Consider the following 55,625-nt stretch of genomic DNA (forward strand, 5'->3'; position numbering starts at 1 on the left):
CGTCTACGGCTCCGCCGAGGTCGTCGGGCTGATGTGCCTGCACGTGTTCCTCGCGGCGCCGGACGCGGGGCTCGTCTCCGAGACCGCCCGCGAGCGGCTCGTGGCCGGAGCGCGCCGCCTGGGCGCCGCGTTCCAGAAGGTCAACTTCCTCCGCGATCTCGCCGCCGACGTCGACGGCCTCGGCCGCAGCTACTTCCCCGGAGTCGACCCGTGGGCGTTCTCCGAGCGCGACAAGGCCTCGCTGCTCGCCGACCTCGACGACGACCTCGCCGAGGCCGCAGCCATCGTGGCCGAGCTCCCGCGCTCGAGTCGGCGCGCGGTCCTGCTGGCCCACTCCCTCTTCGCCGCCCTGGCCGACCGGATCCGCGCGACGCCCGCCGAGGAGCTCCTCCGCGCCCGCGTCAGCGTGCCCACGGCCGCCAAGGCGGCGCTCGCGGCGAAGGCGGCCGTGTCGACGCTCGGCCCGCGCCTGGGCCCAGGCCCCGTCCGCGCGACCCGCTCGAGGACCGGCCCGCACCGCGCCGTCGTCATCGGCGGGGGGATCGGCGGACTCGCCTCCGCCGCGCTGCTCGCGCGCGACGGCTACGACGTGACCCTCCTGGAGGCGCGCGAGGCCGTCGGCGGCCGCGCCGGCTCGTGGGAGCACGAGGGCTTCCGCTTCGACACCGGTCCCTCCTGGTACCTGATGCCCGAGGTGTTCGACCACTTCTTCCGCCTCATGGGCACCAGCGCCGAGGAGCGCCTCGACCTCGTCACGCTCGACCCCGGCTACCGGGTCTACAGCGAGGGCGTCGACGAGCCGATCGACGTGCTCGCCGACCTCGAGTCGAACCTCGCGCTCTTCGAGAGCATCGAGCCCGGAGCGGGCGAGCGGATGCGCGCATACCTCGACTCCGCGCGCGACACCTACGAGATGGCCAAGCGCCGCTTCCTCTACACGAGCTTCTCGTCCTTCCTCCCGCTGCTGCGCCGCGACGTGCTCAGCCGGACCGGGAGGCTCGGCCGCCTGCTGCTCACTCCGCTCGACACGTTCGCGGCGACGGCGGTCACCGACAACCGGCTGCGCCAAATCCTCGGCTACCCGGCCGTCTTCCTCGGCTCCTCGCCGTTCGCCGCGCCGAGCATGTACCACCTGATGAGCCACCTCGACCTCGCCGACGGCGTGCTCTACCCGATGGGCGGATTCACGAAGCTGATCGAGGCGGTCGCCGACGTCGCCGAGGAGGCCGGCGTCACCGTCCGCACGTCCTCGCCCGCGACCCGGATCCTCACCACCCGCTCGCCCCGCGGCCGACGCCGCGGCGCCGAGGTCGTCGGAGTCGAGTTCACGGGCCCCGACGGCACGGAGCGGATCCCCGCCGACCTGGTCGTCAACGCCTCCGACCTCTTCACCACCGAGCAGTCGCTCCTCCCCGAGGAGCTGCGGACCTACCCGCCCGCCTACTGGGAGAACCGCGAGCCCGGCCCGAGCGCCGTCCTCGTCCTCCTGGGCGTGCGCGGGGAGCTGCCCGAGCTCGAGCACCACACCCTGCTCTTCACGAAGGACTGGCGCGACAACTTCGACAAGATCTTCGGCGAGCACCCGACCGTCCCCGATCCCGCGTCGATCTACGTCTGCCGCCCGAGCGCGACCGACGCGAGCACGGCTCCGGAGGGGCACGAGAACCTGTTCGTGCTCGTGCCGATCCCGGCCGACACCTCGATCGGCCACGGCGGAGTCGACGGCGCGGGCGACGCGCGCGTCGAGGCCATCGCCGACCAGGCCATCGCGCAGCTCGCGTCCTGGACCGGCGCGACCGACCTGGCCGAGCGGATCGTCGTCCGCCGCACCATCGGCCCGGCCGACTTCGAGAGCGACCTCGGCGCCTGGCGCGGCTCGATGCTCGGACCGGCCCACGTCCTCTCGCAGAGCGCCTTCTTCCGCGCCGGGAACGTCAGCAGGCACGTCGACGGACTGCTCTTCGCCGGCAGCTCCACGATCCCCGGCATCGGCCTGCCGATGTGCATCATCAGCGCCGAGGTCATGCTCAAGCGCGTGCGCGGCGACGTGTCGACCGAGCCGCTGCCCGTGCGGGAGGCGCCGTCCGCTCCGGTCGCGCCCGTCGCCGTGGGGGAGTAGGCGTGGGGATCCTCTACCTGCTCGCGCTCCTCGTCTCGATCACCGGGATGATCGTGTTCGACCGCCGCTTCCGGCTGTTCTTCTGGGCGGACGCGCGACGCGCGGCGATCGTGCTGCCCGTGGGAGTCGCGTTCTTCCTGGTCTGGGACCTCGTGGGGATCGGCCTGGGCGTCTTCTTCCGCGGAGAGACCTCCTACATGACCGGCCTGCAGATCGCGCCGGAGCTCCCGGTCGAGGAGGTCCTCTTCCTCACCCTGCTCTGCTACCTGACGATGGACGTGCACGGCTTCCTCTCGCAGCGGGTCGCCCGGCGGGCGGAGGCGCGCGCGTGACCTACCTCCTCCTCAACGCCGTGTTCCTCGCGGTGGTGCTGGTGCTGGTGCTGCTCGCGCTGCGCCGACGCGTCCTGCGCCTGCCCGCCGTCCTCGGCACCCTCGCCGTGCTGCTGGTGATGACCGCCGTGTTCGACAACATCATGATCGGAGTGGGCCTGCTGGTCGCCTACGACGACGACCTGATCTCGGGCATCCGGATCGGTGTCGCTCCGATCGAGGACTTCGCCTACGCGATCGCCGCGGCCCTCGCCCTCCCGGCGCTCTGGGTGCTCCTGCCCTCGCGTCGTCGGAGCGAGCCGTGAACCGGCTGCGCGCGCTGTTCGTCTCGAGCCGCCCGCTGAGCTGGGTCAACACCGCCTACCCGTTCGCGGCGGCGTACCTGCTGACCACCCGCGAGATCGACCTCGCCTTCGTGCTCGGCACGACCTACTTCCTCATCCCCTACAACCTCGCGATGTACGGGATCAACGACGTCTTCGACTACGAGTCCGACCTGCGGAACCCCCGCAAGGGCGGCGTCGAGGGCGCCGTGCTCGACCGGAGCGAGCACCGCGCGACGCTGATCGCGGCGGTGGCCACGAACGTGCCGTTCCTGGTGGCGCTCGTGCTGCTCGGATCCCCGGTCTCGTGGCTGGTCCTCGCGATCAGCGTCTTCGCGGTGATCGCCTACAGTGCGCCGGGGCTCCGCTTCAAGGAGCGTCCGTTCGTCGACTCGCTGACCTCGGCGACCCACTTCGTCAGCCCGGCCGTCTTCGGGATCGCCCTCGCGGGCACCGTGGTCACCGGACCTCTGGTGGCGTTGCTCGTGGCGTTCTTCCTCTGGGGGATCGCGAGCCACGCCTTCGGCGCGGTGCAGGACATCCTGGCCGACCGCGCGGGCGGCATCGGCTCGATCGCGACCGTGATCGGAGCGAAGGCGACCACGCGCTTCGCCATCGCCGCCTACGTCGCGAGCGGCCTGCTCCTGCTCCTGCTGCCCTGGCCGGGGACCCTCGCGGCGATCCTCGCGGTGCCGTACGCGGTGAGCATCTGGCCGTACCGGTCGCTCGAGGACGCCGAGGCGGAGCGGGCGAATGCGGGCTGGAAGCGCTTCCTCGCGCTGAACTTCCTGACCGGCTTCCTCGTCACGCTCCTGCTGATCGTGTTCTGGATCGCCACGGTCTGATCCGCGGCCGGCGGCGCGCGGGGAGGGGCCTCGCCCGCGTCTCCCGCGGGACGGGCCTCGTCAGTCCCGGCGGGCGGGCGGCGCGAGCCGCGGCTCCGGCACGACGGGGGCGGTGGCCGGCGGGCGGCGCACCGGCAGGAGCAGCACCAGCCCCACGGCGAGGACGAGGACGAGCCCGAGGATGCCCCAGTACTGCACGTTCGCCTCGCCGCTGCCCGAGACGGCCGCGGCGATCGAGACGGCGGCGGCGAAGGCGGCGGGCGCGAGGAACGAGGCCGCCCGCCCGGTGGTCGCGTAGAGGCCGAAGATCTCGCCCTCGCGTCCCTCCGGGATGAGGCGGGCCAGGTAGCTGCGGCTCGCCGACTGCGCCGGGCCGACGAACAGGCACAGCAGCAGGCCGAAGATCCAGAACACCGTGCTCCCCCCGTCGTGCAGGACGAAGACGGCGGTGCCGCAGACGACCAGGCCGATGAGCGAGGCGACGATCACGGCCTTGGGGCCGATGCGGTCGTCGAGCGCGCCGACCGAGATGGTCGCCACTCCGGCCACGACGTTCGCGGCGATGGCGAAGAGGATCACCTCGCCGGCGTCGAAGCCGAAGGTGCCCTGCGCCAGCACGCCGCCGAAGGTGAAGACCCCGGTGAGCCCGTCGCGGAACACCGCGCTGGCGATGAGGAAGGCCACGGTGCTGCGGCTCTCGCGCCAGAGGGCGGCGACCTGCGCGAAGAGCGCGCGGTAGGAGGCGATCACGCCGACGCGCTCCGCCCGGCTCGCGCGCGCCGGCGTCTCCGGCACCGCGACCAGCACAGGGAGGGCGAAGACGGCGAACCACACGCCGGCGACCAGGATCGAGACGCGCACGTCGAGGCCGTCGTCCCCCGTCACTCCGAAGAGCCCGACCTCGGGCGAGATGAAGCCGAAGTACACGATCAGCAGCAGGACGATCCCGCCGACGTAGCCCATGCCCCACCCGAAGCCGGAGACGCGGCCGATGGTCGCCCGGGTCGAGACCTGGAGGAGCATCGCGTTGTAGTTGACGCTCGCGAACTCGAAGAAGACCGTGCCGACCGCGAGCAGTCCGAGTCCCAGCCAGAGGAGGGCCGGGTCGGGGCGCACGAGGAACATCAGCAGGATGCAGAGGACGACGACGGCGGAGTGGATCCCCAGCCAGAGTCGGCGGCGCCCGCCGAGGTCGGCCCGGCGGCCGGTGATCGGCGCGATGACGGCGACGACCACGCCGGCGGCGGCGAGGGACCAGCCGAGCGCGGCCGAGACTCCGCTCGAAGTGCCGAAGAGCCCGTCGGTGGTCAGGTAGACGGTGAAGACGAAGGTGGTCACCACCGCGTTGAAGGCCGATCCGCCCCAGTCCCACAGGCCCCAGGCGAGGACGGGCCAGCGGCCGGTGCGCGTCGTCATGGGCCCACCGTAGGGGGAGGAGGTGAACGGCCGGAAGCGGCGGGACCCGTGAGTCCGAGAGTTGAGCCGATGCGACTCAACTTCTCGCCTCCGGACTTGACGCGAGACGACGGATGCGTAAACTTGAGCGTGCGGGGCTCAACCCCCGCAGAGGATTCCGCACCACCCGTCAACTGACCGGCAGCCGCCCGCGCGACGCCGATCGCGAAGGAGAACAACGCATATGTCCCGTGCCGTAGGCATCGACCTGGGAACCACCAACTCTGTCGTGGCCGTCCTCGAGGGAGGCGAGCCCACCGTCATCGCCAACGCCGAGGGCTTCCGCACCACGCCGTCCGTCGTGGCGTTCACCAAGGACGGGGAGGTGCTCGTCGGCGAGACCGCGAAGCGCCAGGCCGTCACCAACGTCGACCGCACCATCGCGTCGGTCAAGCGCCACATGGGCACCGACTGGACCTTCGGCGTCGAGGACAAGAAGTACACCCCGCAGGAGATCTCGGCCCGCATCCTGGGCAAGCTCAAGCGCGACGCGGAGCAGTACCTGGGCGACAAGGTGACCGACGCGGTCATCACCGTCCCGGCCTACTTCAACGACGCCGAGCGCCAGGCGACCAAGGACGCCGGCGAGATCGCCGGACTCAACGTCCTGCGCATCATCAACGAGCCCACCGCGGCCGCGCTGGCCTACGGCCTCGACAAGGGCAAGGAGGACGAGCTCATCCTCGTCTTCGACCTCGGCGGCGGAACGTTCGACGTCTCCCTCCTCGAGGTGGGCAAGGACGACGACTTCTCGACCATCCAGGTCCGCGCGACCTCGGGCGACAACCGCCTCGGCGGCGACGACTGGGACCAGCGCGTCGTCGACCACCTGGTCAAGCGCTTCAAGGACTCGACCGGCGTCGACGTCTCGAAGGACAAGATCGCTCGCCAGCGCCTCAAGGAGGCCGCGGAGCAGGCGAAGAAGGAGCTCTCCTCGAGCACCTCGACCAGCATCCAGCTGCCCTACCTCTCGCTCACCGAGAACGGCCCGGCGAACCTCGACGAGACGCTCACCCGCGCCAAGTTCGAGGAGCTCACCAGCGACCTGATCGAGCGCACCCGCAAGCCCTTCACCGACGTCATCGCCGAGGCGGGCGTCAAGGTCGAGGACATCGCTCACGTGGTCCTCGTCGGCGGCTCGACCCGCATGCCGGCCGTGGCCGAGCTCGTCAAGAAGCTCACCGGCGGCAAGGAGCCCAACAAGGGCGTCAACCCGGACGAGGTCGTCGCCGTCGGCGCCGCGCTGCAGGCCGGCGTCCTCAAGGGCGAGCGCAAGGACGTCCTCCTGATCGACGTGACCCCGCTCTCGCTGGGCATCGAGACCAAGGGCGGGATCATGACCAAGCTCATCGAGCGCAACACCGCGATCCCGACCAAGAGGTCCGAGACCTTCACCACGGCCGACGACAACCAGCCGTCCGTCGCGATCCAGGTCTTCCAGGGCGAGCGCGAGTTCACCCGCGACAACAAGAACCTGGGCACGTTCGAGCTGACCGGCATCGCGCCGGCCCCGCGCGGCATCCCGCAGGTCGAGGTCACCTTCGACATCGACGCCAACGGCATCGTCCACGTGTCCGCGAAGGACAAGGGCACCGGCAAGGAGCAGTCGATGACGATCACGGGCGGCTCGTCGCTGCCCAAGGACGACATCGACCGCATGGTCCGCGAGGCCGAGGAGCACGCCGCCGAGGACAAGGCCCGCCGCGAGGCCGCCGAGATCCGCAACAACGCCGAGACCCTGGCGTACTCGATCGACAAGCTGATCAAGGACAACGAGGACAAGCTGCCCGAGGACGTCAAGTCCGAGGTGCAGGGAGACGTCGACGCGCTGAAGACCGCGCTCGCCGGCGACGACGACGCGGCCGTCAAGACCGCGTTCGACGCCCTCAACGCCTCGCAGACCAAGATCGGCCAGGCGATCTACTCCCAGGACCAGGCCGCGCAGAGCGCCCCCGCGGACGCTCCGGCCGACGGTGACAAGAAGGACGACGAGGACATCGTCGACGCCGAGGTCATCGACGAGGACGAGCCGAAGGACACGAAGTAGCCATGGCAGCCGAGAACGAGCCCCAGGACCTCCCCGAGGAGCAGCCGGTCACCGGCGGCGAGGCGGGAGCCGAGGCGGCGCAGGACGCCCAGGACCAGGAGGGCCTCATCGAGGCCGAGGGGCCCGACGTCGAGACCAGCCTCTCGGACGCCGACCTCTCGTTCCTGTCGGGACAGTCCAGCGCCGAGACGCTCGCGGCCGAGCACCTCGCCGACCTCCAGCGGGTGACCGCCGAGTACGCGAACTACCGCAAGCGCACCGAGGCGAACCGCCAGGTCGACAAGGAGCGGGCGATCGGCGACGCGGTGAAGGTCATTCTCCCCGTGCTCGACGACCTCGACCGCGCCGAGAAGCACGGCGACCTCGCCGAGGGCGGGCCCTTCACGGCCATCGCGCAGAAGCTGCGCGGCGGAGTGGAGAAGCTCGGCCTGGTGAAGACCGGCGCCGTGGGCGACCTGTTCGACCCGAACATCCACGAGGCGATCTTCCAGCAGCCCACCCCCGGCGCCGAGACCTCCACGGTCGCGGACGTCGTCGAGGCGGGCTACTACCTCGGAGGCTCGCTGCTGCGGGCCGCCAAGGTGGTCGTGGCAGTCCCCGCCGACTGACCCCGCCACCGGCACCACCACCGCGGAGGACCCCGCCCCGCTCGGCAGCACGCTGCCGGACCGGGGCGGGGTCCCTCGCCGCATTCGACACAGGAAGAGGCACATGGCCAGCCAGGATTGGTTCGACAAGGACTTCTACAAGGTCCTCGGCGTGTCCAAGGACGTCTCCGCCGCGGACCTGAAGAAGACCTACCGCAAGCTCGCCCGCCAGTTCCACCCCGACTCCAACCCGGGGGATGCGAAGGCCGAGGCGCGCTTCAAGGAGATCAGCGAGGCGTACACCGTGCTCTCGGACGCCGAGCAGCGCAAGGAGTACGACCAGATCCGCGCCATGGGCGGCGGAGCGCGCTTCACCGCGGGCGGCCAGCCCGGAGGGTTCGACGACGTCTTCGGCGGCATGTTCGGCCAGGGCGGGCGCACCTCCTACAGCACCCAGCAGGGCCCGCCGCCCGGCTTCGAGGACATCCTCGGCGGCATGTTCGGCGGCGGAGGCAGCCGTTTCGGCCAGCCCAGCGGCGGCTACCGCGGCTTCGGCGGCCCGCAGAAGGGCGCCGACGTCACCGCCAGCACCACCATCGACTTCCGCACCGCGACCCGGGGTGACACCGTCCAGCTGCAGACCGGCGACGGGCGCACCCTCTCGGTGCGCATCCCGGCCGGCGTGGCCGACGACCAGAAGATCCGCGTCCGCGGCAAGGGCCGCCCCAGCCCGGACGGCGGTGATCCCGGCGACCTGGTGCTCACTGTCTCGGTCCGCAAGCATCCGGTGTTCGAGCGCGACGGGCTGAACCTGCGCGTGACGGTCCCCGTGACCTTCGTCGAGGCGGTCTTCGGCGCGACGATCGAGGTGCCGACCCTCGGCGGCGAGCCCGTCAAGCTCCGGGTCGCCGCAGGCACCCCGAGCGGCCGCGTCCTGCGCGTCAAGGGCCGCGGCGTCACGACTCCCAAGGGCACGGGCGACCTGCTCGCCGTCCTGCAGGTCGCCGTCCCGAGCCACCTGTCCGCCGCCGCCCGTGAGGCCCTCGAGGCCTACGCCGCCGCCGAGCCGGACGAGGACCCGCGCGAGGACATCCTGGAGAAGGCCCGCTACTAGCACCGGATCGGCGCGACCGGTCGGAGGAGGAGACATGGACGAGAACACGCCCGTCTTCGCGATCGCCGTCGCCGCCGAGCTGGCGGGGATGCACCCGCAGACCCTGCGGCAGTACGACCGGCTCGGGCTCGTGAGCCCGACCCGCACCGCGGGCAAGTCGCGCCGCTACTCGATGCGCGACGTGGTGCAGCTGCGCGAGGTCGCCCGGCTCTCCTCCGAGGGCGTCTCTCTCGAGGGCATCGCGCGCATCCTGCAGCTCGAGAACCAGGTGCAGTCGCTCTCGCAGCGGGTGCGCGAGCTGGAGGCGGCCCTCGCCGACGAGCTCCTGAACCGGCCGGGCCGCCGCGTGTTCGCCGCCGGACTCGAGGGGGACGTGGTCACTCTGCGCCACGGCACGCGCGCGCAGCGCCGGACCGAGCTGGTCGTCTGGCGCCCCGCGACACGATCAGGGGCCGCCGACGACGCCACACCCTGAACGAGGGGTAGCCTGACCGGGCGCCGCCCCGTCATCGCGGCGCCTGCCCCTCCGCTCGGGGCGGAGAGCAGGAGGACCGCCGTGGACCACGACAGCAGCACCCCGCGCGACGAGCGCGACGCCCGCCGGGAGCAGGCCGCCCAGGAGCAGTCCACCCAGGAGCAGGTGTCGAACGCTGCTCGACAGGAGCAGGCCCCGGACTCCACGCGCGCGTCCCGCAGGACGCCCGTCGTCCCCGACAACGGGTTCTCCCGCGAGTCCTACGCGATCCACGCCGCCCGCAGCGACCTCCCCCTCTTCTCGGATGCGCTGAACGCCGGCCGCGACGACTCCGGCTGGCTGTCGTCGCTCTCGAGCACCCTCGCCGGTCCCACCGGGCCGGTCGGCTCCCCGGACTCGGCCGCCGAGACGGCGCAGGCCGCGCTCGACCGCCGCACGCGCCGTCGGAGCGACGAGTCCGACTCCTGAGCCGCGGCCCCGGCTAGTCGCGCAGGCGAGTGGCGGCCATCCGGGCGTCGACCAGGCGGCCGCCGCTGAGGCGGGCGAGGATCACGGAGCCGAACGGCAGCGCGCGCACCAGGGGCAGACCCTCGACCCGCTCCTCGTCCGTGTAGCCGAGGAGGACGTACATCCCGACCACGGCGATCGCGGCGATCGTCGCGACCCGCGCCGGGATCTGGTCCATCATGCCGCCTCCGCCGTCGATCGGCTCGGCGAGCGTGACGCACATGAGGAAGATCGACGCGTAGACCGCCAGGTGCACGTGGGAGCGGCTCCACGGGCGCGCGAGCGCGGCGATCGGCAGGATCCAGAGGGCGTACCAGGGGTGGATGGCGGTCGACGCCGTCACGAACGCGAGCAGCGCGCCGGACAGGCGGGCGAGCGGATCGATGGAGCGCCGCGACAGCATGAGGCGCGCAGCGATCAGGCCGGCGAGCCCGAGCGCGAGGATCTTGACCACGGCGATCGCCGCGGCGGGGTCGTGACCGGTGAACTCGACGGCGCGGGAGACCGAGACCGTGACGAACGACATCGGCGCGTACCAGTGCAGGATCGAGCCGGGCACGACCATCGCCGCGACCCAGCCGACCCCGACGCCCGCGAGCAGCCCGACGGCGACCACGAGGCCGAGCGCTCCGGCGCCCGTCCAGAGCCAGCCGCGGGTGCGCTCACGCCACGTCGCGTCGTGGCGCAGCCACAGGAGCGCGAGCACGGGGAGCGCGATCACGGCGATCGGCTTGATCGCGATCGCTCCGGCCATCAGCACGACGGCGGCGATGCGCCGGTCGGTCTGGGCGTAGTAGAGCGACGCGAGGATGAGCGCCAGCATCACGGAGTCGTTGTGGCCGGCGACGACGAAGAGCACGAGGGTCAGCGGGTTGGCGACGATCGTCCAGGCGGTGAGCGGGACCGAGAGGCCGCGCAGGCGCGCCAGGCGGAGCGCGTAGACGGCCATGACGGCCACGCCCGCGACCGACACGGCGCGGAGCATCGCGATCGAGAGCTCCGGTGCGCCGTAGCCCGCGAACTGCACGGCGGTGCGCTCGATCAGGAGGTAGAGGGGCCCGTAGGGCGTGGGCGTGTCGGCCCAGAGCGGGTCGACGCCGAGGTCGAACCAGCCCGGGAGCGTCGCGACGCCGTGGGTGTAGGGGTCGATGCCCTGGGTCATCAGGCGACCCTGCGCCACGTAGGAGAACATGTCGTGGCTGAACAGCGGCACCGTCACGAGGAGCGGAGCGGTCCAGGCGAGGGCCGCCACCACGATGGTGCGGACGGAGCCGGGGCCCGCCGCGAGCGCGACCGTGCGCAGGCGGAGCCACGCGATCAGCAGCAGCATCCCGCCGCCCACGACGAGGGCGCCGCTGGACTCGGTGAGCCAGCCCGTGGCGCGGATCGAGGCGACGAGAGGCCAGTCGCGGATGGGCGAGCCGGCGGGCAGGTAGCCCACGCCGAGCGAGCCGAGGAGGATCGCGATCGAGCCCAGCAGGCCCGTCGCCAGCGGTGCGGCCTCCATGAAGCGGAGCCGCGGTCGGCGCTGCCGTCCCGTTGCCCGGGCCGTGTCCGGCCGCTCGATCGTCCCCCGTGAAGCCATCGGAGCCACGCTAAAGGATGGGACTCCGAAGTGCATGGACGGCCGGTGAACGGTTGATCAGTCGGCGCTCAGGTTGTACAAGCACCCGCACGCGCACCGATCAGGGCAGGCGCGGCACCGGGGCCGGCTCCGCGAAGCGCAGCTGGTTGCCGAACGGATCGATCACGTCGAGCGCGAAGCCGAACGGCGTGCGGGTGATCCGCGGGTTGAGGTAGGGGTACGCCTTCGCGTCGAGCTCGGCGTGCAGCTCGCGGACACCGCGGAGGGCGACGTGCACCGCGGCGCCGGGACTGCCGTCGCGGTGGTGCTCGCTGAGGTGCAGGCGCAGCCCCGAGCGCGACACCTGCAGGTAGAGGGGGGCGTCGAGCGCGGCGCGGTGCTCCCAGTCCACCTCGAAGCCGAGGTAGTCGACGTAGAACTCGCCCGCCTTGGCGACCGAGAAGATCCGCAGGATGGGCACGGCCGCCTCCAGCCGCACCGGCTCGAGCCGATCCGGCTCCTCCGCGCTCGACCGGTCCCGTGCACGCCGTCTCGTCTCCACGCCACGAGGCTAGCCGCCCCGCGGTCGGCCCGGAGCCGGAGGGTCAGTCGACGAGATCGAGACCGCGCAGCAGCCGGAGGGTCTCGACCCCGGCGGGCGGGCAGCGGCCCGCATCGGAGCCGTCGACCCAGTGCAGCGAGTCGATCTCGCCGCTCGGGCGCGCCTCCCGGTCGAGCTCGGCGGCGAAGACGCTCATGTGGACCTCCCGCCCCTCCGGCTCGCCGTGCGCCTGGGTGCGGACGGTGAACAGGGGCTCGAGGCCGAGCGCGACGGCGCCGAGCTCCTCGCGGGCCTCGCGGGCCGCCGCCTCGATCCCGCTCTCGCCCTCGTCGACCTTGCCGCCGGGGAGGTAGAGGACGTCGCGGCCCCGCGCCGTGACCATCAGGACGCGCCGGTCGCGGAGGACGGCGACGGCGGACACGACGATCGGAGGGAGGGTGCTCATCCGCTCATCATGCCCGCCGCGGGCGGACCGTCGCGGCGCCCCCGCGGCTACCATGGGGGCACACCAGAAGGACGCGCGCAGCCGGCGCGCGCCGGGGCCCCGTGCGCCCGAACAGCTGAGGAGCAACCCGTGGCAGAACCCACCACCCTCGACAAAGTCATCACCCTCGCGCAGCACAGGGGATTCGTCTTCCCCTCGGGTGAGATCTACGGGGGCACCCGCTCCGCGTGGGACTACGGGCCGCTCGGCGTGGAGTTCAAGGAGAACATCAAGCGCCAGTGGTGGAAGACCTTCGTGCAGGGCCGGGGCGACGTCGTCGGCCTGGACTCCGCGGTCATCCTGCCCACGGCGATCTGGCACGCCTCGGGACACGTCGGCGTCTTCTCGGACCCGCTGACCGAGTCGCTGATCACCCACAAGCGCTACCGCGCCGACCACCTCTTCGAGAAGTACGAGGAGGTCAACGGCCACCCGCCCGTGAACGGCCTCGCCGACATCCCCGACCCGGAGCACCCCGACAAGGTCGGCCAGTGGACCGAGATCAAGCAGTTCTCGGGCCTGATGAAGACCTACCTCGGCGTCGTCGACGACGAGTCGGGTCTGCACTACCTGCGTCCCGAGACCGCCCAGGGCATCTTCACCAACTTCGCGAACGTGCTGCAGAGCGCCCGTCGCAAGCCGCCCTTCGGCATCGGCCAGATCGGCAAGGCGTTCCGCAACGAGATCACCCCCGGCAACTTCATCTTCCGCACCCGCGAGTTCGAGCAGATGGAGCTCGAGTTCTTCGTCGAGCCCGGCACGGACGAGGAGTGGCAGGAGACCTGGATGCAGCTCGCCTGGGACTGGTTCGTCGGGCTCGGGATGAACCCCGAGAACATCCGGCAGTACGAGCACCCGAAGGACAAGCTCTCCCACTACTCCAAGCGCACCGTCGACATCGAGTACCGCTTCAGCTTCGCCTCGGGCGAGTGGGGCGAGCTGATGGGAGTCGCGAACCGCACCGACTACGACCTCAAGACGCACATCGAGCACTCGGGCAAGGACCTCTCGTTCTTCGACCAGAACAAGAACGAGCGCTACGTGCCGTTCGTGATCGAGCCGTCGTTCGGCCTCACCCGCGCGCTCATGGCGTTCCTCGTCGACGCCTACGAGGAGCAGGAGCTGCCGCCGAACGCCAAGGGCAAGGTCGAGACGCGGACCGTGCTGCACCTCGACCCGCGCCTGGCGCCGGTGAAGGTGGCCGTGCTGCCGCTCTCGCGCAATGAGGCCCTCTCGCCGCTCGCGCGCCGCGTCGCCGACCAGCTGCGCCAGCTCTGGAACGTCGACTTCGACGACTCCGGAGCGATCGGCCGCCGCTACCGCCGCCAGGACGAGATCGGCACCCCGTACTGCGTGACCGTCGACTTCGACTCGCTCGAGGACGACGCCGTGACCGTCCGCGACCGCGACACGATGAAGCAGGAGCGCATCCCGCTCGAGCAGCTCGAGTCGTACCTCTTCACCGGGCTCCGCGGGGCCTGACGCTCCTCCCGGGACTCCGCCGACCGGACGGGTCGGCGGCGTCCCGGAGGGCGCGGACCAGCCGGCCCTGCGGTCAGCGCTCGCGGGCGAGCAAGGCGAAGACGAGGGTCGAGGTCCACTCGCCCTTGCAGAACTCGTCCTCCCGGTGGTGCGCCTCGAGGCGCATCCCGAGGCGCTCGCAGAGGCGGGCGGAGGCGGTGTTCCGAGCGTCGAGCTGCGCGATCACGCGGTGGGCGCCGAGGGTGTCGAACGCGAGGTCGAGCAGCGCCCGGGCGGCCTCGGTCGCGTAGCCGCGCCCCTGCGCCTCCGGGTGCAGCACCCAGCCGATCTCGACCGCCTCCTGCTCGACGGACGTCGCGATGAGCGTGAGGTCGCCGATCATCCTCCCGGCGAGGACGCCCTCCCGGGGGACGATCGCCAGCACGGCCGCGTCGCCGTCGGCGGCGAGCCGTGTCGAGGGGAGGCGGCGCTGCAGGTGCGCCCGCGACTCCTCGGGGGTGCGCACCGGCCAGCGGAGGAACCGGACGGCGTCGGCGTCGCCCTGGTAGCGCGCGTGGTCCTCGGCGTCCTCCGGTCCGAGGGGACGCAGGAGCAGGCGCTCGGTGAGCAGCGGCGCGGAGCGCAGCGGCTCCGCGTCGAAGGGGAGCCGGAGGCTCACGCGGTGGCGGCGTCCGCGTCGGGGCGGGCGGCGGCGGCGGGCTCGGCCGGGACCTCGATGCCGAAGAGCGCCTCGAGCCCGGTGAGGTAGGCCCCCTGGGCTCCGGCGCGCGCGTAGTCGCGGGCGCGGACGCTCGGAGTGTGCAGCAGGACGCCGGCGAGGTGGCGGAGCGCCTGCTCGGTGCGGCCGTCCTCGTCGCCGCGCGAGCGGGCCCGCTCGATCTCGGCGTCGAGCGCGTCGAACACGTGGGCGCGCAGGGCGACGACGGCCGGAGTGAGGCTCTTCTCGTCGGCGACGTCCGAGAACTTCCGGGCCGCCTTGTCGACGAGCGCGCGCGCCTGCTGCGACGCGTCGAGCACGTCGAGAGGTGCGTGCAGGCTGATCGTCTCGAGGTCGAGGAGCTCGACGCCGGCGACCGAGGTGACGTCGGAGGCGACGTTGCGCGGCAGGCCCAGGTCGATCACGAGCTGGCGCTCGCGGGAGAAGCCCTGGAGGCGCCCGGCGGCGAGCAGGGCGGCGTCGAGCACCGGCTCGTGGGTCGTGGTGCAGGTGATGACGATGTCGGCCGAGACCGCCTCGAGCGCGAGATCGGAGGCGGCGATGGGCCGGAGCGAGCGGCGGGCGGCGAAGCCCTCGGCGCGGCCGGAGGGGGAGTGCACGGCGATGTCGACCACTCCGCGGTCGCGCAGGGCCGCGACGGTCGCCCGCGCGTAGCTGCCGGTGCCGACGAGGAGGACGCGGGCGGCCCGCCAGTCGGTGACGCGGCTCGCGGCCAGGTCGAGCGCGAGGCGCACGATCGAGCGGCCGGCGCTGCCGAGGCCGGTGCGGTTCTTGATGCCGCGCGAGGTCTGCGAGGCGCGCTGGAACAGCCGCTCGAGCTCGGAGGAGGTGGTGCCGAGGCGGCGCGCCTCCTCGAGGGACCGGCGGACCTGGCCCGCGATCTCGCCCTCGCCGACCACGACGGACTCGAGCCCGCTGGAGACGGCGAAGAGGTGCTCGGCCACCCGGTCGCCCGAGACGACGTCGACGCTCCCGCGCAGCTCGTCCTGCTCGACGCCGGTCGCGGCGCTGACGGCGGCGGTGGCGGCCTCGACGGCGACGGCCTGCGCGGCGGTCAGCGGCTCCTCGATGTCGAGGTAGGCCTCGAAGCGGTTGCAGGTCGCGACGACGACGGCTCCGGAGACGAAGTCGATCCCCTCGGAGAGGGCCGCGGTCACGGCGGAGGAGTCGACGGAGAGCTTCTCGAGGAGATCGAAGCTGGCGTTCTTGTGCGACGCCGTCAGACACAGAAGCACCACGTCAGTCTACCCGCGCTCTGCGGGGCGGGGTCCCGGACTGGGGAGGAATGCACGGATGCGCCTGGAATAATGCCGCGGTGACCTCCCCCACCGACGGCCTGCTCGATCCGCTGCACCCCCTCTCCGCCGGCCGCACGGCCGACTCGCTGCTCCTGCGCGCCTACCGCTCCGAGCGGGGCGAGAGGACGCCCGTCTGGTTCATGCGCCAGGCCGGCCGCAGCCTCCCGGAGTACCGGGCCCTGCGCACCGACACGAAGATGCTCGACGCCTGCCTCGACCCGGCGCTGGCGAGCGAGATCACCCTGCAGCCGGTGCGGCGCCACGGAGTGGACGCGGCCATCTTCTTCAGCGACATCGTGATCCCGCTGCGGCTCGCGGGCGTCGGCGTCGACATCGTCCCCGGGCGCGGTCCGGTGCTCGAGAAGCCGGTGCGCACGGCCGCCGACGTCGCCGAGCTCGCCTCGATCGACCCGTCCGTGCTCGACGAGACACTCGAGCCCATCCGCGAGGGCGTGCGCCGCACCGTCGCGGGCCTCGGCGACACCCCGCTCATCGGCTTCGCCGGCGCTCCCTTCACCCTGGCCGCCTACCTGGTGGAGGGCGGCCCGTCCAAGGACCACCTGCGCGCGCGGACGATGATGCACGCCGACCCCGCCGCCTGGGCCCAGCTGATGGAGTGGACCGCCGAGGTCACCGGCCGCTTCCTCCGCGCGCAGGTGCTCGCCGGGGCCAGCGCCGCGCAGCTCTTCGACTCCTGGGCCGGGGCGCTCTCGCTCTCGGACTACACGACCCACGTCGCTCCCGCCTCCGCGCGCGCCCTCGTCCACGTGCGCGACCTGGCGTTCGACCACGGGGAGACGCGCCGCAACGTCCCGATCGTGCACTTCGGCGTCGGCACCGGCGAGCTGCTCGGAGCGATGCACGGCATCGGCGCCGACGTGGTGGGCGTCGACTACCGGATCCCGCTCGACGAGGCCAACCACCGCCTCGGCGGCTTCGTGCCGGTGCAGGGCAACGTCGACCCGGCGCTGCTGACCGCGCCGTGGGAGGTCCTCGAGGCCCACGTCGACGACGTGCTCCGCCGGGGCCTGAGCGCCCCCGCGCACGTGCTCAACCTCGGCCACGGCGTACCGCCCGAGACCGACCCCGACGTGCTCACGCGCCTCGTCGCGTTCGTGCACGCCTGGCGGCCGTGAGCGAGGAGCGCCCCCGCGACGCGGCGTCGTACGACGTCGCCGTCGTCGGCGGCGGAGTGGCGGGGCTCGCCGCCGCCGCGGAGTGCCTGCGCATCGGCCTGCGCGTCGTGGTGCTCGAGGCGGGGGAGCGGGTCGGGGGCTCGGTCTCCCCGCTCGCGCTGGCCGGCGCTTTGCTCGACGCGGGCGCCGAGAGCTTCGCCACCCGGGGCGGCCACGTCGAGCGGGCGCTCGCCGCGCTGACCCTCGACGGCGTCCCGCTCGCCGAGTCGATCGTCGAGCCGCGGACGCACGGCTCGTGGCTGCACCTCTCGGGCGGCCGCTCCGTGCCGTCGCCCCGGGCCGGCATCCTCGGCATCCCCGGCACGCCGCTCGCCCCCGACGTCGTGCGGGCAATCGGCCGCCGCGGCGCCTGGCGCGCCTGGCTCGACACCCTGATGCCGGTGCTGCGCATCGGCCGCGCCCACTCCCTCGCCGAGCTGGTGCGCACCCGGATGGGCGAGCGCGTGCTCGAGGACCTGGTCGCGCCGGTCGTCTCCGGCGTCTACTCGAGCCGGCCGGACGACATCGACGTCGACCTCGCCGCACCCGGACTGAACGGCGCGCTCACCCGCGCGGGCTCCCTCGCCCGGGCAGTGGCCGCCCTCCGCGCGAACCTCCCGGCCGGAGTCGCGGTCCGCGGGCTCGAGGGCGGGATGCACCGCCTGGTCGCCGCGCTGGTCCAGCGGATCGACTACCTCTCCGGCGAGATCCGCACCGGCGCCTCCGTGCAGCGGCTCGAGGGCTCCGACGGGGACTTCGTCCTGACCCTCGCCGACGGCACTCTGAGCGCCCGAGCGGTGATCGTCTCGACGCCGGAGCGCGACGCCCGGGCGCTGCTGGCCGGCCTCGCCCCCGCCGTCGCGGAGCGCGCCGACGAGGCGCCCCACGACTCCGTCGAGCTGGTGACCCTCGTCCTCGACGACGCCCGCCTGGACGCAGCCCCCCGCGGCTCCGGTGTGCTCGTGGCGCCCACCGCCACCGACGTCACGGCCAAGGCGATCACGCACGCGACCGCGAAGTGGGACTGGCTGGCCGCCTCCCTCCCTCCCGGGCGCCACGTGCTGCGCCTCTCCTACGGGCGCCCGGGCGAGCGCCCGCCGCTCGAGGGGCGCACCGATGCCGAGGCGGCGGCGATCGCCCTGCTCGACGCCTCGACGCTGCTCGGACTCGCCCTCGATCCGGCGTCGCTCGTCGACTCCGCCCGGGTGCGCTGGGCCAACGTCCGGCCCGCCGCGGCGCTCGGCCGCCGCGCGCACCTGGAGGCGTTCCGCGAGGCGCTCCTCCCGATCGAGGGAGTCGCCGTGACCGGCACCTGGATCGCGGGCACGGGCCTCGCCTCGGTGCTCCCGCACGCCGCCGAGACGGCCGCCCTTATCCGGCGCCGACTGGTGCGTCAAGGAGTCGGGCTGCCGAGCGACGCCCACGACGCCGACGGCTACTCTTAGGCCCAGGCATCCGCGCGAGCGCGCGGCGTGCCCCGGCACGAGTGGTCACCGACCGCGTGGACGATCGCGAGAGCGACCCAGGACGAGGAGTAGGCGTGAAGGGCAAGATTCTTTTCGTGGCAGGAGCCGCAGCCGGGTACGTGCTGGGAGCACGCGCCGGCCGCAAGCGGTACGAGCAGATCGCCTCGGCGGCAGGCCGCTTCTGGCGGACCCAGCCGGTGCAGGACGTCGCGGGCGCCGTCGGCGGTGCCGCGAAGACCCAGCTGAGCAGCGTCTCGGACAAGGCGTACGAGGTCGTGCGCTCGGTGGTCGTCAAGGCCGTGTCCGGCGGCAGGAAGGCCCAGGGAGCGAGCGACGCGGAGGCGTCGGCCGCCGCCCGCAAGGCGGCCTCGAAGGTCGACGAGGCCGCGGCGTCGGCCGGCTCCGGCGGGTCGACGACGTCCACCTCCACCAGCAGGGCCTAGTGCTCATCCCTCCGGCCGTGCCAGGCGCGCGCCGGCCGGCACGTCCCACCCTCGAGGAGCTCCCGTGGTGAACGAACGCAATCCCAAGAACGCCCGATCACTGGGAGAGCTGGTCAGCGACCTGCCCGGCCTCGTGATCGAGCTCGTCAAGGCCGAGGTCGCCTCGCTGAAGAACGAGCTGGCGGGCAAGGCGAAGAGCGCGGGTCTGGCCGTCGGCCTGTTCGCGGTCGCGGCCTTCCTCCTCCTGACCGCGTGGGCGACGCTGGTCGCCTTCGCGATCATCGGCATCGCCTCCTGGCTGCCGGACTGGCTGTCGGCGCTGATCGTGACGGTCTTCTTCCTCCTGGTGGCCGTGATCCTCGCCCTCGTCGGCGTGCGCACCATCAAGAAGGCCGTGCCGCCGGTGCCGCAGGACTCGATCGACAGCATCAAGAAGGACGTCCAGGCGTTCAAGGGAGTGGGCAGCTATGACAACTGAGCGATCCGTCAGCAGCACCACGCCCCGCTTCGTCGACCCGGCGGAGCTGAAGCCCGGCCAGCTGAAGGCCGACATCGAGCGCGCTCGCTCCGAGCTCGCCGCGACCCTCGACGCCATCGAGTACAAGGTCAACGTGCCGCGCAAGGTGCGTACCGCCCAGCGGACGATCGAGCGCAAGCTCCAGGTCGTGCGCCGCCAGAACCCCTCCGCGCTGATCGCCGGAGCGGTCGGCGCCGCCGCCGCCGTGGGCCTCGTCGTCTGGGGCGTCGCGAAGCAGATCATCGAGGACTGAGCGCCGGAGGGCCGGGGGCGCTAGCGTCCCGGGCCCTCCGGCGCCAGAGCCCCCGCCGCTTTTGTGCATCGGCACGAGCGGAGGGATGATGGATCAATGACCGATCAGACCGCCGGCACGGCGGGTCCCGTTCAGTCCGCCCCCGACACGAGCGCCGCCGCTCCGGCGCCGCAGCCCCCCGCCGATCAGGATCACTCCGATCAGGCCCTGGGGTACACGCTCTGGGCGGTTCTCCGCAGGGATCCCGCACGTCCGTTCACCCTCTCCAGCGACGCCGTGGATCCCGCGGTGAAGCAGTACGAGCACCTCGTCGCCCAGCTCGAGGGCGAGGGCGTGACCGTCCGCGGCACCTACGACGTCTCGGCCTTGCGCGCCGACGCCGACATCATGCTGTGGCTCACGGGCCCGGCGCCCGAGGAGCTGCAGCGGGCCTACCGCGAGCTGCGGCGCACGGAGCTGCTGGTCGGCCTCCTGCCGACGTGGAACGCGATGGGCGTGCACCGCGACGCCGAGTTCAGCTCGAACCACCTCCCCGCCTACATGCGCGGGAAGGCGCCGGCCCGCTGGCTCACGGTCTACCCCTTCGTCCGCTCCTACGAGTGGTACATCCTCCCCGAGGAGGAGCGCCGCGCGATGCTCGCCCAGCACGGGCGCCAGGGCTCGCGGTTCCGCTCCGTCCTGACCAACACGGTCGCCTCGTTCTCGCTCGGCGACTACGAGTGGATCCTCGCCCTCGAGGACGAGGAGCTCGTCAACCTCGTCGACCTCATGCGCGACCTGCGCGCCACCGAGGCCCGCCGCCACGTGCGCGAGGAAGTCCCCTTCTACACAGGCCGGCGCATCGACGCCGACCAGATCGCCGAGGTGCTTCGATGAGCGACACGACCAGCGAGCCGATCCTCGTCCGCGGGGCCACCCCTGCGGCGGCGTCCGGCCCCGAGCACGTCGAGGTCCCCGTGGCCTACGACGCGATCCTCCTCGCCGGCTTCGGCGGGCCCGAGGGCCAGGACGACGTCATCCCGTTCCTCCGCAACGTCACCCGCGGCCGCGGCATCCCGGAGGAGCGCCTCGAGGAGGTCGCCCACCACTACCGCCACTTCGGCGGCGTCAGCCCGATCAACGCGCAGAACCGCGCGTTGAAGAAGGCGCTCGAGGCCGAGCTCGCGAACCGCGGCATCGACCTCCCCGTGCTCTGGGGCAACCGCAACTGGGCGCCCTACATGAGCGAGGCCGTCGCCGAGGCGAAGGAGCGCGGGTTCACCAACCTGCTCGCCATCGCCACCAGCGCGTACTCCTCCTTCTCGTCCTGCAGGCAGTACCGCGAGGACTACGCGGCGGCGCTCGACGCGACCGGCCTCGAGGGCGAGCTGCGGATCGACAAGGTGCGCCAGTTCTTCGACCACCCCGGCTTCGTGATGCCGTTCATCAAGGCCGTCCACGACGGGCTCGACGAGCTGCGCGAGCGGATGCCCGACCTCGATGTCACGTCCGAGGTGGAGGTGCTGTTCTCGACGCACTCGATCCCCATGGCCGACGCCGAGCGCAGCGGACCCCACGAGCGCCACGACGACGGCACCGTCGTCGACGTGCACGAGTTCGGACCGGGCGGCGCCTACGAGGCGCAGCACCTCGCCGTCGCCGAGGTCGTCATGGCCGCCGCCACGGACGAGGACGTGCCCTGGCAGCTGGTCTACCAGTCGCGCTCCGGCCCGCCCACCCAGCCCTGGCTCGAGCCGGACATCAACGACGCCATCGCGGAGCTGCCGGCCCGCGGCCGCCGCGCGCTGCTGATCGTCCCGCTCGGCTTCGTGTCCGACCACATGGAGGTCATGTGGGACCTCGACAACGAGGCCCTCGAGACCTCGGAGGAGCACGGACTCGTCGCGCTCCGCGTCGCGACCCCCGGCACGGACCCGGTCTACGTCTCCGGCCTGATCGACCTGGTCCTCGAGCGCGTCAACGGCGTGCCGACGGAGGACCGGCTCTCGATGACGGCGCTCGGCCCCTGGTACGACGTCTGCCGCCCCGGCTGCTGCGAGAACGTGCGAGCGGGGTTCAAGCCCGCCCTGGCGGGAGTCGCACCGTGATGAGGAGTCGTCTGTCGTGAGCATCAGAGTCGGCACCCGCGCGAGCGCGCTCGCGGTGGCGCAGACCCGGATGACGGCCGATCTGATGTCGGCCGCCGCGGGGGTCCCCGTGGAGCTGGTGCGCATCGAGTCGGACGGCGACCGCATGCGCGGCTCGCTCGCCTCCCTCGGCGGCACCGGCGTGTTCGTCAGCGCCCTGCGCGACGCGCTGCTCGCCGGGCGCTGCGATGCGATCGTGCACTCGCTGAAGGACCTGCCCACCGCTGCGGTGGAGGGCCTGCTGCTCGGAGCGGTCCCCGAGCGGGAGGACCCGCGCGACGCGCTCTGCGCCCGCGACGGGCTCACCCTGGCGACCCTGCCGGTCGGAGCCCGCGTGGGCACGGGCTCGCCCCGTCGGCGCGCGGCGCTGCTGGCCGCCCGTCCGGACCTCGAGATCGTGGACATCCGCGGCAACATCGACACCCGGCTCCGGAGGGTGCTGCCCGGCAGCGACTCGCCGCTGGACGCGATCGTGCTCGCCCTGTCCGGCCTGCGCCGCCTCGGCCGGGTCGACGCGATCACCGAGGTGCTCGGCTTCGACGTCTCCCCGCACGCCCCCGGTCAGGGAGCGCTGGCCATCGAGGTGCGCGACGAGGAGCCGTCGGAGGAGTTGCGTGCCGCTCTCGCGGCGGTCGAGCACGTGCCGACCCGCGCGGCGATCACGGCCGAGCGGTCGCTCCTCGCCTCCCTCGAGGCCGGGTGCGCCGCTCCGATCGGAGCCTCCGCGGTCGTCGAGGAGGACCGCGTGGTCCTGCACGGCGTGGTCTTCGCCGTCGACGGCACGGCGTCCCTCGCACGGGAGGTCGCGGAGCCGGTCGGTAACGGTTCGGTCGGCGGTGGTCGACACCGGGCGGATCCGCAGTATGGTGGTCGCGAACTGCCCGTCGTCGAAGCCGCGTTCCGTTGCGGCTCTCTGCTCGCTGACGCGCTTCTCGGTGCGGGTGCCGCCGAACTCGCACCCCTGGGAGCCCCTTCGTGATCGTCCCCGCCGCCTACTCCCAGTGGGAGAAGCCGTTGCAGGGGTGGCGCATCCTCGTCCCCCGCGGAGGCCCGTGGGGGGACGGTGTCGCCGCCGCTCTCCGTGCCAAGGGAGCCTCGCCCGTCGTCGCTCCGATGATCAACTTCGCGCCGACCGACGACTTCCCGGCGCTCGAGCAGGCCCTCGCCGACCTCGAGGCCGGCGCCTTCGACTGGATGACCGTCACGAGCGCCACCACGGTCGATGTCCTCTCCCTCCTGCGCACCACCGTGCCCGCCAGCACCAAGGTGGCGGCGGTCGGCGAGACCACGGCGGCCGCGCTCGTCGCCGCCGGCTACTCCGTGGACCTCGTCCCCTCCGAGGACAACTCCGCCCGCGGCCTCCTGGCCGAGTGGGAGGAGGCGACCGGCGGTCGGCACCCCTTGCGCGTGCTGACGCTGCGGTCCGAGATCGCCAAGCCGCTGCTCACCGAGGGCCTCACCCGCATCGGGCACGACGTGCGCTCCGTGGTCGCCTACCGTACGGTCGGCGTCCCGGTGGAGGAGCGCGTCGTGGCGGATGTCGCCGGCGGAGCCGTGCACGCGATCCTCGTCACCTCGGGCAGCGTGGCGGAGCAGGTCCAGAAGCAGCTCGGCCCGGTGCCCGAGTCGATCCTCGTCGCCGCGATCGGCCCGCAGACCGCGAAGGACGCCCGCGCCTTCGGCCTGCGCGTCGACGTCGTCGCCGACGAGCGCTCGGCCTCCTCCCTCATCGACGCGGTCGCCGCCGTCGCCACGGAGCGCGCTCCCCGCTGAGCCGCCTCCCCGGCGCGACGTCGGCCGGGAGGGGCGGGCCTCGCCCCGCAGGCCAGGGATCCGCCTCTCGGCTGATGTCGTGCGTCCGGAGCACCTCCACGGGGTGAGGCGTCCGCGCTCCCGGGAGGTGCTCGGCGGGGCGGGATTACGCTGGAGGACATGACTGCCATCCGCCCGCGCCGCCTCCGCACGACCCCCGCACTCCGCCGTCTCGTCCAGGAGACGCGCATCCACCCGGCGCAGCTGATCCTGCCCCTCTTCGTGGCCGAGGGGACCACCGAGGCCCGGCCGATCGGGTCGATGCCGGGGGTGATGCACCACTCGCTGGACAGCGTCCGCGGAGCGGTGACGGAGGCGGCCGAGGCGGGGATCGGCGGCGTGATGCTGTTCGGCGTGCCCACCACGCGCGACGCGGTCGGCTCCGGTGCGACCGACCCCGACGGCGTGCTCAACGCCGCGACGCGGGTCGTCGTGGAGGAGGTCGGCGACGCGCTGGTCGTGCAGAGCGACCTGTGCCTGGACGAGTTCACCGACCACGGCCACTGCGGCGTGCTCGACGACCGCGGGCGCGTCGACAACGACGCCACGCTCCTCCGCTACGAGGAGATGGCGCTCGCCCAGGCCGAGGCCGGCTCCCACCTGCTCGGGCTCTCGGGGATGATGGACGGCCAGGTCGGAGCGATCCGCGCCGCTCTCGACGGCGCCGGGCACCTGGACACCGCGATCCTCGCGTACTCGGCGAAGTACGCCTCCAGCTTCTACGGTCCGTTCCGCGAGGCCGTGCAGTCCACGCTCGAGGGCGATCGCCGCACCTACCAGCAGGACCCGGCGAACCGCCGCGAGGGCCTGCGCGAGGCGACCCTCGACCTCGCCGAGGGTGCCGACGTGGTGATGGTGAAGCCCGCCATGAGCTATCTCGACGTGCTCTCGGACGTCGCATCCGTCTCGGACGTGCCGGTCTGGGCGTACCAGGTGTCGGGGGAGTACGCGATGATCGAGGCCGCCGCCGCGAACGGCTGGATCTCGCGCGAGCCGGCGATCCTGGAGTCGGTCACGGGGATCCTCCGCGCGGGGGCCGACGCGGTTCTCACGTACTGGGCCGTCGAGATCGCTCGCGACCTGCTGAAGTAGCCGCTCCTCCTCCCGGGAGCGAGCCTCGGCATCTCGTCCGAAAGCGCCTCTCCGGCGCGAGGGCGCCGGGCGGCGCGCGTACCCTGGAGGGGTGACCACCTCGGCGAACGACACCCTGTACGAGCGTGCCCGGCACGCGATCCCCGGAGGCGTCAACTCGCCCGTCAGAGCGTTCCGCTCGGTTGGCGGGACCCCGCGCTTCATGGTCTCGGCCGCCGGCCCGTACATCACGGACGCGGACGGGCACGAGTACGTCGACCTCGTCTGCTCCTGGGGCCCCGCGGTCCTCGGGCACGCGCACCCCGAGGTCGTCGCGGCGGTGCAGGAGGCGGCCGCCCGCGGTCTCTCGTTCGGCGCGTCCACTCCCGCCGAGACCGACCTCGCCGAGCTGGTCGAGGCGCGGATCACGGCCGGGGGAGTCTCGCCGATCGAGAAGCTCCGCCTGGTCTCCACCGGCACCGAGGCGACGATGACGGCGATCCGCCTCGCCCGCGGCGTCACCGGCCGCGACCTGCTGATCAAGTTCTCCGGCCACTACCACGGCCACTCCGACGGACTGCTCGCCGATGCCGGCTCCGGTCTCGCGACCCTCTCGCTGCCCGCCTCCGCCGGCGTCACGGCCGCGACCGCGGCCCAGACGATCGTGCTGCCGTACAACGACCTCGAGGCGGTGCGCGCGGTCCTGGCCGAGCGCGGCGCCGACATCGCGGCGGTCATCACCGAGGCCGCGGCCGCCAACATGGGCGTCGTCGCTCCGGACCCGGGCTTCAACGCGGCCCTCGCCGACCTCGTGCACGCGAACGGCTCGCTGCTGATCATGGACGAGGTGCTCACCGGCTTCCGCGTGAGCGCCGGCGGCTGGTGGGGGCTCGAGAACCGCGGCGCCGAGGCTCCGTACCGGGCCGACCTCTACACCTTCGGCAAGGTCATCGGCGGAGGGATGCCGGTCGCGGCTCTCGGCGGCCGTGCGGACGTCATGGATCACCTGGCGCCGCTCGGGCCGGTGTACCAGGCGGGCACCCTCTCCGGGAACCCGGTCGCGGTGGCCGCGGGCATCCGGACGCTGCAGCTGGCCGACGACGCGGTCTACGCCTCGCTGGACGCCACGGCGCTGACGCTCCAGCGCGAGGTGTCGGCGGCGCTGACGGCCGAGGGCGTCGCGCACACGGTGCAGACGGCCGGGAGCCTCTTCAGCTTCATGTTCACGGACCTGGGCCGGCCGGTGCGCGACTACGCCGAGGTCCAGGCGCAGGAGTCGTTCCGCTACCCGGCGTTCTTCCACGCGATGCTCGACGCGGGCGTCTCGCTGCCGCCGTCGGTGTACGAGGCCTGGTTCGTCTCGGCCGCGCACGACGACGCGGCGATCGGGCGCATCGTGGACGCGCTGCCGGCGGCGGCGAAGGCCGCAGCGGCCGCTCGGGCGTAGGCTCCCGGGCCACCCGCGGATCAGGCGGGGGGCCCGCCGCACCGGATCTCCGGGCGGCGGACGTCCCGCGCGCCCGGCCGCCGGCGTGCGGCGACCGGGCAGGGGCCCTCAGCCCCGGCGCGAGACCGACTTCGGCAGCACGAACACCAGCGCGAAAGCGGCGACCGCCATCAGGGTGCTCAGGAGCATCGCGGGAGCCGCGGCGTCGAGGAAGCCAGAGGCGACCGTGTCCGGACCCGTGATGACGAGGCTCCCGAACAGCACGCTGCCGATGACCGCGATGCCCACGGCCGAGCCGATGCGCTGGATCGCCGAGATCACGCCGCTCGCCGCGCCCGCGTCCTGCGGGTCGACGGTCGAGACGATGAACTGCACGTTCGGGGCGATGAAGAAGCCGTTGCCGAGGCCCGCGATCAGCAGCGGCGGCAGGAGCTGCCAGTTGCTGATCGAGTCCGGGGTCGCGGTCAGCAGCACCAGCCAGACCCAGCCGAGCCCGACGGCGAGCAGTCCGCTGCCCATCACCAGGACGTTGCGCCCCAGGCGCGCCGTCATCCGGTTGCTCTGCGAGGAGCTGATGATGCTGCCGATCGCGAAGGGGATCGACACCAGGCCCGACTCGAGCGCGGTGTGGCCGAGGCCCGACTGCCAGAGCAGCGAGATGGTGAAGAAGATGCTCGTGAAGGCCGCGAAGTAGACCAGCGCGAGGATCACGCCTCCGGTGAAGGCCGGGTGGCGGAACAGCGTCGGCGGCACCAGGGGAGCGCGTCCGCGGCGGACGTGGAGGACCTCCCAGGCGCCGAACGCGGCGAGGAGCAGGACTCCGCCGGCGATCGAGAGGAAGGTCCACAGCGGCCAGCCCTCGTCCTCGCCCTGGATGAGCGGGACGAGCAGGGCGACCAGGCCGCCGGAGACGAGGACGAGGCCGAGCCAGTCGACGCCTCCGCTCGGGGCGCGGTCGCCGGCCTCGAGGTCGCGGCGCGCGGGGAGGAGGACCGCGGCGGCGATCAGGGTCGCGACGCCGATGGGCAGGTTCACCCAGAAGACCAGGCGCCAGCCGTTCTCGTCGCCGAAGGCCTGGATGATCAGGCCGCCGATGATCGGGCCGAGCGCCGACGAGACGCCGAGGACCGCGCCCATCACCGCGAAGGCCTTGCCGCGCGAGGGACCGCGGAAGAGGAGCTGGATGTAGGCGTTGACCGCCGGGACGAAGACGCCGCCCGCCAGGCCCTGCACGATGCGGGCGACGACGAGCTGGGTGTCGTCCGCGGCCAGTCCGCACGCGAAGCTGGCGACGGTGAAGAGGGCGATGCCGCTGACGAAGACCCACTTGTGCCCGAAGCGGTCGCCGAGGCGGCCGGCAGGGATCAGGGCGAGGCCGAACGCGAGGGCGTAGCCGGAGATGATCCAGGAGAGCGTCGACTCGGAGGCGTCGAGCGTGGTGCGGATGGTGGGAAGCGCCACGTTCACGATGGTCGTGTCGAGCAGGGCGATGAACATGCCCGCGAGCAGGACGATCAGCGAGCGCCAGGCGCGCTTGTCGGGGGCGGGAGGGGCGCCGGTCGATCGGGCGGTCGACGTCTCGGTCATCGCAGGAGTGCCTTTCGAGCAGGGAGGGAGGGGTGGTCCGTCAGACCTGTTCGAGGGACGCGACCGGATGTGAATGCTCGCAGGAGAAACCGGGTTTCCGCACGCCGGGATCTGTGGGGGCCTTCAGACGGAGGGCATGCCGCAGGCTCGCCTCGCGGGGCGTCAGCGGATGCGCGACTCCGCTAGCCGGGCGCAGTCGATGCAGAGCTCGGCCGTGGGCCGGGCGGCGAGGCGGGCGGCTCCGATCGGGCGGCCGCACGAGGCGCAGTCCCCGTAGCCGCCGGTGCCGAGGCGGGTGCGAGCGGCGTCGAGCTCGCGCGCCGTGCGGGCGAGAGCGTCGCGGACTCCGGCCATCCGCGACCACTCGGCCGAGAGCGGCGTGCCCTCCGGGTCGTGCTCGTCATCGGCGGTGCCGTCGGCACGGTCGCGCAGGAGCTCGGCCAGCGAGGCCTCGAGCCGGGCCGCCTCGTCGCGCGTCTCGGCCTGCCGCTCGGCCAGCAGCGCGTCGAGGAGGCGCGCCTCGTCCGGATCCATCGGCATCCGACCATGCTGCCACCCACGCGAGCGGCGGGGCATCGTTGTGCGATCCGGCGCTGACCCGGCGGCGGGCGGCGGGGCAGACTAGAGGCATGCCCGTCGTGACCGTGCTCCCCGACCGCCTCGAACTCCGCCTCACCGCGGCCGAGCGACTGCTCGCGTTCCACCGCAGCGACGTCGTCGTCGACCGGTCGAGCATCCGCTCGGCGACGGTCACCGAGGACCCCTGGATCTGGGTCCGGGGCATCCGCGCGCCGGGCACCGCGGTGCCGCTCACGCTCGCAGCCGGCACGTGGAAGTTCCACGGCGGCAAGGACTTCCTGCTGATCAAGCGCACTGCCTCGGCCGTCGTGATCGACCTGGTCGACGAGGACTACTCCCGCCTGATCGTGAGCACCAAGCACGCTCCCGAGCTGATCGCGGCCCTCCAGCTGGGGACGACGACCGCGGCGATCCCCGTGATCGAGACCGACGACCTCGTGATCGTCCCCGAGGTCGCCGAGCAGGCGGAGCGGGCACAGGCGGCCGCCGCGGAGAAGCGCGCGAAGAAGAAGGCGAAGGCGGCGGAGGCCGCGGCCGTGGCCGCGGAGGCGGCCGGTCCGGTGACGGTGGTCGAGGGCCGGGAGGCTGCGAGCGGCGGGAGCGCGGCGACCGCGGCTCCGGAGGCGGACGGCGCCGCGGAGGACGTCGCGGCTCCGACGGAGTCAGCAGCGGGGGCCGCTCCGAAGAGCCCGAAGGCCACGCCGAAGGGCGCTCCGAAAACGAGTGCTCGGACCGCCGCGAGCACGCCGGCCGAGTCCGGGGCTTCCGCGCCCGTGGACGTCATCGGCTCCGAGCCGATCGACTCCGCAGCTCCGGTGAAGCCCGCCGAGCCGAAGCCCGCCGAGCCGAAGCCCGCGGAGCCGAAGCCCGCCGAGAAAAAGTCCGCGGGATCGAAGCCCGCCGAGCCGAAGCCCGCCGGATCCGAGTCCGCCGAGCCCGCCCCCGCGAAGCCGGGGCCGGCCGCGAAGCCCGCGCCGAAGCCCCGCACGCCGGCGAAACCCCGCGCCGCGCGCCCCGACTCCTCCGTCGGTCACGCGTCGGCCGAGCCGAGCGGCGCCACCGAGGCCGCGGAGTAGCGCACCGCCGCACGAGCAGCAGCCCCGCAGCGCCGGCCGAGGCGCCCCCTCCTCGACGCTCGAGGCGGGCGGACGCCCTCCGCCGACGCCGTGCCCTCAGGCGCGGACGTCCACCAGCGTCCGACCGTGCGAGCGGCCTGCGAGCACGTCCTCGGCCGCGTCGACCGCCCCGCCGAGCGGCACCGTCGTCGTCAGCTCGTCGAGCAGCTCCAGGTCGAGGTCGTGGGCGAGGCGGCGCCAGGCCTCCTCGCGGAGCTTGCGCGGCGCCTCCACCGAGTTGATGCCGGCCAGCGTCACTCCGCGCAGGATGAACGGCATCACGCTCACCGGCAGGTCCGGGCCCTGCGCGAGACCGCACGCCGCCACGGTGCCGCCCCACCGCGTCTGCGCGAGGGCGTTCGCGAGCGTGTGCGAGCCGGCGGAGTCCACCGCTCCCGCCCAGCGCTCGGACTGCAGCGGCTTCCCGCCCTCCTGCAGCTCGGCGCGGTCGATGACGTCGGAGGCGCCGAGGCGCTGGAGCAGAGCGCCGTGCTCGCCGAGCCGGCCGGTCGAGGCGACGACCTCGTGGCCCAGGCGCGTCAGGAGCGCGACGGCGAGCGACCCCACGCCTCCCGAGGCCCCCGTCACCAGGACGGGACCGCTGCCCGGCCGCACGCCGTGCCGCTCGAGCGCCAGCACGGCCAGCATCGCCGTGAAGCCCGCGGTGCCGATCGCTCCGGCCCGTGCCGCCGAGATGGCGCCGGGCAGCCGGAGCAGCGACGCGGAGTCGACACGCGCCCGCTCGGCGAGCCCGCCGTCGTGGCGCTCGCCGAGGCCGGCGCCGTTGAGCACCACCCGGTCGCCGGAGTCGAAGCGCTCGCCCGCCTCGCCGTCCGCGTACTCCACGGTGCCGACCAGGTCGATGCCGGCGACGAGCGGGGTGCGGCGCACGATCCCGGGCCGCCCCGCCAGCGCCAGGGCGTCCTTGTAGTTGACGCTCGAGTACTCGACGGCGATCGACACGTCGCCGTGCGAGCGGTCGGGGTCGTCGCGCTCGAGGAGGCGGGCTCGGTTGGGGGTGTCGGTGTCGGAGTCGGAGTGCCGCTCGACGACGATGGCTCGGTACATGGGCCCACGCTACGCCCGCGGGCCCGCGGCCGGGCGGTCAGTTCAGGGGCCGGGTGCCCTCGGGGAGCGATCCGCCGGAGTAGAGGGCGGAGGCCGCGTCCTGGAGCGCCGTCAGGGCGACGCGCTGCGTCCACGGACCGTAGGAGACGCGGGCCAGCCCGAGCTCCTCGAAGCGGGCGGGCGACTGCGATCCGGGGACGCCGATGACGCTGACGCGCTGCCGCCCGAGGGCGGCGACGAGGGACTCCAGCTCGGCGTCCTGGAGCAGCCCGGGGACGAAGAAGCAGGTGGCGCCGGCGTCGAGGTAGGCGCGGCCGCGCTCGATCGCGTCGGCCAGGACCTCGCCGCGGTCGCGGTCGCCGGCGCGGAGGAGCACGTCCGTGCGGGCATTGAGAGCGAAGGGCACCGCCTCCTCCTCGGCCGCGGCGACGGCCTTCTCGACCGCCCGCAGCGCCTCCGGGAGCGGCTTCGCCTGGTCCTCGAGGTTCGCGCCCACGACGCCGATCCCGATCGCGCGGCGGACCGTCTCGCCCGTGTCGCCGTAGCCCGCCTCGAGGTCGGCCGAGACCGGGACCTCGACGGCGGCGACGATGCGCTCGATCATGCCCAGGTGCAGCTCCAGCGGGATCCGCTCGCCGTCCTCGTAGCCGAACGCCGCCGCGATGGAGTGGCTGGCGGTCGCGAGCGCCCGGGTCTCCGGGAGTGCGGCGATCGTGGTCGCGCTGATCACGTCCCAGACGTTCACCACCTGCAGCAGCTCGGGGGCGGTGTGGAGGTCGACGAGGGTGCGTCCGCGCGCTTCGATGCTCATGGCACGAGCGTAGGGCCCGCGTGCGCGGCGCAGGCCGCCGCATCGCAGTCGGCGCAGACCACGAGCTGGGCGCGGCAGGAGAGATCGGTGCAGTTGCGCATCCGGCTGGTCGGCGCGGCGCACGAGGTGCAGCGGCCGAGCGCCTCGGCGTCGGGGGAGAAGGAGACGGAGCCGCGGCCGTCGAAGACGTACAGGGCCCCCTTCCACAGACCGCGGTCGCGCCGCGCCTCGGCGTAGCGGACGACGCCTCCGTCGAGCTGGTACACCTCGCCGAAGCCGCGCGCCGTCATCAGGCTCGACAGCACCTCGCAGCGGATGCCGCCGGTGCAGTACGTGACCACGGGCCGGCCCTTGAGGTGGTCGTAGACGCCGGCGTCGAGCTGCTCGACGAACTCGCGGGTGCTGGAGACCCCCGGCACGATCGCCCCCTCGAACCTGCCGATCTCGGCTTCGAAGGCGTTGCGGCCGTCGAAGAGCACCACGTCGTCGCGCTCGGCGACGAGGGCGTCCAGCTGGTCCGGGTCGAGCCGCGGCGCCGTCCCGACGACCCCGTCGGCGTCGACCCGCAGCTCGTCGGGCGCGCCGAACGAGACGATCTCGTCGCGCACCTTCACCGAGAGACCGGGGAAGTCGAGGCTGCGGCCGTCGTCGTCGAGGCCGGAGCCGTCGCTCCACTTCACCTCGAGCCCGTGGAAGGCCGAGTGCTCACGGGTGCGGCGGACGTAGCGCTTCAGGGCGTCCATCCCGCCGCCCAGCGTGCCGTTCACCCCGTGCTCCGAGATCAGCAGGCGCCCGCGCAGGCCCAGCGACTCGCACAGCTCGCGCTGCCACAGCCGCACGGACTCGGGGTCGGCCAGCGGCACGAAGCGGTAGAACAGCAGGATCTTCGGCAGCACCGGCACATCCTACGAGGACGTCCGGACCGGGGCGCGGCGTGTGGCAGCATCGTCGGGTGCCCGACGCCTCCGCCCCCGTGCCGCACTCCCGCCTCGAGGACGTCTTCGGTCTCGTCACCGGTGCGTTCGTCGTGTCGCTCGGCCTCTACCTGCTGCGCGCGAGCCAGGCGGTCACGGGCGGCACCGCGGGTCTCGCACTGCTGCTGGGGTACCCGCTCGACATCCCGTTCGGCGTGATCCTCGTCACGGTCAACGTGCCGTTCCTCGCCCTCTCGCTGTGGAAGAAGGGCTGGCGCTTCACGCTGCGGACCATGTTCTCGATCGTGCTGGTCTCGGTCCTGGCGGGCCTGCACCCGCTGGCGTTCGGCGAGCTGCGGATCGAGCCCGTCTACGGCGTCCTCACGGGCGACGTGCTCGCGGGGATCGGCCTCCTGATCCTCTTCCGGCACGGGTCGAGCCTGGGCGGATTCAGCATCGTCGCCCTGATCGCGCAGGAGCGGCTCGGCTGGCGGGCGGGCTACGTGATGATGGCGCTCGACGCGTGCGTGGTCGCGGCCGCGCTGCTGGTGGTGCCTCCGCTGAACGTGCTGATCTCGGCGGCGGGAGTGGTGGTGCTCAACCTGGTCCTGGCGTTCAACCACCGGCCCGGGCGCTATCTCGGGTCCTGACCCCCTCCGCAAGCCCTTCGGCGCGCACCGCCGGGTTCCTAGGCTGAGGGCGCGGGCCCCCGCCCGCCCTTCCCGAACGGAGAAACCGGATGTCCGACTGGACCTACGACCCCTACGCCCGCCTCGGCGAGGTGCCGACCTTCGCGCTCGAGAGCGACGACATCGCCGACGGTGCGCCCCTGTCCGCCCGCCACTACGGCGAGGGCTCCGGCGGGGAGGACGTCTCGCCGCACCTGCGCTGGTCGGGAGCCCCCGCCGAGACGAAGAGCTTCGCCGTGACGGTGTTCGACCCCGACGCGCCCACCGGCTCCGGCTTCTGGCACTGGGCCGTCTACAACCTCCCGGCCGACACCACGGAGCTCCCCACGGGAGCCGGAGCCGCCGGCTTCGAGCTGCTCCCGGCGGGCGCGCAGACGCTGCCCAACGAGATGCGGCTGCGCCAGTTCGTCGGAGCGGCGCCGCCGGACCGCGAGCACCGCTACTTCTTCGTGGTGCACGCCCTCGACGTCGAGTCGCTCGACCTCGATCCGGAGTCGACGCCGGCGATCCTCGGCTTCAACGCGCACTTCCACACCCTCGCGCGGGCGCAGATCGTCGCCACGGCGACGCCGGACGGCGCGAAGGGCTGACCCGCTCCGCGGGGAGCGCGCGCTACCCGAAGAGGGTGCGCGCCTCCTCGTAGCGGGCGTCCGGGACCGTCTTGAGGGTGCCAAGCGCCTCGGCGAAGTCCACGTGGTAGATGTCGGTGCCGCGCAGGGCGACCATGCGGCCCCAGTGCTCGGCGACGACGGAGTCGATGGCGGCCATGCCCAGGCGGGTCGCGAGGACGCGGTCGAACGCGGTGGGCGTGCCTCCGCGCTGGATGTGGCCGAGCGTCGTGGCGCGGGTCTCGATGCCGGTGCGCTCCTCGATGAGCGGAGCCAGCAGCTCGCCGATGCCGCCGAGGCGGGGCCGGCCGAAGGCGTCGAGGCCGCGCTCGGAGTGGGCGTCGTCCATCGTGTCGAGCGAGAAGCCCTCGGCGACCACGACGAGCGGTGCGCGCCCGCGGTCCTGCGCGCTCTGCACCCACTCGACGATCTGGTTTAGGGAGGTGCGCTTCTCCGGGATGAGGATGACGTGGGCGCCCGCGGCCATGCCGGAGTGCAGGGCGATCCAGCCGACGTGGCGGCCCATGACCTCGGCGACCATGCAGCGGCCGTGCGAGTCGCCGGTGGTGCGGAGGCGGTCCATCGCGTCGGTCGCGATGCCGACGGCGGTGTCGAAGCCGAAGGTGTAGTCGGTGGCGCCGAGGTCGTTGTCGATGGTCTTCGGGACGCCGACGATCTTGAGGCCCGCGTCCGTGAGGCGCTTGGCCGCCGCCAGGGTGCCCTCGCCGCCGATCGCGATGATCGAGTCGATGCCGTTGCGGTCCATCATCTCGGCGATCTTCTCGGGGCCGCCGTTCTCGCCCTCGAAGGGGTTCGTCCGGCTGGTGCCGATGATCGTGCCGCCCTGCTTGGCGATGCCCTGGATCTCGGGGCGGCCCAGGGGCAGGAGGTCGCCGTCGACCACTCCGCGCCAGCCGTTCCGGAAGCCCACGAACTCCTGGTCGTAGACCTTGATGCCCTTGTAGACGGCACCGCGGATGACGGCGTTGAGGCCGGGGCAGTCGCCACCGGAGGTCAGGATCCCGATCTTCACTCGCTCAGGTTAGAGGACCCGGTGAACGGATGTGCACGCGGACGACGACGGGCCCCTCCTCGCCGCCTCGAGGAAGGGCCCGTCGTCGTGCTCGGTGCTGGTGGGACTAGGTCGTGACGAGCTCGCCGTTGACGCCGCGGGGGAAGAATCCGCCGGTGCGCGTCCCGGCCGCGGGGTTCAGGTACACGATGTTGAGGACCTGGCCCGGGGTGCGGCTGAACGCGATGGAGCTGCCGTCGGTCGGGACGATGTTCGCCTGGCCGTTGACCTTGACGCCCTGGTCGAGGTCGGTCTTGCCGTCGAGGCTGTCGCGCGCGTCGGAGAGCTTGTTCGCCGAGTCGGACAGGTCGGCGGCGTAGATCGCCGAGCGGATCGCGCCCGCGTGGTACGCCTCCACCGCGAGGATGCCGGCGGCCGCGTCGAGGTAGGTCTTCGACTGGATGAGCGGGGCGGCGCCCTTGTAGGCGGTCACTCCCACGTCCTCGAAGACGAAGGCGCCGAGCAGGAAGTTCGACTCGCTCGCGAACGGGTCGAACGACTGACCCGCCTTGATCAGCCCCGCCGCAACGGCGGCGGAGTTGAAGCTGTCCTTCAGGTTGATCGCCGGGCGGGCCACCTTCGCGGTGCCCAGCGCGGCCCGCAGGAACTGCACGTGGGCCTTCTCGTCGTTCGCGACCTCGGTGGCGAAGCTCTTCAGCCACGGGGTCTTGAAGTCGACGGGGCGGCCGCCGATGACGCCGCCGGGCGTGCCCTTGCCGGTCACGTCCGAGCCGCCGAGGCCGGTGCCGTAGACGGCGCGGAGGTAGAACTCGGCCTCGAGGTACTCGAGGTTGAGGGCGAAGTTGAGGATCGAGGCGTCGCTGGGGCCGCTGGCAGCGACCTCCTCGGCGGAGGCGGTGGGCGCGGCGAGGGCCGCGGCTCCGATGCCGAGGCCGGCGACGCCGGTGGCCTCGAAGAAGCGGCGACGGTCGAGAGCGGTCTCAGAGCTCTTGACGATCGCGTTGCGGATGAAGGTCGTGTCGAACATGTGCGCATCTCCAGTGTTAGGCGGGTGCCGGGCAGCTGGAGCGCCGCCGCGACAGCGCGAAGCTACGCCCGGGACCGACCTGCTGACCAGTGGAAACGGGCGATCGGATCCGCGCATGTGTTCACGCCGTCTGAACCAATCCGCCGGGCGTGTCGCTCCGAACACGTCGTGGATGGGGGTTCTGCGGAGGAGCGTCCGATCCGGTGTCGGAGCCGCCGGTTAGCATCACTGCGTGTCGATCCCCGCCCCTGCTCCCGAGCCCTCCTGGGCGACGGTCTACGCGCCGTCGGAGCCCGTGAGCCTCGAGCTCACCCTCCGCACGCTGCTGCGGGGCTCGGGCGACCCGACCATGCTCCTCGACGCGTCCGGCTTCTGGCGGGCGTTCCGCACGCCGCTCGGCCCGGGCACGCTGCATCTGCGGCAGGCGGCGGACGGCGCGATCCACGCGCGCGCCTGGGGCGGGGGAGCGGAGTGGCTGATCGACGCGGTCCCCGAGCTCCTCGGCCACGGCGACGACTGGAGCGGGCTCGACCTGTCGGCCCACGCGCCGCTCGCCGAGGTGCTCCGCCGCTCGGCGGGCCTGCGCCTCACGCGCGCGAACCTGGTGTTCGAGATGCTCGCGCCGTCGGTCCTCGAGCAGAAGGTCACGAGCACGGAGGCGTGGCGCGCCTACCGGGTGCTGGTGCGCCTCCACGGGGAGCCCGCCCCGGGGCCGGTCGCTCTGCACGTGGCTCCGAGCGCGCAGCAGTGGCGGCGCGTGCCCTCGTGGGACTGGCACCGCGCGGGAGTGGATCCGCGGCGCTCGCGGACCGTCCTGACCGCCGCGCTCGTCGCCTCCGGCCTCGAGCGGACCCTCGCGCTCGGGCGGGGCGGCGACGAGGTCGCCCGCCGGCTGCAGTCGGTGCCGGGGATCGGGCCGTGGACGGCGTCCGAGGTGATGATGCGCGCCCACGGAGATCCGGACGCGGTCAGCGTGGGCGACTACCACCTGGCCGCGGCCGTCGGCTTCGCGCTCACGGGCCGGCTCGGGGTCGACGACGACGGCATGCTCGAGCTCCTCGAGCCGTGGCGCGGGCACCGGCAGCGGGTCATCCGGCTGATCGGCTGCAGCGGAGCGAGGAAGCCGCGGCACGGCCCGCGGATGACCATCCAGGACCACCGCCGGCACTGATCCGCTCCTCCACAGGGGCGGCTCGCGGGCGAGTCGGCGCGACCACCGCGTCACGCCGCGTCCGGGCGGCGGGTCGGGCTTAGCCTCGGAGGATGCAGCAGTCGACGACCCCAGGTGTGCCCGGCAGCGACCCGGAGCGCGAGCCCGACGAGGCGGCCGTGCGGAGCGGGGTCGACGCGACGATCGGTGGTCGGACGCCGGAGGGCGGCACGGGGTCGGACGACGAGGTCGAGGCCGGTGAGGCGCGCGACTCCGTGAGCGGGGCCGAGGTCGTGCCGGCGCCGGAGTCCGCGTCCGAGAACGTGGCCGAGCCTCAGGACGACCAGGAGTCCGACGCTGAGGACGTGGCTGAGCCTCAGGACGAGCAGGAGTCCGACGCTGAGGACGAGGACCTGCGCGAGCCCGGTGTTCAGGACGAGGACGAGGTCGTGCGCGACGCTCAGGACGAGGCCGTGAGCGAGCCCGATGCAGAGGACGAGGTCGTGCGCGACGCTGAGGACGAGGTCCTGCGCGGGCCCGACGCCGCGTCGGAGTCGGAGCTCGCCGCGCCCGCCGCCGCCGAGCCCGAGGTCGACGACCGCCCGATGATCGAGCGCGTCGAGTCCCTGGTCCGCCGCTGGATCGCGCGCAGCGGCGAGTTCCCGGTCGAGCCCGCCGCCCAGCGGCTCGCGGGCGTGCTCCAGGACCCGAACGGACTCGACTTCACCGTCGGGTTCGTCGACGGCGTCGCCCGGCCCGAGGACCTCTCGGTCGCGGCCGAGAACCTCGCGGCGCTCACCGCGAAGACGCCCGCCTTCCTCCCCTCCTACCTGCGCGCCGCGATCAGCACCGGCGGCGCCGTCGGCCCCGTGCTGCCCTGGGTGGTCGTGCCCGCGGCCCGCCGGGTCCTCCGCCGCCTCGTCGGGCACCTCGTGGTCGACGCCTCGGAGGCGCGTCTCGGTGCGGCCGTCGCCGCGCTGCGCGAGGGCGGCGACCGGCTCAACCTCAACCTCCTCGGCGAGGCCGTGCTCGGCGAGCGCGAGGCCCGCCGCCGCCTCGAGGGGACCCTCCGCCTGCTCGAGCGGCCGGACGTCGACTACGTCAGCGTCAAGGTCTCGAGCGTCGTCAGCCAGCTGTCGATGTGGGCCTTCGAGGAGGAGGTCGACCGCGTCGTGGAGCGTCTCACCCCGCTCTACCAGGCCGCCGCGTCCGGAGCCGACCCCACCTTCATCAACCTCGACATGGAGGAGTACCGCGACCTCGACCTGACGGTCGCCGTGTTCCGACGCCTCCTCGAGCAGCCGGGCATGCTCGACCTCGAGGCGGGCATCGTCCTGCAGGCCTACCTGCCCGACTCCGTCCGCGTGCTCGACGAGCTGACCGAGTGGGCGCAGGAGCGCCGGGCCCGCGGCGGAGCCCCGATCAAGGTGCGCGTCGTGAAGGGCGCGAACCTCGCGATGGAGCGGGTCGACGCGGCCCTGCACGACTGGCCGCTCGCGACCGTCGGCAGCAAGGTGGAGGCCGACACGAACTACAAGCGCCTGCTCGACCGGGCGCTGCGGCCGGAGCGCGTCGACGCGGTGCGCGTGGGCGTCGCCGGGCACAACCTCTTCGACCTCGCCTGGGCGTGGCTCACGGCGACCGAGCGCGGGGTGACCGGCGCGGTCGAGATCGAGATGCTGCTCGGGATGGCGACCGGGCAGGCGCGCGCCGTCCGCGAGGACGTGGGACGACTCCTCCTCTACACGCCCGTCGTGCACCCGCACGAGTTCGACGTGGCCATCTCGTACCTCATCCGCCGGCTCGAGGAGAACAGCAGCCCCGAGAACTTCCTGCCGGCCGCGTTCCGCCTCGACGACGAGGAGGTGCTGCAGCGGCAGCTCGGCCGCTTCCGCGCCTCGCTCGAGGCCCTCGACGACTCCGTCCCGCCGCCGAACCGCACGCAGGACCGCCTGCGGGAGTGGTCCTCCGGCTCCGGCCGCCGCCTCGTGCAGGAGCACGCCCGCGCCGGCGAGCGGGCGCAGGACCCGGCCGCCGCGGGCCTGACGCAGGCCGTCCTCGGCCTCAGCCGCGGCTCCGGTGCGGCCGCCGCGACCGCGGGCTTCCACAACGAGCCCGACACCGACCCCGCCCTCCCCGGCAACCGCCGCTGGGCGCGCCTGATCACCGAGCGCATCGCCGGCTCGACCATCGGAGCGGGCACGGCCGACGCCGCGCGCGTGAGCACCGAGGCGGAGCTCCAGGAGGTGCTGCGCGCGGTGTCCCGCCGCGCGGAGCGCTGGGGCGAGCGCCTGGGCTACGACCGAGCGGCCGTGCTCGACCGCGCCGGCCTCGTCCTCGCCGCGAACCGCGACCGCCTGATCGAGGTGATGGCCTCCGAGACCGGCAAGACGATCGCCGAGGCCGACCCCGAGGTCTCCGAGGCTATCGACTTCGCCCACTACTACGCCACCCGCGCCCGCGAGCTCGACGCCGTCACCGGGGCCACCTTCGTCCCCGCGCGGGTCACCGTCGTCGCTCCGCCGTGGAACTTCCCGGTCGCCATCCCGGCCGGATCGATCCTCGCGGCGCTCGCCGCCGGCTCCGGAGTCGTGGTGAAGCCGGCGCCCCAGGCCCGCCGCTCGGCGGCTGTGCTCGTCGAGGCGCTCTGGGACGCGGGCGTCCCGCAGGAGCTCCTCGCCCTGGTCGACCTCGACGAGGAGGAGCTGGGACGGGCGCTGATCACCGACCCCCTCGTGGACCGCGTGCTGCTCACCGGCTCCTACGAGACCGCCCGCCTCTTCCGCTCCTGGCGGCCCGGCCTCGCACTGCAGGCCGAGACCAGCGGCAAGAACGCGATCATCGTCACTCCCCACGCCGACTACGACCTCGCCGTCGCCGACATCGTCCGCAGCGCCTTCGGGCACGCCGGCCAGAAGTGCTCCGCCGCCTCCCTGGTGATCCTGGTCGGCTCGGTCGCCCGCTCCAAGCGCTTCCGCGCCCAGCTGGTCGACGCCGTCACGTCGCTCCGCGTCGGCCGGCCCGACGACCCGTCGGCGGTGATGGGGCCGCTCATCGAGGAGCCCACCGGCAAGCTCCTGCACGCGCTCACCACGCTGGGCGGAGGCGAGTCGTGGCTCGTCGAGCCGCAGCGGCTCGACGAGAGCGGCACGCTCTGGTCGCCCGGGATCCGCGAGGGCGTCACCGAGGACAGCTACGTCCACCTCACCGAGTTCTTCGGCCCGGTGCTCGGGATCATGCACGCGGCGACCCTCGAGGACGCCGTCCGGATGCAGAACGGCACCGAGTACGGGCTCACGGCCGGGCTCCACTCCCTGCACGCCGACGAGCTCGCCCTCTGGATCGACTCGGTCGAGGCGGGCAACCTCTACGTCAACCGGGGCATCACCGGAGCCATCGTCCGGCGCCAGCCCTTCGGCGGCTGGAAGCGCTCGTCCGTCGGCGGCGGCGCGAAGGCGGGCGGACCCAACCACCTCATCGGCCTCGGCTCCTGGAAGCCCTCGCCCGCGCGCTCCTCCTCGACGCTGCACCTGCGCGGCCTCGACGACCGCGCGCGCCAGTTCATCGAGGCGGCCCAGTCCTCGCTCCGGTTCGAGCAGTTCGACCTGCTCCGCCGCTCCGCCCTCTCCGACCAGCTCGCCTGGGCGACCGAGTTCGGCGTCGTCACCGACATCTCGAAGGTCGGCGTCGAGCGGAACCTGTTCCGCTACCTCCGCGTGCCGATCGCGCTGCGCCTGGCCGACGGCGGCGACCTCGGAGAGCTCCTCCGCGTCATCGCCGCGGGCCTGCTGACCCGCTCCCGGATGGACATCTCCACGTCCCTCCCGCTCCCGCCGCGGGTCCAGGAGATGCTCGGCGGCGACGAGCTCGCCGAGATGGCGGGCCTCGTCCCGCGCATCGTCGTCGAGACCGACGCCCAGTGGCTCGAGCGCGCCGCGGCCGGCCGCATCACGGCGCCGCGCATCCGCATCATCGGCGACATCGTCTCCGACCGCGTCGACGGCTATGCGGGCCCGCAGGCCCCCGGCAGCCCGACGCGCGGACAGCAGGCCGTCGTCCGCCGATCGTCCGACTCGACCGGCTCCTTCACCGACGTCGTCGCCGGCATGACCCGCGGCAGCACGGGAACTCCGGTCCCGCTCACCCGCGCCGACGGATCCCGCGTCCCCCTCGCGACCGCCCTCGCCGAAGCCCTCGGCGGCGCCCTCGACACCGCCGTCTACGCCGACCCGGTCACCCCCGCCGGCCGCGTCGAACTGCTGCCCTTCCTCCGCGAGCAGGCGATCTCGATCACGAACCACCGCTTCGGCAACCCGATCGATCTGAGCGACGACGTGCTGTGAGTTGGATTCCACGCCCGTCCCTGACGGGCGTGGCGCGGTCGGCTTCTCGACGGGGTGCGTTCTGTGGAGCGGGGGGCGTTCGGCTACAGCGATCCGCTCGCACGCGGATCGCTGGTTCGCCTCGGGGGCGGTGCTCGCGGGGATGGTGTGGATTCTGTGTGGCGCGGTCGGCTTCTCGACGGGGTGCGTTCTGCAGGGCGGGGTGCGTACGGCTGCAGCGATCCGCTGGTACGCGGATCGCTGGTTCGCCTCGGGGGCGGTGCTCGCGGGGATGGTGAGATCAGGCTGGCGCGGGTCGGCCTCCCGACGGAGCCCCGGGACGCGGCTCGACGAGGCGCGGGGGGACTTACTTGTCGCGGCAAGTAGTGGGTAGGGTGGGGGGATGAGTGCGCCCGAGACACGTTGGCTGACGCCCGATCAGCTCGACGCCTGGCTGCGCTTCATCGCGGTCGTGGAACTGCTGCCGGGCGCCCTCGACACGCAGCTGCAGCGCGACGCGGGGCTCACGCACTTCGAGTACCTGACGCTGGCGATGCTGTCCGAGGCGCCTGACCGCGCCCTCCGGATGACCACGCTCGCCGCCCGCACCAACGCGACCCTGCCCCGGCTCTCGCACGTGGTGACCCGCCTCGTCGCCCGCGGCTACCTCGAGCGCCGCCCCTGCGCCTCCGACGGCCGCGCCACGAACGCGGTGCTCACCGACGCCGGCCTCCAGAAGATCGTCGACACGGCGCCCGGTCACGTCGCGACCGTGCTGGCCGACGTCATCGATCCGCTCGACGCCGAGCAGATCCCGCAGCTGGCCGACATCATGTCCCGCATGCTCACCCGGCTCGACCCCGAGGGCAGGATGACGGTCGACGCCGTGCGCTCCTCGCTCGGAGACCCCGACACCCGCTCCTGCTGAGCGCGCCGACCCTTACTCCCGGGGCGGACCGGCCTCGGCCGCGGCCGGATCCGTGTACAGGGACTCCCGGACGTGCCCGTCAGGGTCCTCGAGGCCGCGCCCGCATGGAGCCGAGGTCCTGCACCGCGACCGGCTCGGCGCCGCCGGAGGCCGGCCCGTTCCCGAGCACCTCGCCGACCTCCTCCCTGCTGCCGACGCTCACCGCGAAGAGGCCCTGCACCCGGGAGCGCGCGACGATGATCTCCTTCGACCTGGAGGTCGAGAAGGAGGGGTGCGGGACGACCATCGCGGACACGTGCTCGGAGGCGACGGAGCAGGCGGCGTCGTCGCTGAACAGAGGATTCAGGCCTGAACAGAGGATTCAGGCTCCGGCCGAGCGCCGGGGAGAACGCCCTCGAGCGCTCCGGATCCGTGAACGGGAGGTCGACGAGGATCGAGTCGACGGCCCTCCGCGTCAGTCCGGCGATCGGCCGCGCGACACGCGGGAGTCCGTGCCATCATCGCCTCGTGCAGTTCACCACGACGCTCTTCCAGATCGGCAACAACACCGGCATCGAGGTGCCGCCCGAGGTCCTCGAGGCACTCGGCGGCGGCAAGCGTCCCGCCGTCGCGGTAACGGTGAACGGCTACCGCTTCACCAGCACGGTCGGAGCAATGGGCGGACGCGCGCTCATCCCGTTCTCGGCCGAGAAGCGCCGCGAGACGCAGCTCGCCGGCGGTGACGCGATCGACGTCGTGATCGAGCTCGACACCGCGCCGCGCGAGGTCGCCGTGCCGGAGGACCTGGCGTCCGCGCTGGCCTCGGCGGGCGCTGCGGAGCGCTTCGCCGCGCTCTCGCCGAGCGCGCGGAAGGCCCACGTCACGTCGGTCGAGGGCGCGAAGGCCGCGGAGACGAGGGCGCGCCGCGTCGCCTCGATCGTCGCGGCGCTCGTCGGCTGACGGGCGCGCCACGGTCCGTGACGCGACCTCCCCGCCGGATAGGCTGCCTCCGGCGCCCCACGGCGGAGCGCCCTGGAAGCGGAGTCGGGGGACTTGATGGGTGCGGTTCGGCGTTGGGTGTTCCCGATCGTGTGGATGGTCATCATCGGAGCGGCGAGCATCGCCCTGGTGAAGATCGCGTTCTTCCCGGACGGCGCGGCCGAGGCCGATCCGACGCAGCCGACCGGTGAGATCACCGAGCCGACCGTCACGGTCGCCCGCGGCACGGTCACCAACGACCTCACCCTCCAGGGCACCGTCGCCGCCGACCCCGCCGTGCCGCTGAAGGCGACGGCGGCCGGAACGGTCGACGACGTCTACGTGCAGCAGGGCGCGGCCGTCGCGTCGGGCGATCTCATCTACGACATCCGCGTCGAGACTCCGCGCGACCCGGTCGAGACGACCGGCCCGGACGGCGCCGTCACCCTCACCCAGCAGGAGCCCTCCGTGCGCTTCGAGCGGGTCTACGCCGCGACCGGCGGCACCCTCAGCGCCCTCGGCGTCATCCACGACCAGGCCGTCACGGTCGGCGAGGTGACCGGACAGGTCGCGCCGCCGAGCTACGCCGTCACCGGCACGATCGACGCGCAGCAGCTCTACCGCATCCAGAACCGGCCGACGGAGGCGCAGGTCGCGATCACCGGCGGGCCCGCGGGCTTCACCTGCACCGACCTCACCATCAGCACCCCTCTCGCCGGAGCCGGCGAGGGCGGCACGACCGGCGGCGCGACGGACGGCGGCGGCGGGACCTCCACCGGCGGCTCCGGCACGAGCTTCACCTGCCAGGTGCCGACGGAGGTCACCGTGTTCCCCGGGCTCGCCGCCTCGGTGACGCTCGCGGGAGGCAAGGCGGAGGACGTCCTCGTCGTGCCGACCACCGCGGTCGAGGGCACCGCCCAGTCCGGCGTCGTGTTCCGCCGGGCGGACGACGGCAGCACCGAGGAGGTCCCGGTGACGCTGGGACTCACCGACGGCAGCTCCGTCGAGATCACCGGCGGAGTGGAGGAGGGCGCCGAGCTCCTGCAGTTCGTGCCGGGCGCGGAGGAGGCGGCTCCCGACGTCCAGCTGGGCGGCGACTGCATCGCGCAGCCCGACGGCTCGGTCTTCTGCTCGTGACGATCCTCCGGCTCGAGGGGATCCGCAAGGTCGTCCCGCTGCCCGACGCACCGCCGCTGACGATCCTCGACGGCGTCGATCTCGAGGTGGGCGAGGGCGACCACGTCTCGGTCGTGGGGCGCAGCGGCTCCGGCAAGTCGACGCTGCTCAACATCCTCGGACTCATCGACGAGCCGACCGAGGGGCGGATGCTGCTCGAGGGTGCTCCCACCGAGACCCTGTCCTCGCGAGCCCGCGCGCGCATCCGCGGCGGCAGCATCGGCTTCATCTTCCAGCAGTTCAACCTGCTGGAGGGGCGGACCGCCCGCGAGAACGTGATGACGCCGCTGCTCTACGCGACCGGATCGGAGTTCTGGCGCCGCCGCGACCTCGCGGCCGAGATGCTGGAGCGGGTCGGCCTCGGGCACCGCGTGGACTCGATGCCCGGGCGCATGTCGGGCGGCGAGCAGCAGCGGATCGCGATCGCCCGAGCCCTGGTGCGCCGACCGCGGCTGATCCTCGCCGACGAGCCGACGGGCGCCCTCGACACCGACACCGGCGAGAGCGTGATGGGCCTGCTCGACGAGATCGCCCGCGAGTCCGGCTCGGCGCTGGTCACCATCACCCACGACCCGGCCATCGCGGCGCGGGCCGAGCGCCACTACCGGCTCGACCACGGCCGCCTGGGCTCGACCGCGGATGCGGGCCCCGTCGCCGAGGCGGGGGTCCTCTGATGCGCGCGCTCGTCGGGATCGCCGGCGCGATCGTCGAGGCGTGGACCGAGCTGCGGATCCACCGCGGCCGCGTGCTGCTCTCGCTGATCGGAGTCGCGGTGGCCGTCGCCGCCCTGACCGCGGTCGTCGCCGCCGGCGGCATCGCCCGCCAGGCCAGCATCGAGCAGGCCGAGCGCTCCAGCGGGCGCCCGGCGAGCCTCTTCCTCTCCGCCTACCCCTCCGGTACCGGCACCTCCGGGGTGGATGCCGACGCACTCCAGGCCGCGTGGACCGGTGCGCTGGAGCGCTACTCCATCACCTACGCGAGCCGCTCGACCTACGGCAGCGCGCGCGTCCAGTTCGCCGACGGCGCCGTCGACGTCGCGGTGCAGGCGGTCGACCAGCCCTTCGCCGAGATGCACCGGCTGAAGATCGTGGACGGCTCCTGGTTCACCGCCCGCGACTCCCAGCGCCTCGCTCCCGCCCTCGTCGTCAACGAGCGCTTCTGGGAGCGGATCGGGAGCCCGGATCTGCGCACCCACCCGGTGGTCACCCTGCTCGGCTCCGAGCGCGACGTCACGGGCGTGGTGGTCGGCGTGACTCCCTCCTCGCAGTTCGAGACGGATCCGTCGATGATGATGCTCGCGGACGCCTACCCGGCGGTCGCCCGCGACGCCGACCCGCAGTACGGCGGGCAGGGTGTGCCGAACTACGAGATGTGGGTGCCGCTCGACCTGGCCGAGCCCCTCGCCGCGGCGGTGGAGCGCGATGTGGCCGGCGCCCTGGGATCCGACTTCGAGGTGTCGGTCGACCGGCAGGACTACCTGGTCTACGACTCCGACCCCTTCGGCGTGCTGACCTGGGTGATCGGCGGCGTGGCGGGCCTGGTGCTGGCGCTCGGCGCGCTCGGACTGCTCAACATCGCCCTGGTCACCGTCCGGCAGCGGATCCGCGAGATCGGCATCCGGCGCAGCTTCGGCGCCTCCTCCGGCCGCATCTTCTTCTCGATCATGATGGAGAGCGTCGTGGCGACCGTGGTCGCCGGAGTGGTCGGCGTGACGATCGCGGTCATCCTCGTCACCAACCCGTGGACGGTGGCCTTCGTGCAGGACAACGGGATCGCCGACATCCCGCCTTTCCCGGCCGAGGCGGCGCTGCTCGGGCTCGGGGCGGCGACCCTCGTCGGCGCGCTCGCGGGCCTGGTGCCGGCGATCGTCGCCGTGCGGGTGAAGGTGATCGACGCGATCCGCTACTGAGGCCCGCCGAGGGTGACGACGAGCTCGTCGCACTCGAGCGCGGCGTGCGCGTCGGAGTAGTGCGCGATCCGGGGCAGCCCCCGGGTGCTCGCACTCTCGTGGCTCCCGACGACGATGACGCGCATGCCGGCGTCCAGACCCGCCCGGATGCCGGCCTCGGCGTCCTCGAACACCAGCGCGTCCTCGGGGGAGACGCCGAGCAGGGCCGCGGCGGCGAGGTAGCCGTCGGGAGCAGGCTTGCCGTTCGCGACGTCGTGCGCGGTGACGACGGTGTCGGGGGAGGGGACGCCCGCCGCAGCCAGACGTGCGGCCGCCAGCGCCGGGCTCGCGGACGTGACCAGGGCGACGCGCTCGCGGGGGAGTGAGGCGAGGAACGCCGTCGCGCCGGGGATCTCGACGGTGCCCTCGGTGTGCTCGAGCTCGTACGCGTCGAGCTCCGCGACGATCGCGTCGACGTCGCTGCCGGCCGGAGCGAAGCGGCGGACGCTGTCGGCGGCGCGGACACCGTGAACGGCGCCGAGAACCGCGTCGTGGTCGAGAGCGAAGCGCTCGGCGAAGGCGCCCCAGATGGTCTCCACGACGGCCGTCGAGTCGACGAGCGTCCCGTCCATGTCGAAGAGGGCGGCACGGGCTCGGAGGAGATGGGGCATGCGTCCATCCTGGCGGTCGGCGGCCTCCGGCGCCTGCCGGTGCGGACAGCGCTCGGACAGCGCGCGATCAGCCCGCCCTCAGGCCACGCATCGTGTCGCGGCGCTACGGTGGTCCGAGATCGCGGGCAGACGCCCGGAGGGGAGTGGAGGACGCCATGACGGACGACAACGGAACCGGCACGGACCAGGGCGCGAGCACGGGCGGCGAGGCCTCCGGACCCCGCGCCGGGTGGTACCCGGACCCGGCGGGCTCGTCCCGTCAGCGCTGGTGGGACGGGACCGGCTGGACGGAGTCGCTCCGCGACGCGCCGGCGGCCACTCCCACCGCCCCGGCCGAGAGCGGGTCGGCGCAGGCCGCCGCGACTCCCGTTCCGCCGACCGCACCGACTCCGCCCGCGCCGCCCGCCGAGCGTCCCGCCTACGGGGAGACGTCGAGCGGAGCGGCGACGAGCTACGGGCAGTCGGCCTCGGGTCGGTATCCGCAGCAGCCGTCGTCCGCCGACCCGCAGCAGAGCTACGGGCAGCAGGGCTACGGCCAGCAGGGCTACGGGCAGCAGGGCTACGGGCAGGGCTACGGCCAGCAGGGCGCCGGCCAGCAGCCGCAGCAGCCGCAGCAGGGCTACGGCCAGCAGGCTCCCCAGCAGTACGGCCAGCAGCCGCAGCAGCCCTACGGCCAGCAGCAGCCGCAGTACCCGGCCTACTCCGCGGCTCCCGGAGCACCCGTGCAGCAGCGCGACACGAGCATCGTCACGTCCACCCCGTGGATCTGGGTGGTGGTCCTCCTGCCGCTGCTCTCGGCGCTGTCGATCTTCCTCCTCCCGCCGAGCGCGATCGTCGACTCGTCGATGGCCTCGACCTACGGGCCGAGCTCCTCGATGGGGATGTCGACCGCCTACCTCGTCGGCCTCGGCATGCTCCAGGTCGTCGGCTTCCTGATCTACGCGGCGGAGGTCGTCTTCGCCTTCCTCGACTGGCGCCAGCTGAAGCGAGCCGGCCTGCAGCGTCCGTTCCACTGGGCGTGGGCCTTCCTCGCCGCTCCCTACGTCTACGTGATCGGCCGAAGCGTGGTCGTGAAGCGCGTGACCGGCGGCGGACTCCTCCCGCTCTGGGTCTTCCTCGGCGTCGTGGTCGTGTCGTTCCTCATCGCGATCGGCTGGACGGTGTCGCTCTTCTCCCAGATGACGCAGGCCTTCGCTCCCGCGGGCTTCTGAACCCGTGCGCGCCGCCGATCTCGTCCTGACCGGCGGCGCCGTCTTCACCGCCGACGCCGTGCGCTCCCGAGCGCACGGCGTCGCTGTCGTCGGAGGGCGGATCGTCGCGGTCGGCGCCGACGCCTCCGACCTGATCGGGCCGCGCACCGAGGTGGTCGACCTCGAGGGCCGGATGCTCGTCCCCGGCTTCCAGGACGCCCACGTGCACCCGGTCTGGGGCGGCGCCGCGCTGCTGCGCTGCTGGCTCGGAGCGGGAGGGTCGCCCGCCGAGCACCTGGCGACGGTCGCCGGGTACGCGGCTCGGGAGAGCGGAGCGGAGTGGATCCTCGGCGGCGGCTGGAACCTGCCCGACTTCCCCGGAGGCACCCCGACCGCCCGCGAGCTCGACACGGTCGTCCCTGACCGGCCCGCCTTCCTCACCAACGCCGACGGGCACGGCGCCTGGGTCAACTCCGCCGCACTGCGCCTCGCGGGGATCGACCGCACGACGCCGGACCCCGCCGACGGCCGCATCGAGCGCCTGGCCGACGGCACCCCCTCCGGCACCCTGCACGAGGGGGCGATGGACGCGGTCCGCCGCCACCTCTCGCCCGCGAGCGCGGACGAGCTCCACCGCGCGCTACTCCTCGGGCAGGAGACCCTGCACTCGTTCGGAGTGACGGCGTGGCAGGACGCGATCATCGGCTCCTACGGCGATGTGGGCGACCCCGGTCCGGTGTACCGCCGCGCGGCGCTGAGCGGCGAGCTGACCGGGCGCGTCCGCGGTGCGCTGTGGTGGGACCGAGGCCGCGGCGTCGAGCAGATCCCGGAGCTCGTCGAGCGGCGCGCGGCGCTCGCCGCCGACCGCTTCGCGCCGACGACCGTCAAGATCATGCAGGACGGGGTCGCCGAGAACTTCACGGCGGCGATGCTCGAGCCCTACCTCGACGGGCACGGCGGCCACGGTCACGGCGACGGCCTCTCGATGGTCGACCCGCGCCTCCTGAACGAGGCCGTGCCGCTCCTGGACGCGGCCGGGTTCCAGGTGCACTTCCACGCGATCGGCGATCGTGCCGTACGCGAGTGCCTGGACGCGGTCGAGCGGGCGATCCAGGCGAACGGGCGCCGCGGCAACCGCCACCACCTCGCCCACCTGCAGGTCGTGCATCCGGACGACCTGCCGCGCTTCCGTGCGCTCGACGTCGCGGCCAACCTGCAGATGCTGTGGGCCTCGCTGGAGCCGCAGATGGTGGAGCTGACGCTGCCGTTCCTCGGTGAGCGGCGCGGCTCGTGGCAGTACCCGTTCGGCGACCTGCTCCGCTCGGGCGCGGTGCTCGCCGCGGGGAGCGACTGGCCGGTGTCGACGCCCGACCCGCTCGCCGCGATCCACGTCGCGGTGAACCGGCTCTCGGCGCCGTCCGAGCGCGAGCCGGGGTGGAGCGAGGAGGTGTTCCTCCCGGAGCAGCGCCTCGACCTCGCCACCGCCCTCTCCGCCTCCACGGCCGGCTCGGCGTGGGTGAACGGCCTGGAGGGCGAGTCGGGCTCGATCGCCGTGGGACTCGCGGCGGACTTCGCCCTGCTGGACCGGGACCCCTTCGCCGGCGACCCCGGCGCGATCGGGGACACCCGGGTGCTGGGCACCTGGATCGGCGGCGAGCGCGTCCACGCCGCAGCGGACGCGCCCACCTGATCCGGGTCGTTCAGGAGGCGGCGCTCAGCAGGTGATCGCTCCGCCGATGATCCCCGCGAGCAGCCCGCCGGTCGCGGAGGCGATCGCGCCGGGACCGGAGATCGCACCGATCACCCCGCCGGTCGCGGCACCGCTGACGCCGCTCCCGGCGACGCAGTGGCCCCACTCGGGCGAGCTCCAGTCGCTGTTCAGGTGCTGGCCGCCCGCCGCCGAGCGGGACGCCGAGTCCGGGGCGAAGTGGAAGGTGAGCGTGTCGGAGTCGTCGATCGACCAGTGGCCCGACACGGTGCGGCCGCGTCCGACGTCGATCCTCTCCGGGAGTGCGTCGGACGTCTCGGCGCCGTCCGTGAAGCCGACCCCGCCGCCCGCCAGCTCGACGATCCGCGTGCCGTCGGTGACGTCGAAGGTCACCGTCGACGCCGATCCGCCCCGCGCCTCGAGGTGCACCCGGCTGCTCGTCTCCTGCCTCGCCGGCTCGGCGTGCGCGGCCTGCGCTGTGAACAGCGGCACCGCCAGCAGAGCGGCCGCCGCCGCGACCAGTGCCGTGCTCGTCCTCTGTCGTTCCATCGTCGTTCCCTCCCTCGGATTCCGATCCAGGAGGGAGGGCTCAGCGCCGCCGGTCGACGAGGGCGAGGACGACGGACGCCACCGCTGCCGCGACGGCGGCGGTGACCACGACGTCCCACGGATCCTCGGCGCCCACCGCGGTCGCGACGAGGTGCCCGGCCAGGACGCCGACGAACAGAGCCGGCAGCATCAGCCAGATGCGCCGTCTGCGTCGTGCCGCCGTACCGGCCTGTTCCCTGTCGCTCATGCTCGCCCTCCTGGATTCACCATACAGGTATGGAGTACCAGGCGGTCGCGACGCGCGTCGAGGAGGTGGCGCGATCCGTCAGGCCTCGCTGCGCTGGATGAGGCGGGAGAGGACGATCGCGGAGCGCGTGTGGTCGACGTTGGGCGCGATGCGGACCTTCTCGAGGGCGAGCTCGAGGCTGGGGATGTCGCGCGAGCGGATGTGGACGATCGCGTCGGCGGAGCCGGTGACCGTGCCCGCGTCGACGACCTCGGGGACCGCGGAGAGGATGCGGCGGAGCTCGTCCGGGGCGACGGTGCCGCGGCAGAAGAGCTCGACGTAGGCCTCGGTGGCCATGCCGTCGACCGCGGGGTCGACCTTGATCGTGAAGCCGCGGATCACGCCGTCGGCCACGAGGCGGTCGACGCGGCGCTTCACCGCGGAGGCGGAGAGCCCGACCACGCCGCCGATGTCGCCGTAGCCCGCGCGGGAGTTCTGGCGCAGCAGATCGAGGATCTTCCGATCGATGTTGTCCATGCTCCGAGGATAGGCGCGGCCGGAGCGGCGCCTGGACGGCAGCAGAGTGCCACTGGAGATTCGTGACGCCCGGCTATATAGTTGCTCTCGGTCAATAGTTGATCGCAGTCAACTAGAACCGCCGCCGTGCTGAAGAGGAGCCCATGTCACACCCCGAACACCGCGCCGCATCGCGCGGAACCACCGCGCCGCACGCCCCCGCCGGGCCGGACGGCGCCATGTCGCACCGCCAGGTGCTCGAATCGCTCAGCGGCCTGCTGCTGGGCATGTTCGTCTCGATCCTCGCGGGCACGGTCGTGTCGACCTCGCTGCCCCGGATCATCTCCGACCTCAAGGGCGACCAGAACGCCTACACCTGGGTCGTCACCGCGACCCTGCTCGCGACCACGGTCTCCACCCCGCTCTGGGGCAAGTTCGCCGACCTGTTCAACCGCAAGCTGCTGATCCAGCTCGCCCTCGGGCTGTTCGTCATCGGCTCCGCCCTGGCCGGCTTCTCGCAGGACACGAACATGCTGATCGTCTTCCGCGTGTTCCAGGGCCTGGGCGCCGGCGGACTCGCCGCGCTGAGCCAGATCATCATGGCCGACATCATCAGCCCCCGTGAGCGCGGCAAGTACGCCGGCCTCTTCGGCGGCGTGATGGCGATCGGCACCGTCGGCGGCCCGCTCCTGGGCGGCGTCGTGACCGACGCGTTCGGCTGGCGCTGGAACTTCTTCATCGCGATGCCCGTCGCGATCGTCGCGATCGTCCTCCTCCAGATGACCCTCCGCCTCCCCGCGCACCCGAAGCGCAAGGTGCGGATCGACTACCTCGGCGCCGTGCTCATCGCGGGCGGAGTCTCGCTCCTGCTGATCTGGGTCTCCCTCGCCGGCAAGAACTTCGACTGGGCCTCGTGGGAGACCGCGGTCATGGTCGGCGGTGCCGTCGTGCTGCTGATCGCCGCCGTGATCACCGAGCTCACCGTGGCCGAGCCGATCATCCCGATGGGGATGTTCAAGAACCGCACCTTCAGCCTCGCCGTCGTGGCGAGCATCTCGGTCGGCGTCTCGATGTTCGGCGTCGCCGTCTTCCTCGCGCAGTACATGCAGCTGGCCCGCGGAGCCACGCCGACCCAGTCGGGCCTGCTCACCATCCCGATGATGGCCGGCCTGCTGATCGCGTCGACGATCTTCGGCGGGATCATCTCCCGCACCGGCAAGTGGAAGGCGATCATGATCAGCGGCGGCGTGCTCGCCGTGATCGGAACCTCCCTCCTCAGCACCCTCCGCTACGACACGGACCTGGTCCTCGTCGGGATCTACATGGCCGTCCTCGGCGCCGGCCTGGGCATGCTGATGCAGAACCTCGTCCTGGTGGTGCAGAACTCGATCGAGGTGAAGAACCTCGGCGTCGCGACCAGCGCGGTCACGTTCTTCCGCAGCCTCGTCGGCACCGTCGGAGTCTCGGTCCTGGGCTCGATGCTCGGCACCGTGATCGCCGACCGCATCAAGACCGGCATCGCGGGGCTCGCTCCCGCCGACCAGGCTCTCGCCGCGCAGGCGCTGGGCAGCGGCACGATCCCGCAGCCGGCCACCCTGCCCGACGCCGTGCGCGTCGTGGTCGAGAGCGCCTACGGGATCGGCGTCGGCGACGTGTTCCTCTACAGCATCCCGCTCGCCGTGGTCACGCTGATCGCCGTCGTCCTCCTGCCCAACGTGAGCCTCGGCTCGAAGAACGCGGTGCAGCTCAAGGCGGAGCCGACCACTCCGCTGCAGGCCGCGGAGGACGCCCTCATCGCCGCCTCGGACGGCCAGGCGGCGCTCCGCCCCGTCGGCCAGGCCCGGCGGACGGACGACGCGACGCACGCCCGGGAGGGTCGCGAGGCCACTCCCGCCGGACACGGCCGCCACGCCGACGACGAGCGGCAGGAGGAGCCGGTCGGCCACGCACGCCACGCCGCTCCCACCGGCTCCGTCGACGTGATCGAGCGCTCCTGATGCCCGCCGCCGCGCCCTCGGCCGAGGCGCTGCACGAGGTCGAGGAGCAGATCACCGTGCTCGCCGTCCAGGTGCGCCTCGCCGTCCGGGACGCGGCGGCGTCGATCGACCCGGCGCTGCCGCCCTTCGGACTGCGGCTGCTGCGGATCCTCGAGCGCTGCGGTCCGGTCCACTCCGGCGCCGCGGCGGAGCGGCTCGGGGTCGACCGCAGCGCGATCAGCCGCCAGGCCCGCCAGCTCGCCGAGCTGGGCCTGGTCGAGATGACCACCGATCCCGCCGACGGCCGAGCGCGGTTCCTCTCGCTCAGCGCGGCCGGATGCGAGCGGATGCGCGACCTCGGCGGCCGTCAGCGGCAGCGGATGCAGGAGGCGCTGAGCGCCTGGCCCGAGGAGGACCTGCGCGCGTTCGCGGGATACCTGGAGCGGCTGACCGCGGCGGAGTGAGCCGCGTGATCTGAACGAGTGGCGCGGACCGATGCGGTCCGCGCCACTTCTGCGTGCGGGTCGCCGGACGGAGCGTGGGCGCGCTGACCGCGCGCCGTCTCGCGCCACCCGGTGCCGACGCCGTCGTGGTCGTTCTACATTTCCTGAGATGTTCTCACTCAGGAGGCGATGACCCTGTTCTCTTTCGACCATGCAGCAGCGGCGGAGCTGGTCCGCACCTCGGACGAGGCGGCGGAGGCGCTCGCCTCCCAGGAGCTGCTGAGGTCCGTCGCTGCCGAGTACGCACTGGGCGAGCTCCGCGGCGCGTACGCCGAGCTGTTCCGCCGGGTCCGCCTCTGCGACAGGGAGAACCGCGGTCGGCTGAGCGCCGAGCTGCACGAGCTCGCCGACACGGTGCGGCTCGTGGCGAGGAAGGCCGAGGAGGAGCGTCGGCGCCGGGAGGAGTACGCGGCCTGGGAGCGGCGGGGGGACGAGCGCGAGCAGCAGCGCCGCCTCGATCCGATCGCGGCCCTCGCGGCGGGAGTCGAGGAGGTCGTCGACCGGCCGCCGTCCGATCGGCCGGTCGTGCCTCCGCCGATCCGTGCGCTGTTCTCCCCGCGGTCGGTGCCCCGCACGTCCCCGGGCGGCCCCGCCGCGAGAGGCACGACCTCCGCCGACCCCGAGCGCCTCGACGTCTTCGTCTCGCAGACCCGGCAGGCGGACGAGGCGATGCGCTCCCGGCTCCAGGATCTGATGGCCGCCTGGGGAGCCTTCGGCAACCGCTGCTCGTGGGCGCCGGTCGAGTCCTTCTCGGTGCTCCGGGGCTTCCGCGAGCTGCTGTCGATCGGTGCGGCCGACGCGACCTGGGTCGAGCAGATCTCCCTGGCCTTCACCGCCGCGGGGGGAGCGGCGCTCTCCGTTCCGGTCCTCGACGCCGTCGGCACCCTGGCGCGGCCCCGGGGCGGCCGGAGCCTGCTCGACTCCCTCGCGGCGCTCTCGTCCGACGATCTCGCAACACTCCTGGCGGCGTCGCCCGACCTCGCGGCGCGCCTCGGGCGACTGGCTCCGACCCTCGTGAACGACTGGTGGCGGAGCCTCGACTCCACGGACGGCGCGCGCTTCTCGCCGCAGCAGGAGGCGCTGGTCGCCGGTCTGCCCGGGGTGATCGGGAATCTGGAGGGTGTTCCCTACCGCGCCCGGGTGAGGGCGAACGAGAGGGCGCTGAGGGCGCGGATCGTGGCGCTGAGGAGCGAGGCGGCGGGCCTGCGCGGGAAGGCGGGAGACGGGGAGCGACTCGCGGCGGTGGAGTCGCAGCTGGTGGCGCTGAGGGACGTGCGGGCATCGCTCCGGCGCGGTCTCGGTCAGGACCCGCGCTTCCTCATCTCCCTGACCGCCGACGAGCCTCCGCTCGCCGCCGTCTCGATCGGCGATCCCGACACCGCCACGAACGTCACCTACGCCGTCCCCGGGATGGGACAGACGACGGAGAGCATGACCCGATGGACGAAGGCGTCGCAGAATCTGCAGTCGCTCCTCCCGCCCGGCAGCGCCGTCGTCTCCTGGATCGGCTACGAGACCCCGCCGATGGCGCGGCTCGGCGGGAACGGCATGGACGTCCTCACCTCGAACCAGGCGGTCGCCGGCGGCGCCGCACTCGCCTCGGCTGTCCAGGGGCTCTCCGCGGTCCGGGGCGACGACCTGCCGAAGCCGAACGTCGTCGCCCACTCCTACGGCAGCACCGTCATGGCCGTCGCCGCCTCGCGCTCGGACGTCGAGCTCGGGGTCGTCGTGACGCTGGGCTCGGCCGGCCTCCCGGACAGCGTCGACGAGGCGAGCGACCTGCACGCGGAATCCGTCTTCGCGGGGCAGGCGCGGGACAAGTACCTCGGCGAGACCGAGAGCGGCGACGAGGCCGCGTGGATGGGCCGCGCCTTCAGCTGGAACCACCACACGGATCCCGCTGACGAGGACTTCGGCGCGCGCGTCTTCGGTGTCGAGACCGGAGGCGACGCCGGGAGGATCGTGACGGATCACGCTGCGCTGAAGAGCGACGACGGCGATCTCGCGGGGTATCTCGACAAGAACACCGAGTCCCTGCAGAACGCGGCGTGGGCCGTCTCCCGGCGACTCGACCTGCTGACCGAGAACCGGCCGCTCGGACCGACCGCCTTCCAGAAGGCGGTCGTGGGAGCCTCCCATGGCGGGTAGAGGCTCTCCTCAGCGGACGGGCGTCGCGCTGACCGTCGCCGCTCTGCTCGTGATGTCGATGACC

At 73.1% G+C, this 55,625-nt stretch carries 54 protein-coding genes (1 of these 54 cut by a window edge); 36 read left to right on the forward strand and 18 right to left on the reverse strand.

All coding sequences use genetic code 11. From position 1 onward, the window contains the following. The 4 genes in view from crtI to C5C44_RS05575 are tightly spaced (at most 2 nt apart) and all read left to right on the forward strand, a layout consistent with a single transcriptional unit that may run on beyond the window. A protein-coding gene (gene crtI / locus C5C44_RS05560; protein ID WP_104335484.1) for a phytoene desaturase family protein crosses the window boundary here: on the forward strand, positions 1 to 2,119 show its 3' portion. Its footprint begins 407 nt before the window's first position; only the last 2,119 of its 2,526 coding nucleotides appear in the window; its start codon lies beyond the left edge, outside the window; its stop codon occupies positions 2,117 to 2,119. A gap of 2 nt (positions 2,120 to 2,121) precedes the next feature. Next, positions 2,122 to 2,451, forward strand: a complete 330-nt coding sequence (locus C5C44_RS05565) for a lycopene cyclase domain-containing protein (RefSeq protein ID WP_104335485.1) — start codon at positions 2,122 to 2,124, stop codon at positions 2,449 to 2,451. Further along, positions 2,448 to 2,756, forward strand: a complete 309-nt coding sequence (locus C5C44_RS05570) for a lycopene cyclase domain-containing protein (RefSeq protein WP_104335486.1) — start codon at positions 2,448 to 2,450, stop codon at positions 2,754 to 2,756. The genes C5C44_RS05565 and C5C44_RS05570 overlap by 4 nt, the downstream gene beginning before the upstream one ends. Continuing rightward, positions 2,753 to 3,619, forward strand: coding sequence for a prenyltransferase (locus C5C44_RS05575; protein ID WP_104335487.1), 867 nt, complete (start codon positions 2,753 to 2,755; stop codon positions 3,617 to 3,619). Before C5C44_RS05570 ends, C5C44_RS05575 begins: the two co-directional genes overlap by 4 nt. 60 nt (positions 3,620 to 3,679) lie before the next feature. Here C5C44_RS05575 and C5C44_RS05580 read toward each other — a convergent pair whose 3' ends face one another. Continuing rightward, positions 3,680 to 5,035, reverse strand: a complete 1,356-nt coding sequence (locus C5C44_RS05580) for an MFS transporter (RefSeq protein WP_104226134.1) — start codon at positions 5,033 to 5,035, stop codon at positions 3,680 to 3,682. A 223-nt stretch (positions 5,036 to 5,258) separates the two neighbouring features. On the opposite strand from C5C44_RS05580, the gene dnaK reads away from it, so the two are divergent. The 5 genes from dnaK (at position 5,259) to C5C44_RS05605 (ending at position 9,765) form a co-directional block, all read left to right on the forward strand. Then, a complete protein-coding gene (gene dnaK / locus C5C44_RS05585; protein WP_104222890.1) occupies positions 5,259 to 7,121 on the forward strand; it encodes a molecular chaperone DnaK in 1,863 nt (620 codons plus the stop codon). A 2-nt stretch (positions 7,122 to 7,123) separates the two neighbouring features. Continuing rightward, positions 7,124 to 7,729, forward strand: a complete 606-nt coding sequence (locus tag C5C44_RS05590; RefSeq protein ID WP_104237617.1) for a nucleotide exchange factor GrpE — start codon at positions 7,124 to 7,126, stop codon at positions 7,727 to 7,729. Positions 7,730 to 7,832: 103 nt separating this feature from the next. Continuing rightward, positions 7,833 to 8,822, forward strand: a complete 990-nt coding sequence (locus tag C5C44_RS05595; RefSeq protein ID WP_104222888.1) for a DnaJ C-terminal domain-containing protein — start codon at positions 7,833 to 7,835, stop codon at positions 8,820 to 8,822. 34 nt (positions 8,823 to 8,856) lie between these two features. Continuing rightward, positions 8,857 to 9,297, forward strand: a complete 441-nt coding sequence (locus tag C5C44_RS05600; protein WP_104335488.1) for a heat shock protein transcriptional repressor HspR — start codon at positions 8,857 to 8,859, stop codon at positions 9,295 to 9,297. Positions 9,298 to 9,378: 81 nt separating this feature from the next. Next, the gene (locus C5C44_RS05605) at positions 9,379 to 9,765 is read left to right on the forward strand and encodes a hypothetical protein (protein WP_104287840.1); all 387 of its coding nucleotides are present in this window, start codon (positions 9,379 to 9,381) and stop codon (positions 9,763 to 9,765) included. A 13-nt stretch (positions 9,766 to 9,778) separates the two neighbouring features. Here C5C44_RS05605 and mptB read toward each other — a convergent pair whose 3' ends face one another. The 3 genes from mptB to C5C44_RS05620 form a co-directional block, all read right to left on the reverse strand. Beyond that, on the reverse strand, positions 9,779 to 11,389 hold the full coding sequence (gene mptB / locus C5C44_RS05610) for a polyprenol phosphomannose-dependent alpha 1,6 mannosyltransferase MptB (protein ID WP_146084312.1): 1,611 nt from the start codon (positions 11,387 to 11,389) through the stop codon (positions 9,779 to 9,781). Between the two features lie 100 nt (positions 11,390 to 11,489). Continuing rightward, the gene (locus C5C44_RS05615) at positions 11,490 to 11,930 is read right to left on the reverse strand and encodes a glyoxalase superfamily protein (protein ID WP_208543318.1); all 441 of its coding nucleotides are present in this window, start codon (positions 11,928 to 11,930) and stop codon (positions 11,490 to 11,492) included. 43 nt (positions 11,931 to 11,973) lie between these two features. Next, complete coding sequence (locus C5C44_RS05620; protein WP_104222884.1) at positions 11,974 to 12,375, reverse strand: NUDIX domain-containing protein; 402 nt, start codon at positions 12,373 to 12,375, stop codon at positions 11,974 to 11,976. A 129-nt stretch (positions 12,376 to 12,504) separates the two neighbouring features. On the opposite strand from C5C44_RS05620, the gene C5C44_RS05625 reads away from it, so the two are divergent. Continuing rightward, positions 12,505 to 13,896 (forward strand): glycine--tRNA ligase, encoded by a 1,392-nt coding sequence (locus C5C44_RS05625; RefSeq protein ID WP_104226140.1) that lies wholly within the window; start codon positions 12,505 to 12,507, stop codon positions 13,894 to 13,896. A 73-nt stretch (positions 13,897 to 13,969) separates the two neighbouring features. On the opposite strand, the gene C5C44_RS05630 is transcribed toward C5C44_RS05625, so the two are convergent. Together C5C44_RS05630 and C5C44_RS05635 are read right to left on the reverse strand one after the other, a co-directional pair. Beyond that, positions 13,970 to 14,554, reverse strand: a complete 585-nt coding sequence (locus C5C44_RS05630) for a GNAT family N-acetyltransferase (protein ID WP_258062863.1) — start codon at positions 14,552 to 14,554, stop codon at positions 13,970 to 13,972. Then, a complete protein-coding gene (locus tag C5C44_RS05635; protein WP_104335532.1) occupies positions 14,551 to 15,849 on the reverse strand; it encodes a glutamyl-tRNA reductase in 1,299 nt (432 codons plus the stop codon). The genes C5C44_RS05630 and C5C44_RS05635 overlap by 4 nt, the downstream gene beginning before the upstream one ends. Positions 15,850 to 15,899: 50 nt before the next feature. Here C5C44_RS05635 and hemE point away from each other — a divergent pair, with 50 nt between their 5' ends. The 11 genes from hemE (at position 15,900) to hemL (ending at position 26,222) form a co-directional block, all read left to right on the forward strand. Beyond that, positions 15,900 to 17,048: a uroporphyrinogen decarboxylase gene (gene hemE, locus C5C44_RS05640; RefSeq protein ID WP_104255341.1), complete on the forward strand. Its 1,149-nt coding sequence runs from the start codon at positions 15,900 to 15,902 to the stop codon at positions 17,046 to 17,048. After that, positions 17,045 to 18,532 (forward strand): NAD(P)/FAD-dependent oxidoreductase, encoded by a 1,488-nt coding sequence (locus C5C44_RS05645; protein ID WP_258063611.1) that lies wholly within the window; start codon positions 17,045 to 17,047, stop codon positions 18,530 to 18,532. The genes hemE and C5C44_RS05645 overlap by 4 nt, the downstream gene beginning before the upstream one ends. Before the next feature lie 95 nt (positions 18,533 to 18,627). Next, positions 18,628 to 18,996 (forward strand): hypothetical protein, encoded by a 369-nt coding sequence (locus tag C5C44_RS05650; protein WP_146076613.1) that lies wholly within the window; start codon positions 18,628 to 18,630, stop codon positions 18,994 to 18,996. A gap of 67 nt (positions 18,997 to 19,063) precedes the next feature. Continuing rightward, a complete protein-coding gene (locus C5C44_RS05655) occupies positions 19,064 to 19,474 on the forward strand; it encodes a phage holin family protein (protein ID WP_258063431.1) in 411 nt (136 codons plus the stop codon). Beyond that, entirely contained in the window at positions 19,464 to 19,766 is a 303-nt protein-coding gene (locus C5C44_RS05660) for a DUF3618 domain-containing protein (protein ID WP_104222879.1), read from the forward strand. The genes C5C44_RS05655 and C5C44_RS05660 overlap by 11 nt, the downstream gene beginning before the upstream one ends. Positions 19,767 to 19,862: 96 nt before the next feature. Next, positions 19,863 to 20,642, forward strand: a complete 780-nt coding sequence (gene hemQ / locus C5C44_RS05665) for a hydrogen peroxide-dependent heme synthase (RefSeq protein WP_104233087.1) — start codon at positions 19,863 to 19,865, stop codon at positions 20,640 to 20,642. Then, complete coding sequence (locus C5C44_RS05670; protein WP_104335490.1) at positions 20,639 to 21,853, forward strand: ferrochelatase; 1,215 nt, start codon at positions 20,639 to 20,641, stop codon at positions 21,851 to 21,853. The genes hemQ and C5C44_RS05670 overlap by 4 nt, the downstream gene beginning before the upstream one ends. A 16-nt stretch (positions 21,854 to 21,869) precedes the next feature. After that, positions 21,870 to 22,871, forward strand: coding sequence for a hydroxymethylbilane synthase (hemC, locus tag C5C44_RS05675; protein ID WP_104317689.1), 1,002 nt, complete (start codon positions 21,870 to 21,872; stop codon positions 22,869 to 22,871). Then, positions 22,871 to 23,665, forward strand: coding sequence for a uroporphyrinogen-III synthase (locus C5C44_RS05680; protein WP_104222950.1), 795 nt, complete (start codon positions 22,871 to 22,873; stop codon positions 23,663 to 23,665). Before hemC ends, C5C44_RS05680 begins: the two co-directional genes overlap by 1 nt. Before the next feature lie 159 nt (positions 23,666 to 23,824). Continuing rightward, entirely contained in the window at positions 23,825 to 24,796 is a 972-nt protein-coding gene (gene hemB, locus C5C44_RS05685) for a porphobilinogen synthase (RefSeq protein ID WP_104226145.1), read from the forward strand. A gap of 91 nt (positions 24,797 to 24,887) precedes the next feature. Then, a complete protein-coding gene (gene hemL, locus C5C44_RS05690; protein WP_104226146.1) occupies positions 24,888 to 26,222 on the forward strand; it encodes a glutamate-1-semialdehyde 2,1-aminomutase in 1,335 nt (444 codons plus the stop codon). A 108-nt stretch (positions 26,223 to 26,330) separates the two neighbouring features. Here the strand turns inward: hemL and C5C44_RS05695 are convergent, their stop codons facing one another. Further along, on the reverse strand, positions 26,331 to 27,809 hold the full coding sequence (locus tag C5C44_RS05695) for an MFS transporter (protein WP_104335491.1): 1,479 nt from the start codon (positions 27,807 to 27,809) through the stop codon (positions 26,331 to 26,333). Between the two features lie 162 nt (positions 27,810 to 27,971). Beyond that, complete coding sequence (locus C5C44_RS05700; protein WP_258059381.1) at positions 27,972 to 28,349, reverse strand: TraR/DksA family transcriptional regulator; 378 nt, start codon at positions 28,347 to 28,349, stop codon at positions 27,972 to 27,974. Positions 28,350 to 28,438: 89 nt separating this feature from the next. Here C5C44_RS05700 and C5C44_RS17440 point away from each other — a divergent pair, with 89 nt between their 5' ends. After that, positions 28,439 to 29,464, forward strand: coding sequence for a hypothetical protein (locus C5C44_RS17440; protein WP_308471037.1), 1,026 nt, complete (start codon positions 28,439 to 28,441; stop codon positions 29,462 to 29,464). A 96-nt stretch (positions 29,465 to 29,560) separates the two neighbouring features. On the opposite strand, the gene C5C44_RS05710 is transcribed toward C5C44_RS17440, so the two are convergent. The 3 genes from C5C44_RS05710 to C5C44_RS05720 are packed head-to-tail and all read right to left on the reverse strand — an operon-like array spanning position 29,561 to position 32,278. Next, on the reverse strand, positions 29,561 to 30,571 hold the full coding sequence (locus C5C44_RS05710; protein WP_104335492.1) for an MDR family oxidoreductase: 1,011 nt from the start codon (positions 30,569 to 30,571) through the stop codon (positions 29,561 to 29,563). Positions 30,572 to 30,608: 37 nt separating this feature from the next. Next, positions 30,609 to 31,382, reverse strand: a complete 774-nt coding sequence (locus C5C44_RS05715) for an isocitrate lyase/phosphoenolpyruvate mutase family protein (RefSeq protein WP_104226149.1) — start codon at positions 31,380 to 31,382, stop codon at positions 30,609 to 30,611. After that, positions 31,379 to 32,278 carry a rhodanese-related sulfurtransferase gene (locus C5C44_RS05720; RefSeq protein ID WP_104226150.1) on the reverse strand — a complete coding sequence of 300 codons (900 nt, stop codon included), beginning with the start codon at positions 32,276 to 32,278 and terminating at the stop codon, positions 31,379 to 31,381. Before C5C44_RS05720 ends, C5C44_RS05715 begins: the two co-directional genes overlap by 4 nt. 56 nt (positions 32,279 to 32,334) lie before the next feature. Here C5C44_RS05720 and C5C44_RS05725 point away from each other — a divergent pair, with 56 nt between their 5' ends. Further along, positions 32,335 to 32,946, forward strand: a complete 612-nt coding sequence (locus C5C44_RS05725; protein ID WP_244230588.1) for a YitT family protein — start codon at positions 32,335 to 32,337, stop codon at positions 32,944 to 32,946. Between the two features lie 89 nt (positions 32,947 to 33,035). After that, the gene (locus C5C44_RS05730; RefSeq protein ID WP_104222867.1) at positions 33,036 to 33,575 is read left to right on the forward strand and encodes a YbhB/YbcL family Raf kinase inhibitor-like protein; all 540 of its coding nucleotides are present in this window, start codon (positions 33,036 to 33,038) and stop codon (positions 33,573 to 33,575) included. A gap of 22 nt (positions 33,576 to 33,597) precedes the next feature. Here the strand turns inward: C5C44_RS05730 and C5C44_RS05735 are convergent, their stop codons facing one another. Continuing rightward, entirely contained in the window at positions 33,598 to 34,626 is a 1,029-nt protein-coding gene (locus tag C5C44_RS05735) for a 6-phosphofructokinase (RefSeq protein ID WP_104226151.1), read from the reverse strand. Between the two features lie 106 nt (positions 34,627 to 34,732). Further along, positions 34,733 to 35,653, reverse strand: coding sequence for a ferritin-like domain-containing protein (locus tag C5C44_RS05740; protein ID WP_104222865.1), 921 nt, complete (start codon positions 35,651 to 35,653; stop codon positions 34,733 to 34,735). A 232-nt stretch (positions 35,654 to 35,885) separates the two neighbouring features. On the opposite strand from C5C44_RS05740, the gene C5C44_RS05745 reads away from it, so the two are divergent. The 3 genes from C5C44_RS05745 to C5C44_RS05760 all read left to right on the forward strand — a co-directional run bounded on the left by C5C44_RS05745 (position 35,886) and on the right by C5C44_RS05760 (position 42,053). Beyond that, complete coding sequence (locus C5C44_RS05745) at positions 35,886 to 36,824, forward strand: DNA-3-methyladenine glycosylase (RefSeq protein ID WP_258063610.1); 939 nt, start codon at positions 35,886 to 35,888, stop codon at positions 36,822 to 36,824. A gap of 584 nt (positions 36,825 to 37,408) precedes the next feature. Continuing rightward, the gene (locus tag C5C44_RS05755) at positions 37,409 to 41,146 is read left to right on the forward strand and encodes a proline dehydrogenase family protein (protein ID WP_181132737.1); all 3,738 of its coding nucleotides are present in this window, start codon (positions 37,409 to 37,411) and stop codon (positions 41,144 to 41,146) included. Positions 41,147 to 41,528: 382 nt separating this feature from the next. Further along, positions 41,529 to 42,053: a MarR family winged helix-turn-helix transcriptional regulator gene (locus C5C44_RS05760; RefSeq protein ID WP_104335493.1), complete on the forward strand. Its 525-nt coding sequence runs from the start codon at positions 41,529 to 41,531 to the stop codon at positions 42,051 to 42,053. A gap of 79 nt (positions 42,054 to 42,132) precedes the next feature. On the opposite strand, the gene C5C44_RS05765 is transcribed toward C5C44_RS05760, so the two are convergent. Beyond that, positions 42,133 to 42,348 (reverse strand): hypothetical protein, encoded by a 216-nt coding sequence (locus tag C5C44_RS05765; protein WP_104335494.1) that lies wholly within the window; start codon positions 42,346 to 42,348, stop codon positions 42,133 to 42,135. Between the two features lie 212 nt (positions 42,349 to 42,560). Here C5C44_RS05765 and C5C44_RS05770 point away from each other — a divergent pair, with 212 nt between their 5' ends. From C5C44_RS05770 to C5C44_RS05785, 4 genes are all read left to right on the forward strand, one after another. After that, positions 42,561 to 42,992 (forward strand): YdeI/OmpD-associated family protein, encoded by a 432-nt coding sequence (locus tag C5C44_RS05770; protein ID WP_104233100.1) that lies wholly within the window; start codon positions 42,561 to 42,563, stop codon positions 42,990 to 42,992. Between the two features lie 135 nt (positions 42,993 to 43,127). Beyond that, entirely contained in the window at positions 43,128 to 44,147 is a 1,020-nt protein-coding gene (locus tag C5C44_RS05775; protein ID WP_104222862.1) for an efflux RND transporter periplasmic adaptor subunit, read from the forward strand. Then, positions 44,144 to 44,860: an ABC transporter ATP-binding protein gene (locus C5C44_RS05780; RefSeq protein WP_104246911.1), complete on the forward strand. Its 717-nt coding sequence runs from the start codon at positions 44,144 to 44,146 to the stop codon at positions 44,858 to 44,860. The genes C5C44_RS05775 and C5C44_RS05780 overlap by 4 nt, the downstream gene beginning before the upstream one ends. Beyond that, entirely contained in the window at positions 44,860 to 46,095 is a 1,236-nt protein-coding gene (locus C5C44_RS05785) for an ABC transporter permease (RefSeq protein WP_104335495.1), read from the forward strand. Before C5C44_RS05780 ends, C5C44_RS05785 begins: the two co-directional genes overlap by 1 nt. On the opposite strand, the gene C5C44_RS05790 is transcribed toward C5C44_RS05785, so the two are convergent. Beyond that, complete coding sequence (locus tag C5C44_RS05790; protein WP_104335496.1) at positions 46,089 to 46,745, reverse strand: HAD-IA family hydrolase; 657 nt, start codon at positions 46,743 to 46,745, stop codon at positions 46,089 to 46,091. The genes C5C44_RS05785 and C5C44_RS05790 overlap by 7 nt on opposite strands. 155 nt (positions 46,746 to 46,900) lie before the next feature. Here C5C44_RS05790 and C5C44_RS05795 point away from each other — a divergent pair, with 155 nt between their 5' ends. Further along, entirely contained in the window at positions 46,901 to 47,956 is a 1,056-nt protein-coding gene (locus C5C44_RS05795; protein WP_146084313.1) for a DUF2510 domain-containing protein, read from the forward strand. Positions 47,957 to 47,960: 4 nt separating this feature from the next. Beyond that, a complete protein-coding gene (locus C5C44_RS05800) occupies positions 47,961 to 49,625 on the forward strand; it encodes an amidohydrolase (protein ID WP_104335498.1) in 1,665 nt (554 codons plus the stop codon). A gap of 24 nt (positions 49,626 to 49,649) precedes the next feature. Here C5C44_RS05800 and C5C44_RS05805 read toward each other — a convergent pair whose 3' ends face one another. From C5C44_RS05805 to C5C44_RS05810, 3 genes are all read right to left on the reverse strand, one after another. Continuing rightward, the gene (locus C5C44_RS05805) at positions 49,650 to 50,192 is read right to left on the reverse strand and encodes a hypothetical protein (RefSeq protein WP_104335499.1); all 543 of its coding nucleotides are present in this window, start codon (positions 50,190 to 50,192) and stop codon (positions 49,650 to 49,652) included. A 40-nt stretch (positions 50,193 to 50,232) separates the two neighbouring features. Beyond that, the gene (locus C5C44_RS16675; protein WP_146076614.1) at positions 50,233 to 50,439 is read right to left on the reverse strand and encodes a hypothetical protein; all 207 of its coding nucleotides are present in this window, start codon (positions 50,437 to 50,439) and stop codon (positions 50,233 to 50,235) included. 78 nt (positions 50,440 to 50,517) lie between these two features. Further along, positions 50,518 to 50,955 carry an Lrp/AsnC family transcriptional regulator gene (locus C5C44_RS05810; RefSeq protein WP_104222855.1) on the reverse strand — a complete coding sequence of 146 codons (438 nt, stop codon included), beginning with the start codon at positions 50,953 to 50,955 and terminating at the stop codon, positions 50,518 to 50,520. Positions 50,956 to 51,173: 218 nt separating this feature from the next. Here C5C44_RS05810 and C5C44_RS05815 point away from each other — a divergent pair, with 218 nt between their 5' ends. The 3 genes from C5C44_RS05815 (at position 51,174) to C5C44_RS05825 (ending at position 55,561) form a co-directional block, all read left to right on the forward strand. Then, on the forward strand, positions 51,174 to 52,931 hold the full coding sequence (locus C5C44_RS05815) for an MDR family MFS transporter (protein WP_104335500.1): 1,758 nt from the start codon (positions 51,174 to 51,176) through the stop codon (positions 52,929 to 52,931). Further along, entirely contained in the window at positions 52,931 to 53,374 is a 444-nt protein-coding gene (locus C5C44_RS05820) for a MarR family winged helix-turn-helix transcriptional regulator (protein WP_104335501.1), read from the forward strand. The genes C5C44_RS05815 and C5C44_RS05820 overlap by 1 nt, the downstream gene beginning before the upstream one ends. Before the next feature lie 168 nt (positions 53,375 to 53,542). Further along, positions 53,543 to 55,561: an alpha/beta hydrolase gene (locus C5C44_RS05825; protein WP_104335502.1), complete on the forward strand. Its 2,019-nt coding sequence runs from the start codon at positions 53,543 to 53,545 to the stop codon at positions 55,559 to 55,561. Positions 55,562 to 55,625: the final 64 nt, after the last annotated feature.

Origin of the sequence: Rathayibacter sp. AY1F6 (genome assembly GCF_002932035.1) — a bacterium.
Lineage (GTDB): Bacteria > Actinomycetota > Actinomycetes > Actinomycetales > Microbacteriaceae > Rathayibacter.

Bases quoted from the DNA above. Each gene is read 5' to 3' on its own strand.
- C5C44_RS05580 (WP_104226134.1), bottom strand. From the start codon at position 5,035: ATGACGACGCGCACCGGCCGCTGGCCCGTCCTCGCCTGGGGCCTGTGG.
- dnaK (WP_104222890.1), top strand. From the start codon at position 5,259: ATGTCCCGTGCCGTAGGCATCGACCTGGGAACCACCAACTCTGTCGTG.
- C5C44_RS05590 (WP_104237617.1), top strand. From the start codon at position 7,124: ATGGCAGCCGAGAACGAGCCCCAGGACCTCCCCGAGGAGCAGCCGGTC.
- C5C44_RS05595 (WP_104222888.1), top strand. From the start codon at position 7,833: ATGGCCAGCCAGGATTGGTTCGACAAGGACTTCTACAAGGTCCTCGGC.
- C5C44_RS05600 (WP_104335488.1), top strand. From the start codon at position 8,857: ATGGACGAGAACACGCCCGTCTTCGCGATCGCCGTCGCCGCCGAGCTG.
- mptB (WP_146084312.1), bottom strand. From the start codon at position 11,389: ATGGCTTCACGGGGGACGATCGAGCGGCCGGACACGGCCCGGGCAACG.
- C5C44_RS05620 (WP_104222884.1), bottom strand. From the start codon at position 12,375: ATGAGCACCCTCCCTCCGATCGTCGTGTCCGCCGTCGCCGTCCTCCGC.
- hemE (WP_104255341.1), top strand. From the start codon at position 15,900: ATGCACGGATGCGCCTGGAATAATGCCGCGGTGACCTCCCCCACCGAC.
- C5C44_RS05660 (WP_104222879.1), top strand. From the start codon at position 19,464: ATGACAACTGAGCGATCCGTCAGCAGCACCACGCCCCGCTTCGTCGAC.
- hemQ (WP_104233087.1), top strand. From the start codon at position 19,863: ATGACCGATCAGACCGCCGGCACGGCGGGTCCCGTTCAGTCCGCCCCC.
- C5C44_RS05670 (WP_104335490.1), top strand. From the start codon at position 20,639: ATGAGCGACACGACCAGCGAGCCGATCCTCGTCCGCGGGGCCACCCCT.
- hemB (WP_104226145.1), top strand. From the start codon at position 23,825: ATGACTGCCATCCGCCCGCGCCGCCTCCGCACGACCCCCGCACTCCGC.
- C5C44_RS05695 (WP_104335491.1), bottom strand. From the start codon at position 27,809: ATGACCGAGACGTCGACCGCCCGATCGACCGGCGCCCCTCCCGCCCCC.
- C5C44_RS05700 (WP_258059381.1), bottom strand. From the start codon at position 28,349: ATGCCGATGGATCCGGACGAGGCGCGCCTCCTCGACGCGCTGCTGGCC.
- C5C44_RS17440 (WP_308471037.1), top strand. From the start codon at position 28,439: ATGCCCGTCGTGACCGTGCTCCCCGACCGCCTCGAACTCCGCCTCACC.
- C5C44_RS05710 (WP_104335492.1), bottom strand. From the start codon at position 30,571: ATGTACCGAGCCATCGTCGTCGAGCGGCACTCCGACTCCGACACCGAC.
- C5C44_RS05715 (WP_104226149.1), bottom strand. From the start codon at position 31,382: ATGAGCATCGAAGCGCGCGGACGCACCCTCGTCGACCTCCACACCGCC.
- C5C44_RS05730 (WP_104222867.1), top strand. From the start codon at position 33,036: ATGTCCGACTGGACCTACGACCCCTACGCCCGCCTCGGCGAGGTGCCG.
- C5C44_RS05740 (WP_104222865.1), bottom strand. From the start codon at position 35,653: ATGTTCGACACGACCTTCATCCGCAACGCGATCGTCAAGAGCTCTGAG.
- C5C44_RS05755 (WP_181132737.1), top strand. From the start codon at position 37,409: ATGATCGAGCGCGTCGAGTCCCTGGTCCGCCGCTGGATCGCGCGCAGC.
- C5C44_RS05760 (WP_104335493.1), top strand. From the start codon at position 41,529: ATGAGTGCGCCCGAGACACGTTGGCTGACGCCCGATCAGCTCGACGCC.
- C5C44_RS05775 (WP_104222862.1), top strand. From the start codon at position 43,128: ATGGTCATCATCGGAGCGGCGAGCATCGCCCTGGTGAAGATCGCGTTC.
- C5C44_RS05785 (WP_104335495.1), top strand. From the start codon at position 44,860: ATGCGCGCGCTCGTCGGGATCGCCGGCGCGATCGTCGAGGCGTGGACC.
- C5C44_RS05790 (WP_104335496.1), bottom strand. From the start codon at position 46,745: ATGCCCCATCTCCTCCGAGCCCGTGCCGCCCTCTTCGACATGGACGGG.
- C5C44_RS05795 (WP_146084313.1), top strand. From the start codon at position 46,901: ATGACGGACGACAACGGAACCGGCACGGACCAGGGCGCGAGCACGGGC.
- C5C44_RS05805 (WP_104335499.1), bottom strand. From the start codon at position 50,192: ATGGAACGACAGAGGACGAGCACGGCACTGGTCGCGGCGGCGGCCGCT.
- C5C44_RS16675 (WP_146076614.1), bottom strand. From the start codon at position 50,439: ATGAGCGACAGGGAACAGGCCGGTACGGCGGCACGACGCAGACGGCGC.
- C5C44_RS05810 (WP_104222855.1), bottom strand. From the start codon at position 50,955: ATGGACAACATCGATCGGAAGATCCTCGATCTGCTGCGCCAGAACTCC.
- C5C44_RS05815 (WP_104335500.1), top strand. From the start codon at position 51,174: ATGTCGCACCGCCAGGTGCTCGAATCGCTCAGCGGCCTGCTGCTGGGC.
- C5C44_RS05820 (WP_104335501.1), top strand. From the start codon at position 52,931: ATGCCCGCCGCCGCGCCCTCGGCCGAGGCGCTGCACGAGGTCGAGGAG.
- C5C44_RS05825 (WP_104335502.1), top strand. From the start codon at position 53,543: ATGACCCTGTTCTCTTTCGACCATGCAGCAGCGGCGGAGCTGGTCCGC.